The sequence below is a fragment of the Streptomyces sp. yr375 genome, from assembly GCF_900110755.1.
Lineage (GTDB): Bacteria > Actinomycetota > Actinomycetes > Streptomycetales > Streptomycetaceae > Streptomyces.
The window spans coordinates 1-56,184 of record NZ_FOFF01000053.1 but is presented as its reverse complement, the minus strand read 5'-3'; the positions used below and the strand labels follow the sequence as shown (position 1 = coordinate 56,184).

The 56,184-nt window shown below is 72.3% G+C and carries 50 protein-coding genes and 3 pseudogenes (1 of these 53 only partly in view); 31 read left to right on the top strand and 22 right to left on the bottom strand.

Annotated features, from left to right (window positions below):
• The 7 genes from BMZ82_RS33820 to BMZ82_RS33790 form a co-directional block, all read left to right on the top strand.
• On the top strand, window positions 1–425 hold the 3' portion of the coding sequence (locus BMZ82_RS33820; RefSeq protein WP_177244791.1) for a maltokinase N-terminal cap-like domain-containing protein. 934 nt of this gene lie to the left of the window's left edge; the window shows 425 of its 1,359 coding nt (coding positions 935–1,359); the start codon falls outside the window, past its left edge; the stop codon is at window positions 423–425.
• A 5-nt stretch (window positions 426–430) separates the two neighbouring features.
• Window positions 431–2,635 (top strand): 1,4-alpha-glucan branching enzyme, encoded by a 2,205-nt coding sequence (gene glgB / locus BMZ82_RS33815; RefSeq protein ID WP_093781222.1) that lies wholly within the window; start codon window positions 431–433, stop codon window positions 2,633–2,635.
• A 69-nt stretch (window positions 2,636–2,704) separates the two neighbouring features.
• Complete coding sequence (locus BMZ82_RS33810; protein ID WP_093781221.1) at window positions 2,705–3,799, top strand: glutamate--cysteine ligase 2; 1,095 nt, start codon at window positions 2,705–2,707, stop codon at window positions 3,797–3,799.
• Window positions 3,800–3,964: 165 nt separating this feature from the next.
• The gene (locus BMZ82_RS33805; RefSeq protein WP_093781220.1) at window positions 3,965–5,872 is read left to right on the top strand and encodes an AMP-dependent synthetase/ligase; all 1,908 of its coding nucleotides are present in this window, start codon (window positions 3,965–3,967) and stop codon (window positions 5,870–5,872) included.
• Between the two features lie 131 nt (window positions 5,873–6,003).
• Window positions 6,004–6,450 (top strand): ATP-binding protein, encoded by a 447-nt coding sequence (locus BMZ82_RS33800; RefSeq protein WP_093781219.1) that lies wholly within the window; start codon window positions 6,004–6,006, stop codon window positions 6,448–6,450.
• A gap of 248 nt (window positions 6,451–6,698) precedes the next feature.
• Window positions 6,699–8,120 carry an NAD(P)/FAD-dependent oxidoreductase gene (locus tag BMZ82_RS33795; RefSeq protein ID WP_093781218.1) on the top strand — a complete coding sequence of 474 codons (1,422 nt, stop codon included), beginning with the start codon at window positions 6,699–6,701 and terminating at the stop codon, window positions 8,118–8,120.
• A gap of 23 nt (window positions 8,121–8,143) precedes the next feature.
• Window positions 8,144–10,396, top strand: a complete 2,253-nt coding sequence (locus BMZ82_RS33790) for an FUSC family protein (RefSeq protein WP_177244792.1) — start codon at window positions 8,144–8,146, stop codon at window positions 10,394–10,396.
• Between the two features lie 34 nt (window positions 10,397–10,430).
• Here BMZ82_RS33790 and BMZ82_RS33785 read toward each other — a convergent pair whose 3' ends face one another.
• From BMZ82_RS33785 to BMZ82_RS33775, 3 genes are all read right to left on the bottom strand, one after another.
• Window positions 10,431–10,874 carry a hypothetical protein gene (locus BMZ82_RS33785; protein WP_093781228.1) on the bottom strand — a complete coding sequence of 148 codons (444 nt, stop codon included), beginning with the start codon at window positions 10,872–10,874 and terminating at the stop codon, window positions 10,431–10,433.
• Between the two features lie 493 nt (window positions 10,875–11,367).
• Complete coding sequence (locus BMZ82_RS33780; RefSeq protein ID WP_093781216.1) at window positions 11,368–12,210, bottom strand: SigB/SigF/SigG family RNA polymerase sigma factor; 843 nt, start codon at window positions 12,208–12,210, stop codon at window positions 11,368–11,370.
• A gap of 230 nt (window positions 12,211–12,440) precedes the next feature.
• Window positions 12,441–12,884 (bottom strand): ATP-binding protein, encoded by a 444-nt coding sequence (locus tag BMZ82_RS33775; protein ID WP_093781215.1) that lies wholly within the window; start codon window positions 12,882–12,884, stop codon window positions 12,441–12,443.
• 125 nt (window positions 12,885–13,009) lie between these two features.
• Here BMZ82_RS33775 and BMZ82_RS33770 point away from each other — a divergent pair, with 125 nt between their 5' ends.
• Window positions 13,010–13,255 carry a hypothetical protein gene (locus BMZ82_RS33770; protein WP_093781227.1) on the top strand — a complete coding sequence of 82 codons (246 nt, stop codon included), beginning with the start codon at window positions 13,010–13,012 and terminating at the stop codon, window positions 13,253–13,255.
• A gap of 337 nt (window positions 13,256–13,592) precedes the next feature.
• Window positions 13,593–14,048, top strand: coding sequence for a cyclic nucleotide-binding domain-containing protein (locus tag BMZ82_RS33765; RefSeq protein ID WP_093781214.1), 456 nt, complete (start codon window positions 13,593–13,595; stop codon window positions 14,046–14,048).
• Between the two features lie 30 nt (window positions 14,049–14,078).
• On the opposite strand, the gene BMZ82_RS33760 is transcribed toward BMZ82_RS33765, so the two are convergent.
• Together BMZ82_RS33760 and BMZ82_RS33755 are read right to left on the bottom strand one after the other, a co-directional pair.
• A complete protein-coding gene (locus tag BMZ82_RS33760; RefSeq protein WP_093781213.1) occupies window positions 14,079–15,383 on the bottom strand; it encodes an MFS transporter in 1,305 nt (434 codons plus the stop codon).
• Window positions 15,384–15,471: 88 nt separating this feature from the next.
• Complete coding sequence (locus tag BMZ82_RS33755; protein ID WP_093781212.1) at window positions 15,472–16,086, bottom strand: LysE/ArgO family amino acid transporter; 615 nt, start codon at window positions 16,084–16,086, stop codon at window positions 15,472–15,474.
• 105 nt (window positions 16,087–16,191) lie between these two features.
• Between BMZ82_RS33755 and BMZ82_RS33750 the strand changes: the two genes are divergently transcribed.
• Entirely contained in the window at window positions 16,192–17,091 is a 900-nt protein-coding gene (locus BMZ82_RS33750; protein ID WP_177244790.1) for a LysR family transcriptional regulator ArgP, read from the top strand.
• 28 nt (window positions 17,092–17,119) lie between these two features.
• Here the strand turns inward: BMZ82_RS33750 and BMZ82_RS33745 are convergent, their stop codons facing one another.
• Window positions 17,120–17,827: a TetR/AcrR family transcriptional regulator gene (locus tag BMZ82_RS33745; protein ID WP_093781210.1), complete on the bottom strand. Its 708-nt coding sequence runs from the start codon at window positions 17,825–17,827 to the stop codon at window positions 17,120–17,122.
• A 148-nt stretch (window positions 17,828–17,975) separates the two neighbouring features.
• Here BMZ82_RS33745 and BMZ82_RS33740 point away from each other — a divergent pair, with 148 nt between their 5' ends.
• Window positions 17,976–19,193 carry a saccharopine dehydrogenase family protein gene (locus BMZ82_RS33740; protein ID WP_093781209.1) on the top strand — a complete coding sequence of 406 codons (1,218 nt, stop codon included), beginning with the start codon at window positions 17,976–17,978 and terminating at the stop codon, window positions 19,191–19,193.
• A 102-nt stretch (window positions 19,194–19,295) separates the two neighbouring features.
• Entirely contained in the window at window positions 19,296–19,544 is a 249-nt protein-coding gene (locus BMZ82_RS33735; protein ID WP_093781208.1) for a WhiB family transcriptional regulator, read from the top strand.
• A gap of 77 nt (window positions 19,545–19,621) precedes the next feature.
• On the opposite strand, the gene BMZ82_RS33730 is transcribed toward BMZ82_RS33735, so the two are convergent.
• Complete coding sequence (locus BMZ82_RS33730; RefSeq protein ID WP_093781207.1) at window positions 19,622–21,046, bottom strand: M1 family metallopeptidase; 1,425 nt, start codon at window positions 21,044–21,046, stop codon at window positions 19,622–19,624.
• 171 nt (window positions 21,047–21,217) lie between these two features.
• On the opposite strand from BMZ82_RS33730, the gene BMZ82_RS33725 reads away from it, so the two are divergent.
• A complete protein-coding gene (locus tag BMZ82_RS33725; RefSeq protein ID WP_093781206.1) occupies window positions 21,218–21,583 on the top strand; it encodes a DUF488 domain-containing protein in 366 nt (121 codons plus the stop codon).
• A 21-nt stretch (window positions 21,584–21,604) separates the two neighbouring features.
• Here the strand turns inward: BMZ82_RS33725 and BMZ82_RS33720 are convergent, their stop codons facing one another.
• Together BMZ82_RS33720 and BMZ82_RS33715 are read right to left on the bottom strand one after the other, a co-directional pair.
• Window positions 21,605–23,278 carry an FAD-binding dehydrogenase gene (locus tag BMZ82_RS33720; RefSeq protein WP_093781205.1) on the bottom strand — a complete coding sequence of 558 codons (1,674 nt, stop codon included), beginning with the start codon at window positions 23,276–23,278 and terminating at the stop codon, window positions 21,605–21,607.
• A 20-nt stretch (window positions 23,279–23,298) separates the two neighbouring features.
• A complete protein-coding gene (locus BMZ82_RS33715; protein ID WP_371271343.1) occupies window positions 23,299–23,967 on the bottom strand; it encodes a TetR/AcrR family transcriptional regulator in 669 nt (222 codons plus the stop codon).
• 102 nt (window positions 23,968–24,069) lie between these two features.
• Here BMZ82_RS33715 and BMZ82_RS33710 point away from each other — a divergent pair, with 102 nt between their 5' ends.
• From BMZ82_RS33710 to BMZ82_RS33700, 3 genes are all read left to right on the top strand, one after another.
• Window positions 24,070–24,753, top strand: a complete 684-nt coding sequence (locus tag BMZ82_RS33710) for an alpha-ketoglutarate-dependent dioxygenase AlkB (RefSeq protein ID WP_093781204.1) — start codon at window positions 24,070–24,072, stop codon at window positions 24,751–24,753.
• 91 nt (window positions 24,754–24,844) lie between these two features.
• Window positions 24,845–25,594 carry an MBL fold metallo-hydrolase gene (locus BMZ82_RS33705; RefSeq protein WP_093781203.1) on the top strand — a complete coding sequence of 250 codons (750 nt, stop codon included), beginning with the start codon at window positions 24,845–24,847 and terminating at the stop codon, window positions 25,592–25,594.
• A 9-nt stretch (window positions 25,595–25,603) separates the two neighbouring features.
• Window positions 25,604–26,839: a DUF4032 domain-containing protein gene (locus BMZ82_RS33700; protein ID WP_093781202.1), complete on the top strand. Its 1,236-nt coding sequence runs from the start codon at window positions 25,604–25,606 to the stop codon at window positions 26,837–26,839.
• A 13-nt stretch (window positions 26,840–26,852) separates the two neighbouring features.
• Here the strand turns inward: BMZ82_RS33700 and BMZ82_RS33695 are convergent, their stop codons facing one another.
• Window positions 26,853–27,725, bottom strand: coding sequence for a universal stress protein (locus BMZ82_RS33695; protein ID WP_093781201.1), 873 nt, complete (start codon window positions 27,723–27,725; stop codon window positions 26,853–26,855).
• A 437-nt stretch (window positions 27,726–28,162) separates the two neighbouring features.
• Here BMZ82_RS33695 and BMZ82_RS33690 point away from each other — a divergent pair, with 437 nt between their 5' ends.
• The 5 genes and pseudogenes from BMZ82_RS33690 (at window position 28,163) to BMZ82_RS33665 (ending at window position 33,490) form a co-directional block, all read left to right on the top strand.
• Window positions 28,163–28,489 (top strand): hypothetical protein, encoded by a 327-nt coding sequence (locus BMZ82_RS33690; RefSeq protein ID WP_177244789.1) that lies wholly within the window; start codon window positions 28,163–28,165, stop codon window positions 28,487–28,489.
• 942 nt (window positions 28,490–29,431) lie between these two features.
• A pseudogene (locus BMZ82_RS33680) lies at window positions 29,432–29,557 on the top strand (IS5/IS1182 family transposase); the annotation flags it as partial.
• Window positions 29,558–29,991: 434 nt separating this feature from the next.
• On the top strand, window positions 29,992–31,668 hold the full coding sequence (locus tag BMZ82_RS33675) for an NAD(P)/FAD-dependent oxidoreductase (protein ID WP_093781199.1): 1,677 nt from the start codon (window positions 29,992–29,994) through the stop codon (window positions 31,666–31,668).
• Window positions 31,665–33,140 carry an ATP-binding protein gene (locus BMZ82_RS33670; protein WP_093781198.1) on the top strand — a complete coding sequence of 492 codons (1,476 nt, stop codon included), beginning with the start codon at window positions 31,665–31,667 and terminating at the stop codon, window positions 33,138–33,140. The genes BMZ82_RS33675 and BMZ82_RS33670 overlap by 4 nt, the downstream gene beginning before the upstream one ends.
• Window positions 33,137–33,490, top strand: a complete 354-nt coding sequence (locus BMZ82_RS33665) for a UBP-type zinc finger domain-containing protein (protein ID WP_093781197.1) — start codon at window positions 33,137–33,139, stop codon at window positions 33,488–33,490. Before BMZ82_RS33670 ends, BMZ82_RS33665 begins: the two co-directional genes overlap by 4 nt.
• Window positions 33,491–33,553: 63 nt before the next feature.
• On the opposite strand, the gene BMZ82_RS33660 is transcribed toward BMZ82_RS33665, so the two are convergent.
• Entirely contained in the window at window positions 33,554–35,356 is a 1,803-nt protein-coding gene (locus tag BMZ82_RS33660) for a M4 family metallopeptidase (protein WP_093781196.1), read from the bottom strand.
• Between the two features lie 335 nt (window positions 35,357–35,691).
• On the opposite strand from BMZ82_RS33660, the gene BMZ82_RS33655 reads away from it, so the two are divergent.
• From BMZ82_RS33655 to BMZ82_RS33635, 5 genes are all read left to right on the top strand, one after another.
• On the top strand, window positions 35,692–37,110 hold the full coding sequence (locus BMZ82_RS33655; RefSeq protein WP_093781195.1) for a CAP domain-containing protein: 1,419 nt from the start codon (window positions 35,692–35,694) through the stop codon (window positions 37,108–37,110).
• Window positions 37,111–37,288: 178 nt separating this feature from the next.
• Window positions 37,289–38,374, top strand: coding sequence for a tetratricopeptide repeat protein (locus tag BMZ82_RS33650; RefSeq protein WP_093781194.1), 1,086 nt, complete (start codon window positions 37,289–37,291; stop codon window positions 38,372–38,374).
• A gap of 50 nt (window positions 38,375–38,424) precedes the next feature.
• Complete coding sequence (locus BMZ82_RS33645) at window positions 38,425–39,477, top strand: polyprenyl synthetase family protein (RefSeq protein ID WP_093781225.1); 1,053 nt, start codon at window positions 38,425–38,427, stop codon at window positions 39,475–39,477.
• 135 nt (window positions 39,478–39,612) lie between these two features.
• The gene (locus tag BMZ82_RS33640) at window positions 39,613–40,572 is read left to right on the top strand and encodes a threonine/serine dehydratase family protein (protein WP_093781193.1); all 960 of its coding nucleotides are present in this window, start codon (window positions 39,613–39,615) and stop codon (window positions 40,570–40,572) included.
• Between the two features lie 368 nt (window positions 40,573–40,940).
• Complete coding sequence (locus tag BMZ82_RS33635; protein ID WP_093781192.1) at window positions 40,941–42,587, top strand: serine/threonine protein kinase; 1,647 nt, start codon at window positions 40,941–40,943, stop codon at window positions 42,585–42,587.
• On the opposite strand, the gene BMZ82_RS33630 is transcribed toward BMZ82_RS33635, so the two are convergent.
• Window positions 42,576–44,036: a serine hydrolase domain-containing protein gene (locus tag BMZ82_RS33630; RefSeq protein ID WP_093781191.1), complete on the bottom strand. Its 1,461-nt coding sequence runs from the start codon at window positions 44,034–44,036 to the stop codon at window positions 42,576–42,578. The genes BMZ82_RS33635 and BMZ82_RS33630 overlap by 12 nt on opposite strands.
• A 219-nt stretch (window positions 44,037–44,255) precedes the next feature.
• Between BMZ82_RS33630 and BMZ82_RS33625 the strand changes: the two genes are divergently transcribed.
• On the top strand, window positions 44,256–45,320 hold the full coding sequence (locus BMZ82_RS33625; protein ID WP_093781190.1) for a hypothetical protein: 1,065 nt from the start codon (window positions 44,256–44,258) through the stop codon (window positions 45,318–45,320).
• Between the two features lie 46 nt (window positions 45,321–45,366).
• Here BMZ82_RS33625 and BMZ82_RS33620 read toward each other — a convergent pair whose 3' ends face one another.
• The 7 genes from BMZ82_RS33620 to BMZ82_RS33590 form a co-directional block, all read right to left on the bottom strand.
• Complete coding sequence (locus tag BMZ82_RS33620; protein ID WP_093781189.1) at window positions 45,367–45,852, bottom strand: DUF6328 family protein; 486 nt, start codon at window positions 45,850–45,852, stop codon at window positions 45,367–45,369.
• 43 nt (window positions 45,853–45,895) lie between these two features.
• Window positions 45,896–46,879 carry an aldo/keto reductase gene (locus tag BMZ82_RS33615; RefSeq protein WP_093781188.1) on the bottom strand — a complete coding sequence of 328 codons (984 nt, stop codon included), beginning with the start codon at window positions 46,877–46,879 and terminating at the stop codon, window positions 45,896–45,898.
• Window positions 46,880–46,933: 54 nt separating this feature from the next.
• Window positions 46,934–47,527 carry a TetR/AcrR family transcriptional regulator gene (locus tag BMZ82_RS33610; RefSeq protein ID WP_093781187.1) on the bottom strand — a complete coding sequence of 198 codons (594 nt, stop codon included), beginning with the start codon at window positions 47,525–47,527 and terminating at the stop codon, window positions 46,934–46,936.
• Window positions 47,528–47,607: 80 nt separating this feature from the next.
• Entirely contained in the window at window positions 47,608–49,092 is a 1,485-nt protein-coding gene (locus tag BMZ82_RS33605; RefSeq protein ID WP_177244787.1) for an MFS transporter, read from the bottom strand.
• Window positions 49,093–49,201: 109 nt separating this feature from the next.
• Window positions 49,202–50,419, bottom strand: a complete 1,218-nt coding sequence (locus tag BMZ82_RS33600) for an FAD-dependent monooxygenase (RefSeq protein ID WP_177244786.1) — start codon at window positions 50,417–50,419, stop codon at window positions 49,202–49,204.
• Between the two features lie 227 nt (window positions 50,420–50,646).
• Complete coding sequence (locus tag BMZ82_RS33595) at window positions 50,647–51,345, bottom strand: ribonuclease H family protein (protein WP_093781184.1); 699 nt, start codon at window positions 51,343–51,345, stop codon at window positions 50,647–50,649.
• 63 nt (window positions 51,346–51,408) lie between these two features.
• Complete coding sequence (locus tag BMZ82_RS33590) at window positions 51,409–52,209, bottom strand: VOC family protein (protein ID WP_093781183.1); 801 nt, start codon at window positions 52,207–52,209, stop codon at window positions 51,409–51,411.
• A gap of 210 nt (window positions 52,210–52,419) precedes the next feature.
• Here BMZ82_RS33590 and BMZ82_RS33585 point away from each other — a divergent pair.
• Window positions 52,420–53,239: pseudogene (locus tag BMZ82_RS33585) on the top strand (cyclic nucleotide-binding domain-containing protein); the annotation flags it as partial.
• Window positions 53,196–53,327: pseudogene (locus BMZ82_RS42275) on the top strand (SAM-dependent methyltransferase); the annotation flags it as partial. The pseudogenes BMZ82_RS33585 and BMZ82_RS42275, both read left to right, overlap by 44 nt.
• Before the next feature lie 132 nt (window positions 53,328–53,459).
• Here the strand turns inward: BMZ82_RS42275 and BMZ82_RS33580 are convergent.
• Window positions 53,460–53,942: a VOC family protein gene (locus tag BMZ82_RS33580; protein ID WP_093781224.1), complete on the bottom strand. Its 483-nt coding sequence runs from the start codon at window positions 53,940–53,942 to the stop codon at window positions 53,460–53,462.
• Window positions 53,943–54,136: 194 nt separating this feature from the next.
• On the opposite strand from BMZ82_RS33580, the gene BMZ82_RS33575 reads away from it, so the two are divergent.
• Window positions 54,137–54,775, top strand: coding sequence for an ATP-dependent Clp protease proteolytic subunit (locus tag BMZ82_RS33575; protein ID WP_093781182.1), 639 nt, complete (start codon window positions 54,137–54,139; stop codon window positions 54,773–54,775).
• Window positions 54,776–54,777: 2 nt separating this feature from the next.
• Complete coding sequence (locus BMZ82_RS33570) at window positions 54,778–55,380, top strand: ClpP family protease (RefSeq protein ID WP_093781181.1); 603 nt, start codon at window positions 54,778–54,780, stop codon at window positions 55,378–55,380.
• Between the two features lie 21 nt (window positions 55,381–55,401).
• On the opposite strand, the gene BMZ82_RS33565 is transcribed toward BMZ82_RS33570, so the two are convergent.
• Entirely contained in the window at window positions 55,402–55,824 is a 423-nt protein-coding gene (locus BMZ82_RS33565; RefSeq protein WP_093781180.1) for a helix-turn-helix domain-containing protein, read from the bottom strand.
• Window positions 55,825–55,890: 66 nt separating this feature from the next.
• Window positions 55,891–56,184 (bottom strand): transposase (locus tag BMZ82_RS33560; protein ID WP_143098913.1); only part of this gene is annotated, 294 nt, incomplete at its 5' end.

Genomic DNA, 56,184 nt, shown 5'->3' with positions numbered 1-56,184 from the left:
TGTCCGTGTGCGACGCCGGGCCGGCCGCCCAGCGCATCCACGGCGACCTGCACCTCGGGCAGGTGCTGCGCGCCGGGCGCGACTGGTTCGTCATCGACTTCGAGGGCGAGCCGTCCCGTCCGCTGGCCGAGCGGCGCAGCGCCCACTCCCCGGTCCGGGACATCGCCGGGATGCTGCGCTCCTTCGACTACGCCGCCCGCCAGCGCCGCCCGTGGCGCCCGGAGTGGGCGCGCCGCTGCCGGGAGGCCTACTGCGCGGGCTACGCGGCCCGCGCGGGCTGGGACCCCCGTAAGAAACATGCCCTGTTGCGTGCCTACGAGACGGACCGAGCCGTGTACGAAGTGCTGTACGAGGCCCGTAACCGTCCCGACTGGCTGCCCGTACCCATGGCGGCGATCGAACGACTCGCCGTCCGAGGAGGCTGACCCCCGTGGCCCTGCGTGACACTTCTCCGCCCGAGTCGGCCGGCCCCCGCCCGCGCACGGCGCCCGCGCTCGACGCGGCCGACCGCGGGCGCCTGCTCTCGGGCGCGCACCACGATCCGCACGCGCTGCTGGGCGCGCACCCGGTGCCGGGCGGGATCCTCTTCCGGGCCCTGCGCCCCTTCGCCGACGCGGTGAGTGTGCTGATCGACGGCGATCCCACCCCGCTGATGTCGGAGGGCGACGGTCTCTTCGCGGTCGTCCTGCCGCTGGCCGCGGTGCCCGCGTACACGCTGCTGGTGGCGTACGAGGGCGCCGAGCACAAGGTGGACGACCCGTACCGCTTCCTGCCGGCCCTCGGCGATCTCGATCTGCATCTCATCCGTGAGGGGCGGCACGAGGAGCTGTGGACGGCGCTCGGCGCGGAGCCGATGGCGCACCAGGGGGTGATCGGCACCCGGTTCACGGTGTGGGCGCCGAACGCCCAGGGGGTGCGGGTCGCCGGCGACTTCTGTTTCTGGGACGGGACGGCCTTCCCGATGCGGTCGCTGGGGTCGTCCGGGGTGTGGGAGCTGTTCCTGCCCGGGATCGGCGAGGGCGCCCGGTACAAGTTCGAGATCACCTCCCGGCACGGCCACCGCTTCCTCAAGGCCGACCCGATGGCCCGGCGCGCGGAGGTGCCGCCGGACACCGCGTCGATCGTGCACACCTCGCACTACGAGTGGGCGGACGAGGAGTGGATGGCGCACCGGGGCGATGTCCCCGTGCACGTGGCGCCGTTCTCCGTGTACGAGGTCCATCTCCCATCCTGGCGGCCTGGGTTGACGTACCGTCAACTGGCCGAAGAGCTGCCGCCGTATGTCAGCGAACTCGGCTTCACGCATGTGGAGTTCATGCCGGTCGCGCAGCATCCGTTCTCGGGTTCCTGGGGTTACCAGGTCACCGGTTTCTACGCGGTGACCTCGCGGCTCGGGACGCCGGACGACTTCAAGTTCCTGGTGGACGCCCTGCACCGGGCCGGGATCGGCGTGATCGTGGACTGGGTGCCGGCGCACTTCCCCAAGGACGACTGGGCGCTCGGCCGGTTCGACGGGGAGCCGCTGTACGAGCCGGGTGACTCGCGGCGGGCGGAGCATCCGGACTGGGGGACGTACGAGTTCGACTTCGGGCGCGTCGAGGTGCGCAACTTCCTGGTGGCCAACGCCACTTACTGGTGCGAGGAGTTCCACGTCGACGGGCTGCGGGTGGACGCCGTCGCCTCCATGCTCTATCTCGACTACTCGCGGGACTCCGGACAGTGGACGCCGAACGTGTTCGGCGGCCGGGAGGACCTGGACGCGATGGCGTTCCTCCAGGAGATGAACGCGACGGTGTACCGGCGCAATCCGGGGGTCGTGACGATCGCGGAGGAGTCGACGGCGTGGGAGGGGGTGACCCGGCCGACCGACAGCGGTGGTCTGGGGTTCGGGCTGAAGTGGAACATGGGCTGGATGCACGACTCGCTCCAGTACATCGCCAAGGAGCCGGTGCACCGCAAGTACCACCACCACGAGATGACGTTCTCGATGGTGTACGCGTACAGCGAGAACTACATCCTGCCGATCTCGCACGACGAGGTGGTGCACGGCAAGCGGGCGCTGGTGTCGAAGATGCCCGGCGACTGGTGGCAGCGGCGCGCCGACCACCGTGCCTATCTGGGCTTCATGTGGGCCCACCCGGGCAAGCAACTCCTCTTCATGGGGCAGGAGTTCGCCCAGGGCGCGGAGTGGTCGGAGAGCGAGGGGCCGGAGTGGTGGCTGCTGGACCCGGGGTACGCGTCCGCGGGCGATCACCGGGGGGTGCGGGACCTGGTCCGTGATCTCAACACGGTCTACCGGGCGACGCCGGCGCTCTGGGAGCGCGACACCGACCCGGCCGGTTTCCGGTGGGTGGTCGGCGACGCCGCGGACGACAACGTCTTCGCGTTCCTGCGCCACGACGCGCAGGGTGCTCCACTGCTCGCCGTCAGCAACTTCTCCCCCGTGGTCCGCCACGACTACCCGCTCGCCGTCCCCGGCGACGCCCCGGCCTGGCGGGAGGTGCTCAACACCGACGCCGAGCGGTACGGCGGCGGCGGTGTCGTGCGGTCCGCCCCCGTCGTAGCCGAGCAGGGGCGGCTGCGGCTGACGCTGCCGCCCCTGGCCACCGTGTGGCTGACGCCGTCGTCCGTGTGAAAAGGGCCTGACGGGGCAGTCGGGTGCGTGCCACCCGCCCGAGAAGGCCGTAGAGAAAGGCCGTATCCCGTGCGCACCGTCGGAGTGGAGGAGGAACTCCTCCTGGTCGACCCGAAGACCGGCGAGCCCAGGGCGCTGTCCGCTGCCGTCCTCGCCCGCGCCTCGCGGTGCGAGGTGGCGGAGGAGCCGCCCGTCTTCGAGAAGGAACTGCACAACCAGATGCTCGAGTTCGCCACCCACCCGCAGTCGGCGATGGCCGACCTCGGCGCGGAGATCGTCCGCATCCGCGGGGAGGCGGCCGGGCATGCCCGGGAGGCCGGGTGCGCGGTCGCCGCGCTCGCCACGTCACCGCTGCCGGTGCGCCCGTCCATCAGCATGAACCGGCGCTACCAGTGGATGGCGGAGCAGTACGGCATCGCGACACGTGAACAGTTGGTGTGCGGCTGCCATGTCCATGTGTCCGTGGGCTCGGACGAGGAGGGCGTCGCGGTCGTCGACCGGATCCGGCCCTGGCTGTCGGTGCTGTCGGCACTGAGTGCCAACTCGCCGTTCTGGCAGGGCCGGGAGACGGGCTACAGCAGTTACCGCAGCCGGGTGTGGCAGCGCTGGCCGTCGGCGGGTCCGACCGAGCTGTTCGGCTCGGCGGAGCACTACCACGGGCGGGTGGCGGACATGGTGGCCACCGGCACGATCCTCGACGAGGGCATGGTCTACTTCGACGCCCGGCTGTCGGCGCGCTATCCGACGGTGGAGGTGCGGGTGTCGGACGTCTGTCTGCACGCGGACACCGCCCTGCTGATCGCCACGCTGGTGCGCGGGCTCGTCGAGACGGCCGCCCGGGACTGGGAGGCCGGCCGGCCGCCGGTGGACCACACGGTGAGCCTGCTGCGGCTGGCCGGCTGGCGTGCCGCGCGCTCGGGGCTGACCGCGGATCTGCTGCACCCGGCGACCATGCGGCGCACCCGCGCCGAGACGGTCGTCGGGGCGCTGCTGGCGTATGTCGAGGACGCGCTGGCGGACAGCGGGGACCTGGAGCGGGCCCGCGCGTCCTGCGCCGAGCTGCTGCGGGTCGGCAACGGTTCGCAGATCCAGCGCGAGGTGTGGGAGCGTACGGGCAGTTTCCGCGAGGTCGTCACGACGTGTGTGCGGCACACCCAGAGTTGAGGCGACGACGCGGGCCCCGCCGGGATCCTCGGGCGTCGAGATCATCAAGGCGGATTACTTATTCATTCCCGGCCATAACCGGTCTCGCCTGGGCTAGATTCGACCACCGTCGATGACAGTTCCGGTCGGCGGCGTCACGGCCCGTACACGTCACAGGAGCAGCGCATGCGCGACTTCGCCCTCGCTCCCCGCACCACCCCGCCGCTGACCGGAGGGCTCGCCGACAGCGTCTTCGACACGGCCGTCCGCACTCCCACGCTCGCGGTGCTCGCCCGTCGCCGCCCGGACGCCGGCCCGGCGAGCTGGGCGGAGGTGACGGCGGTCGAGCTGCGGGACGAGGTGGTCGAGCTGGCCAAGGGGTTCGTGGCCTGCGGGATCAAGCCGGGCCACCGCGTGGCGATCATGGCGCGCACCCGGTACGAGTGGACGGTGCTGAGTCACGCGCTGTGGGCGGTGGGCGCCGAGGTCGTCCCCGTGTACCCGACGTCCTCGCGCGAGCAGGTCGAGTGGATCCTGCGGGACGCGGCCTGCGTGGGCGTGGTCGTCGAGGACGAACAGAGCGTCATGACCGTGGGATCGGTGTGCGCGGCCCTGCCCGCACTGCGGCACGTCTGGCAGATGGACGCGGGCGCGCTCGACGAGCTGCGGCGGCGCGGCGCGTTGGTGCCGGTGACCACGGTGGACTCGCTGCGCCGGATCGTGCTGCCCGACTCCACCGCGGTGATCGCGTACACCTCCGGCACCTCGGGCCGGCCCCTGGGCTGCGCGCTGACCCACCGCAGTCTGGCCAGCCCCTGCGACACGCTCCTGGCCGGCTGGGGGCACACGGCCGCGCCCCCCGGACAACAGCCGAGCGTCCTCGCCTTCCTGCCGTTCTCCCATGTGTACGGCCTGATGATCCAGGGCCTGTGTCTGCGCGGCGGCATCCTGATGGGCCACGAGCCCGACCTCGGCGCGGACGCGCTCTGGGAGTCGCTGCGCACGTTCCGGCCGACGTATCTGTACGCGGTCCCGTCGGTGTTCGAGAAGATCTACAAGAACTTCCTGCGGGCGGCGCAGGAGACGGGCCGCGGGGCGCTCTTCGAGCGGGCGGCGGAGACGGCGCGGGACTTCGCCGCCGCCGCCGAACGGCACCGGCTGGGCCGCGGCTCCGGGCCCGGCTTCGACCTGCGGCTCCAGCACGCCCTGTTCGAGCGGACGGTGTACCGCAGACTGCGGGCCGCGCTCGGCGGCCGGGTGCACCGCGCGACCTCGGGCGGCTCCCCCCTCCACCGCGACCTGTCCCTGTTCTACGAGGGCATCGGCATCTACGTGCACGACGGGTACGGCCTCACCGAGACCAGCGGCGGGGTCACCATGCAGCCGCTGGGCCGGGAGAAGTCGGGCACCGTCGGACAGGCCCTGCCGGGCATGGACATCCGGGTGGCGGACGACGGGGAGATCCTGGTGCGCGGCCCGTCGCTGTTCCAGGGCTACGTCAACGACGAGCCCGCGACCCGGGCCGCGCTGTGGGGCGGCTGGCTGGCCACCGGCGACCTCGGGACCCTGGACGCCGACGGCTACCTGTCGATCACCGGCCGCAAGAAGGACGTCATCATCACCAGCAGCGGCAAGAGCGTGGCGCCGGCCGCGCTGGAGCAGCGGCTGCGGCTGCATCCGCTCGTGCACCAGGCGGTGGTCGTGGGCGACAACCGGCCCTGTGTGGGCGCGCTGATCACCCTGGACCCCGACTTCGTGGCGCACTGGCGCGGCAGTCTCACGCTGCACGGCGATCCCCGGGGCCGGGAGGCACGTGAGGAGAACGCCCTGCGCGAGGAGGTCGCGCGGGCGGTGGCCGCGGCCAACAGCACGGTCTCCCGCTCGGAGTCGATCCGGGCCTTCCGCATCCTGCCGCAGCCGTTCGACCAGGCCAACGGTCTGCTGACGCCCTCGATGAAGCTGCGCCGCGACTCGATCGTGGCGCACTACGCGAGCGAGATCGAGGCGATGTACCAGGCGCGGGCCCGCCTGCCCCGCCCGGGCGCCCCGGAGGAGATCCTGAGCTCGGACGACGCGGACGACGTGTTCCGCTGAGCCTTGCCAGGTACGCAGGTGTGCGGCGGACGCGTAGCCTGCGCGGGCTCGGGAACCCTGGAAGGGGCGACGCCTGAGAGCCGTACGAGAAAGGACGACGGTCCCGGCAGCAGCGGGGCCGCACTGACGACATGGCAACCGAGCCGCGTGGTGACGACGCACTGTCCTTCTGGGCGATTTCGAGCCGCAGCGCCCGGTTCGCGGGCGAACCGCAGGACGTGACGGGCGCGCGGCTGGTCGCCGAGGATTTCCTCCGTGAGCTGGCCCGGGCCGCACCGCCCTCGACACCGGAGTGCTGGCACGACATCGTGCTGATCGTCACGGAGCTGGCCGCCAACGCCGTCCAGTACGCGCCGGGCCCCTTCGAGCTCCAGCTACGCCCCACCTTCGACGGGGTGCACGTCACGGTCCACGACACCAACAGCACCCCGCCGACGCCGCGGCCGTTCCGTCCCGACAGCGGGGGCGGCGGCATCGGCTGGTATCTGGTGCACACGCTGTGCAGCCAGGTGAGCGTGGTGCCGAACGAGCGGGGCCAGGGGGAAGGCAAGGACGTCCACGTCTTCCTGCCGTGGTGAGGGTGCGCACGCCGAACCGGCGCTGCAACTGGTCGAGGAACTCCACTCGTTGGCAGCTCCCAGATGCGCCTGCGACGCCCCGCTCTCCCCGGCCGGGCGTACCCGGGGCGTGTTGCGGGTACCAGGGTGGCCTCAGGAGAAACGTTCGTCTGCATGGCTCGTCCGGCTGGCGCGACCGGTTCGGCCGCGGTGGGATCGACAGGACCGACGGGGCAGACAGGGCAGCGCGCGTGGAGCCGTAGAAAGGGGTGGGCATCGTGACACGACCCAGGATCCTGGTGGTGGGCGCGGGCTTCGCGGGGGTGGGGTGCGTGCGGCGCCTGGAACGCGAACTCGCCGCCGCGGAGGCCGACGTCACCTTGGTGACGCCGTTCGCCTACCAGCTCTACCTGCCGCTGCTGCCGCAGGTCGCCTCCGGGGTGCTGACGCCCCAGTCGATCGCCGTCTCGCTGCGCCGCAGCAGGAAGTACCGCACCCGGATCATCCCGGGCGGCGCCATCGGCGTGGACCTCGCGTCGAAGGTCTGCGTCGTGCGGACCATCACCGACGAGCTCGTCAATGAGCCCTACGACTACCTCGTGCTGGCTCCCGGCAGTGTCACCCGCACCTTCGACATCCCGGGGCTGACCGACCATGCCTTCGGGATGAAGTCCCTCGCGGAGGCGGCGTACCTGCGCGACCACGTCATCACTCAACTGGACCTGGCCGACGCCAGTCACGACCCCGCCGAGCGGGCCTCGCGGCTGCAGTTCGTGGTCGTGGGCGGCGGCTACGCGGGCACCGAGACCGCCGCCTGTCTGCAACTGCTCACCCACAACGCGGTCAAGCGGTATCCGCGGCTGGACCCGGCCCTGATCAAGTGGCATCTGATCGACATCGCCCCGAAGCTGATGCCGGAACTCGGCGACAAGCTGGGCCGCAGCGCCCAGGAGGTGCTGCGCAGGCGCGGGATCGAGGTCTCGTTGGGCGTGTCCATCGCGAAGGCGGGCCCGCAGGAGGTCACCTTCACCGACGGGCGGGCCGTCCCGACCCGGACCCTCATCTGGACGGCGGGCGTGGCCGCCAGCCCGCTGATCGCGACGCTCGGCGCGGAGACGGTCCGCGGGCGGCTCGCGGTCGAGGCGGAGCTGAACCTGCCAGGGAACGACGGGGTGTTCGCGCTCGGCGACGCCGCCGCCGTACCCGACCGGGCCAAGGGCGAGGCGGGCGCGGTCTGCCCGCCGACCGCGCAGCACGCGATGCGGCAGGGCAAGGTCGTCGCCGACAACGTCATCGCGACGCTGCGGGGCCGGCCGCTGCGGCCGTACGTGCACAAGGACCTGGGTCTGGTCGTCGACCTCGGCGGCACCGACGCCGTCTCCAAGCCGCTCGGCATCGAACTGCGGGGGCTGCCCGCGCAGGCCGTGGCCCGCGGCTACCACTGGTCGGCGCTGCGCACCGGGGTGGCCAAGGCCCGGGTGCTGACGAACTGGACGCTCAACGCGGTCGCGGGCGACGATTTCGTGCGCACCGGCTTCCAGGCGCGCCGGGCGGCGAAGCTGAAGGACTTCGAGTACACGGACAGCTATCTGACGACCGAGCAGGTGCGGGCGCACCTCAAGGGCTCCGGCTCCGACGTGTCCGGCTCCGAGGGCTCCGGCTTCGAGGGCTCGGGCCCCGATCAGGAGTGAGGCCGGCGGCGGAGCGGGGCGGGGTGCGGGCGGCGGCACGGTCGTCCGGTGCGCGGTGGCGGGACCGGGTCGCGGCGTCCGATCCCGGGCTGCTGCGGCTGGCGGCCGGGCTGCGGACGGTCGGCGCGATCTCCCTGACGCTGGCCGTGCTCTCGCTGGTGGGCGCGGACGTCTCGCATCTGGTGGCGGGGGCCATCGCGGCGATGGTCGCCACGTTCGCCGTCCGGGAGCAGGAGCGCGACCGGCAGGCCGGCACGCTCGCGCTGGGCCTGCCGGTGGCGCTGGCCTCGGTGTCGCTGGCGGCGCTGCTCAGTTCCCGGGTGCTGGCCGGTGACGTCTTCTTCGTCGCCCTGATCTTCTGCGCGGTCTACGGACGGCGGTTCGGCGACCGGGGCACGGCGCTCGGGCTGATCGGGTTCCAGGTCTACTTCCTGGCCCTGTTCGTCGGTGTCGGGACGTCGACGCTGCCGGGGTACTACGGGGTGCTCGCCGTCGCCTTCGCGTGCAGTGCGGTGGCGCGTTTCGTGCTGGTGCCCCAGACGTCGACCGGGATCCTGGAGCGGCTGCGGCAGGCCTTCCGGGCGCGGCTCGCGCAGTTGCTCGACGCCCAGCTCGAGCTGCTCGACGCCGGCCCGGACGACGCGGACCGGGCGCTCGGCCAGGTGCGCGAGGGCACCGCCCGGCTGCACGAGACGGCCATGATGATCCAGGGCCGGCTGGCGGAGGGCACCCCGGACGAGGCGGTGGCCGGGCTGGTGCAGCGCCGGATCGCCGAGGCCGAGATCACCGCCGAGCGGCTGGGCCTGCTCCTGCTGACGGCCCGCAGCGCCGAGCGGGCCGACACCCTGACCCTGCACCTGCCGGGCGCGGCGCTCCCGGAGGGCGGCGAGCTGCCCTGGCGGGACGACGCCCTGGACACCCTGCGCCGCGATCTCCAGGCCCTTCACCTGCTCGTACGGCATCCCGCGGCTCAGGTGTCGGGGACGGCGTCGGCGTTGATGCGCAACCGGCTGCTGGGGTACCGGGACGAGGAGAACCTGCCGAAGGCGTCGCCGGCGGTGCAGGACGTCTTCCGGGGGGTCGGTGAGGCGGCGCGCGCGGTGCTGGGGCTGCGGATCGCGCTCGACGGGCCGCAGGACGAGTCCGACGACAGTCCCGAGACGGCCCGCTCCCGCGAGGAACTGGACGCCGAGGACGCCTCGATCGGCGCCGAGGAGGACGAGGGCGCGGCCGAGGAGGCGACGGGGCTGCGGCGGCCGACGACCCGGGCCGCGGTGCAGGTCGCCGTCGGGTCGTCGCTGGCCATCGTCGGCGGCGAGCTGCTGTCCGCGCACCGCTGGTACTGGGCGGTGCTGACCTGCTGGATCGTGTTCCTGAACACCGCGTCCACCGGGGAGATCCTGGTCAAGGGCTACCGGCAGCTGCTGGGCACCGTGCTCGGGGTGGTCGCGGGCATCGTGCTGGCGGGGCTGGTCGGACAGCACACGTGGACGGCGTTCGCGGTGGTGCTGCTGTGCGTGTTCGCGATGTTCTACACGGCGCCGCTGTCGTACACGCTGATGTCGTTCTTCGTGACGGCCGCGCTGGGCGTGCTGTACACGCTGCTGCACACCTACAGCTTGTCGGTGCTGGTGCTGCGGGTGGAGGAGACGGCGCTGGGCGCGGCCTGCGGGATCGTCGCGGCGGCGCTGGTGCTGCCGGTGCGCACGGACCGGCGGACGAACGAGCTGCTGACGACCGTCCTGGACCGGCTGACCGATGTCACCGGGGCGGCGGTGGAGCAGCTCAGCGGCGGGCCCCCGGCCGACCTGCTGGACCGGGCCCGGGACCTGGACCAGGCGCTGGCCGACCTGCGGGCCGCCACACAGCCCCTGACGCATCCGGTCACGCCGTTGCGGACCCGGCGGGACACCGCGCGCTATGTCGTCGCGCTCCTGGAGACCTGTGCCTACCACGCGCGGTCCCTGGCGGCCACGGCCGAGCTGCTGCCGACGCATCCGTCGATCGCGGCGGACCCTCGGCTGCGCCGGGCGGGGCAGCGCATCCTGCACAACACCGGGGCGATCGCCGCGCGCGTCGCGGACGAGCGGTCGGCCGCCGAGGTGCTGACCGGGCCGAGCATCGCCGCGCTGCTGAAGCCGGGCGTCCCGGGCACACCGCGCTACGGCCGGGTGACCGACCGGGTGCTACGGCATCTGCAACGCCTGGACGAGGCGGTGGTCGGCCTCGCGCGCCCGCTCGGGGTGCCGGTGGCACCGGGTGCACCGCCGAAGTGAGGCCCGATACCGGCCGGGCTCGAAAAAACTCCGTTCAGAACTCCGTGGACATGCCGCTCGCCTCGGCGATGCCACGCAGTTCCTCGGCGTCCTGCTGGCGCTGCCGGATGCAGCCGGCGATATCGGCGAGGCGGCTGGGGTCGGCCGCGGTGGCCGCGTCGGTGACCACCCGGACCGGGCCGGTGCCGTCGACCTGTATCTCCACGAGCTGGTTGTCCAGCCGGCCGGTGACCGCGGTGGCGATGACCAGCGCGGCCTCGTCGCGGACCTCCTGGGGCAGGTGCAGGGTGTCCTCCGGGTCGAGGGCGAAGTCGAGACTGCCCGGTGGCTGCTGTTCGAGGGCGCGCAGCGCGGGTGCGACGACCTTCAGCAGGAGCTGGTAGTCCTCGCTGTCCATGCGGACGCGCAACAGGTCGAGGTACATGTCCACGGGCTGTTCGTCGGGCTGTCCGTCGGGCGGGAACTCTGGTTCTTTCATCTGGTCCGTGTTCCCACCCAGGCGGACGTCAGACCTCACGCAGGCGTGCCATCGCGAACGGAACGCGAAGAAGAACAGTCCGATCCGGTGGGCGTCCAGTCTCTTCAGCTCGGACGGGCACAGCTCGCGCAGGGGGTGTTCGCAACGAGGACTGCCCCCCGGGCCGGCTCGCTGAACACCGGGTCGCTCGCCACGTCCCGCACGGTGACCTGGGCGAAGTCGCGAGCGTCCTGCGCGCAGGACGTCGAAGAAGTGGACGAAGTCCGCCGTGAGACCGGTGTGCCGCTCGATGCGCAGGCCGCCGCGCACCCGGTCGACCGTCTGCACGTTGCCCATGTTCGGTGTCGACCACGGCGAGCGTGCGGCTCAGCACTGCGCCGAGCACCGCGCCCCGGCTGTGGCCGTGTCCGTGGCCTCGGCCTCGCTGCCCGCCGGGTGGTCCGGCAGGAAGCCGAGGGCGGGCTCCGGTCTGCGGACCCTGCGGGGGAACCTCTCAGCCCAGTGCCTCCTGGCGCACCCGCGCGCAACTGCGGTTGATGAGACGGGAGACGTGCATCTGGGAGATGCCCAGCCGGTCGGCGATCTTGCTCTGTGTCATGTCCTCGAAGAAGCGCAGGTAGAGGATGGTGCGCTCGCGTTCCGGCAGGCGACGCAGGCCTTCCTTCGCCGACTCGCGGTCGACCACGACGTCGAAGGAGGAGTCGGGGCCGCCGAGGGTGTCGGCGAGGCTGTAGCCGTCGTCGCCGGTGGGGAGTTCGGCGTCCAGCGAGAGGGTGCTGAAGCTCTCCAGGGCCTCCAGACCGGCGGTGACCTCGTCCTCGGTGAGCCCGGTATGGGCGGCGACATCGGCGACCGAGGGCTCGGCCGCACCCGGGTTCTGGGCCAGTTCGCGGCGGGCGACGCGCACCTTGTTCCGCAGTTCCTGCACCCGGCGGGGCACGCGCAGCGCCCACATCCGGTCCCGGAAGTGCCGCTTGATCTCACCGGTGACGGTCGGCACGGCGTAGCTCTCGAACGCCCCGCGCTCGGGGTCGAAGCGGTCGACGGCCTTCACCAGTCCGAGGGCGGCCACCTGCCGCAGGTCCTCGACGGCCTCGCCGCGGTCGCGGAAGCGGCCGGCGATCCGGTGGGCCATGGGCAGCCAGGCGGTGACGATCTCGTCGCGCAGGGCGTCCCGCTCGGGCCCCGCCGCCAGGGCGACGAGGCGGGCGAACCGGCTCGCGGTGTCGGGGGCGTCGGCGTGGGTGCGGCGGAGCTGTGCCGTGGTGGGGGCGGTGGGGGCGGATACGGCGGTGGAAGCGGATGCGGTGCTGCTTGTCGACATGTCGATAGGCATGCGGGATCGCTCCTGAAGGGTCGTTTCAGGGATGTGGCGACGGGAGGGCCTCTGCCACCCAGGGCGCGTGCAGCGCCCCGGAGCGGCTGAACCGCTCCCGTCGGCGCGCCTCCGGTCCGAAGCACGAACCTCCGTCTGCCCTGCCTCCGGAGGTACAAACTCCGCCCGGGAGAAAGGCGTTGGGCGGGATCGGCGCTCCGCGTCCCGGGCCGCGCCGGAGCGTGGACGGGTCAGAACACGGGGACGACGACGGTGATGCGCTTGCCCCCGGAGGGCAGCTCGGACACCCGGACGTCGCGGGCCAGCCGGCAGACGATCGGCCAGCCGCGGCCACCGGTGCGCCAGCGTCCCTCGTCGTCGACCGGGCCGGTGCTGACCGGCAGCCGGTCGCTGCGGTCGCTGACGGAGACGCGCACGGCCCGCCCGTCCACGTCGACGTCGAACCCGGTGACGCCGCCGCCGTGCAGGATGGCGTTGGTCGTGAGTTCGGAGGCGACGAGCAGCGCGTCCGAGAGGGCCTCCTCGTCGTACGGGCGGCCGGTGGCCCCGCACCGCCCGGTCACCGCGCGCCGCACGGCGCAGCGGACGTCGGCCGGCCGGCACTGCTCGCCTCCCCCGCGCCGGAACGTGCCGTCCGGCACGTCCGGCCGGTCGGTCGGGTCCTTCGCAGGCATCCCTTCGCTCCCTTGGCTGTCGCCGACTGGTCACTGGTCGTCTCTTTTCGGCTGGCCCCATCGGCGTCGGCCAAACCTCTCGGACAGGGAGCAATCGACCGGCCCTGACGGGGTAGGTGAAGTACATGACCGATGTCGTGGACGCGGGCGAACTGCTACGGCGCATCCAGCGGGCCCGGACCTGCGCCCGGGAGGAGGCGCTGGCCTGGCGGATCCGGAGCGCGGACCTCGCACGGGCCGACGCGGACGGGGCGGACGGCGCCGACGGGGCGCGTGACGCCCGGGTGCGGGCGCTCGCCTACGAGGCCGTGCTCAGCGTGCTGGACGAGATCCTGACGCCCGGCCGACCGCACGAACTGCCCCGGCAGTGAGATCCGGAAAGAAGCGCGGCGAAACAGGTCGCACAACCGGATTTTCTGGATTTCCTCTACGCGCAATCTCCTTGAATGGTCTACCGTTTATTCATACGTGGCGGTCGGAGTCCGACGGCACTCCTCCTCCGTGCGCCACCCTCTTGCCGCCCTGGCTGGCTTCCCCCGTCCAGCCAGGGCTTTCCTCTGCCCTCTGCCCTGCCCTCTTGCGAAAAGTGCCGTCCGCCGAGGTGCCCGGGGCGTCGGCAGCGGCTGAAATGGGAGGAGGACAGCACTCCGAGCATCACCCAGAGGAAGCAGCCCTCCCCCATCGACCGCCGGCGAGGAGCCCCGCGCCATGACCAAAGCGACCAGACTGCTGACCGCCCTCCCCCCGCCCCAGCGCCAGCGCCTGATGGGGCTCGCCCGCGAGGTCTCCTTCGCCGAGGACGCCCGGATCTTCGAGGCGGGCGGCACGGCCGACCGTTTCTGGGTCGTCCGCTCCGGCGCGGTCTCGCTCGTCCAGCAGGTGACGACCGTGCGCCGGGTCACCGTCGCGAGCCTCGGCGCCGGCGACCTGCTGGGCTGGTCGTGGCTGTTCCCGCCGTACCGGTGGGACTTCGGCGCGGAGGCCTTCAGCCCCGTACGCGCCTACGAGTTCGAGGCGCAGCCGGTGCAGAAGCTGTGCGAGGAGGATCCGGCGCTCGGGATGTCGCTGGTGCGGATCGTGGCCGAGATCCTCGCGCACCGGCTGGAGATGACCCGCGGCAGACTGATGGAGCAGTACGGCACCCAACGGCACGGGGTGCTGTAACCCCCCGCCCGCGCCGGACACGGCAACGGCTCAGATGCGGTAGCGGCGCAGCGCGGGTACCGCGACCGCCAGGCCCAGCATCGTCGCGACGACCAGCAGGCCGCCGCCCGCGACGGCCTCGCGGGGCCCGAAGGCGGCGCCGGCCGTGCCGTGCAGGACGTCGGCGAGGCGCGGCCCGCCCACGACGACGACGGTGAAGACGCCCTGCATCCGGCCGCGCATCTCGTCGGTGGCGGCGGACAGGAGGATCGCGCCCCGGAAGACCATCGACACCATGTCGGCGACGCCGGCGACGGCCAGGAACACCACGGCCAGCCACAGACTGCCGCTCAGCCCGAACCCGGTGATGGCCGCGCCCCAGGCGACGACCGCGCCGATCACCATCCAGCCGTGCCGGCGGGCCCGGGAGAACGTCCCGGAGAGCAGTCCGCCCAGCACCGCGCCGACGGGGATCGCCGCGAACAGCAGGCCGAGGGCGAGCCCTTCGCCGTAGGAGGCGTACGTCTCGGCGGCGAGCTGGGGGAACAGGGCGCGGGGCATACCGAAGACCATGGCGATGATGTCGGCGAGGAAGGACAGCAGCAGCACCTTGTGCCGGGATATGTAGCGGAAGCCCGCCACGATCTCGCGCACCCCGGCGCGCCGGGTGGTCGTGCCCGCCAGTGGCGGCAGCGCGGGCAGCCGGAACACGGCCCACAGGGTCGCGCACAGCGCGACGGCGTCGAGCAGGTACAGCTCGGGCAGGCCGATGACGGGGATCAGGGCGCCCGCCAGCAGCGGGCCCGCGACCAGGCCGGTCTGCATGACGGTCGAGCCGAGGGCGTTGGCGGCGGCCAGTTCGTCGGCGGGGACCAGACGGGCGATGGAGGCGCTGCGGGCGGGCGAGTTGAGGCCGAAGAACGCCTGCTGGACGGCGAGCAGCACCATCAGCACGGCCACCGAGTCGAGCCCGGAGACCGCCTGGAGCCAGAACAGCACCGAGGTGACGGCGATACCGCTGTTGGTGATCAGCAGCAGCTTGCGCCGGTCGACGGTGTCGGCGATCGCGCCGCCCCACAGCGCGAACACCACCATCGGTACGAGTCCGGCGAGGCTGGCGTAGCCGACCCAGGCGGAGGAGCCGGTGATGTCGTAGATCTGCTTGGGCACGGCGACGGCGGTGAGCTGGCTGCCCACGGCGGTGACGATGGTCGAGGACCACAGTCGCCGGTAGGCCGGCCGGCGCAGCGGGCGGGTGTCCATCGCCCAGCGGCGCCAGCCGCGCCGGGGCCGGTCCTGCGGGCTCGGGTCGGTCTCGTCGGCAGGGGGTGCGGTACTGCTCTCGCTCGCGTCCACACGCTTCCTGGTTGCTCGTTACATCTTTCGGGTCCGGGGGTCACTATCCCACCCGTGTTCCGGGCTCCGGCCGCCGGGTTCCCGCCTTTCAGGCCCCCGCGAGGAGGGTCGCGCCGAGGGTGACCATCGTGGCGGCGACGAGTGCGTCCAGGGCGCGCCAGGCGGCGGGGCGGGTCAGGAAGCGGCCGAGCAGCCGGGCGCCGAAGCCCAGCGCGGCGAACCAGCACACGCTGGCGAGCGCGGCGCCGAGGCCGAAGGTCCAGCGCATGGGGCCGCGGTCGGCGGCGACGGAGCCGAGCAGGAAGACGGTGTCGAGGTAGACGTGGGGGTTGAGCCAGGTCAGCGCCAGACAGGTCAGCACGGCCCGGCGCAGTGAGCCGGTGGCGTCGCCCTCCGTCGCCAGGGCGCCCTGGGGCCGAAGCACCCGGCGGGCCGCCAGGGCCCCGTAGCCGAGCAGGAACAGTCCGCCGATCCAGGCGACCGTCGTCAGCGCCCCGGGCCAGGCCACCACCAGCGTTCCCATACCGCCGATACCGAGGGCGATGAGCAGTGCGTCGGACAGGGCGCAGATCGCGACGACGGCGAGGACGGCGTTCCGGCGGATCCCCTGGCGCAGGACGAAGGCGTTCTGGGCGCCGATGGCGACGATGAGCGACAGACCGGTGCCGAATCCGGCGGCCGCGGCGGTGAGTGCGTGGGACATGGCGTCCACGCTAGGGAAACGATCACTGGGCGTACAGCTAAAGATTCTTACGTAACATTAGCGCTCGTGATGACTCCCGAGACGACTCCTGTGATGACTTCCGCGATGGCGGAGCTTCCGCTGGACCAGGTGCGGACGCTGCTCGCGGTGGTGGACGGCGGCACCTTCGACGCTGCGGCGGCCGCTCTGCATGTGACGCCGTCGGCGGTCAGCCAGCGCGTCAAGGCGCTGGAGCAGCGCACGGGCCGGGTCCTGCTGCTGCGCACCAAGCCGGTGCGGCCGACGCCGTCGGGCGAGATCGTCGTGCGGTTCGCCCGCCAGTTGGCCCGGCTGGAGCGCGACACGCGGTCCGAGCTGGGCATGAGCGGCGAGGGCGAGCCGACGCGCGTGACGGTCGCGGTGAACGCGGACTCCCTCGCCACCTGGTTCCTGCCGGCCCTGACCCGGGTGTCGCGGGAGCCGCACCTCTGTTTCGAACTGCACCGCGAGGACGAGACCCGCACGGCGGAGCTGCTGCGGGAGGGGCTGGTGATGGCCGCGGTGACGTCGTCGCCCGAGGCGGTGGCGGGCTGTTCGGTGCGGGCGCTGGGGACGATGCGCTACGTGGCCGTCGCGAGCCCGGACTTCGTGGCCCGCCATCTCGCCGACGGCCCGCTCCACGAGACGCTGCCCGGGGCGCCGGTGCTGTTCTTCGACCGGAGCGACGATCTCCAGGACGCGTTCGTGCGCGGGTTGCGCAGCGGCTCGGGCGGCGCGAGCTCGCTGCGACACGCCGTGCCGACCTCGGAGGGTTTCCTGACCGCGGTCGCCGCCGGCTTCGGCTGGGGCATGGTGCCCGAGGCGCACTCCAGACCGCTCCTCGACTCCGGCCGCCTGGTCCGCCTCGCCCCCGACCGCCCCCTGGACGTCCCGCTGTACTGGCAGCAGTGGAAGCTGGACTCGCCCGCGCTGGCGGCGGTGGCGGACGCGGTGACGACAGCGGCGGCCCGGGCCCTGAGAACCTGACCGGGTCTGACCGGGTCTGACCGGACCCTCAGGAACTGAGCCGGGTCAGCGTCGCGTGGGCGCTGTCCAGGAGCATGTCCAGCGCCGTCGGATAGGCGCTGGTCACCATGTGGGTCGACAGCAGCGGGGCCGCCTCGGCGATCCGGGGGTGGGTCGCGGCGGGGAGCCGGGCGTACGTAGAGCGCCACATCGCGTCGTCGGCGCGCCGCGTGGCCCGGGGCAGGGCCAGCGACGCGGCGTCGAGGGCGGCGAAGGCCAGGGTCTGGTCGATGAAGGCGTGGTAGATCCGCACGGTGTCCGGCAGCGCGAACCCGGCGGTGCGCAGCACCTCCAACACGGCCTCGTCGGCGGCGAGTTCGTTGGCCCGGCCGGTCACCCGGCTCGCGGTGAGCTGGGCGGCCTGCGGGTGGGCGACGTAGGCGGCGTGGATGCGCAGCCCGATGGCGCGCAGGTCCGTCCGCCACTGACCCGTCGGCCGCCAGCCGCGCAGCGCCTCGCCGATGAGCGCGTCTCCGATGGCGAGGGTCAGTTCGTCCATGCCCCGGAAGTACCGGTACAGGGTGCTGGGGTCGCAGTCGAGGGCGAGGCCGAGGCGGCGGGCGGTCAGGCCGGTGCTGCCGTGCTCGCGCAGCAGGCGCAACGCGGTCTCGACGATCAGCGCCTCGGACAGCACGGTGCCGCTCTTGGTCGGCCGCCGCCGACGCCGCTTCTCCTCCGGTACGACCGCCTTCGCCATACCCGCTCCCTCCTTGAGCCTGCCCCCCGGGGCTCCTTATGCCAACGCCATTGACCTTAGGCGGACGCACGGCGTTTCATCTCCGACAGGGCACCCTCCTTTCGCACCTTTCATACTTTTTACACACCTCGATCGAGGGAGTTTCGTCATGCGTGTCCTGCTCGTGGGTGCCGGTGGTGTGGGCACCGCCGTCACCCGGATCGCCGCCCGGCGTCCGTTCTTCGAGGCGATGGTGGTCGCCGACCACGACCCCGCCCGGGCCGCTGCCGCCGTCGCCGCGCTCGACGGCGACGACCGGTTCCACGCCGAGCAAGTCGACGCCGCCGACGAGACGGCCGTGGCCGGTCTGCTCGCCCGCCACCGCTGCGACGTCCTGCTCAACGCCACCGACCCGCGGTTCGTGATGCCGCTGTTCCGTGCCGCGCGCGGCGCCGCGGCCACCTATGTCGACATGGCGATGTCGCTGTCCCGGCCGCACCCGGAGCGTCCGTACGAGGAGTGCGGGGTCAGGCTCGGCGACGCACAGTTCGCGGAGGCCGACGACTGGGCCGGGGCGGGCCTTCTGGCGCTGGTCGGCATGGGGGTCGAGCCGGGGCTGTCGGACGTCTTCGCCCGGTACGCCGCCGACGAACTCTTCGACGAGATCGACGAGATCGGCGTCCGTGACGGCGCGAACCTCACCGTCGAGGGCCACGACTTCGCGCCCTCCTTCAACATCTGGACCACGATCGAGGAGTGCCTGAACCCCCCGGTGGTCTACGAGGCCGACCGCGGCTGGTTCACCACCGCGCCGTTCAGCGAGCCCGAGGTGTTCGACTTCCCCGCCGGCATCGGTCCGGTGGAGTGCGTGAACGTCGAGCACGAGGAGGTGCTGCTCGTGCCGCGCTGGGTGAAGGCACGCCGGGTCACCTTCAAGTACGGCCTGGGCCGGGAGTTCGTCGAGACGCTGAAGACGCTGCACCGCCTGGAGCTGGACCGTACGGTGCCCGTGACCGTGCCGAGCGCGCACGGACCGGTGCCGGTCTCGCCCCGGGACGTGGTCGCCGCCTGTCTGCCCGACCCGGCGACACTGGGCGCGCTGATGCACGGCAAGACGTGCGCCGGGACCTGGGTGCGGGGCGTGAAGGACGGTGTGCCACGCGAGGTGTACCTCTACCACGTGGTCGACAACCAGTGGTCGATGGCCGAGTACGGCAGCCAGGCGGTGGTGTGGCAGACCGCCGTCAACCCGGTGGTCGCCCTCGAACTGCTCGCCACGGGCGCGTGGTCCGGCGCGGGCGTCCTGGGCCCCGAGGCGTTCCCGGCCCGCCCCTTCCTCGACCTGCTGACGGCGTACGGCTCCCCGTGGGGCCTGCGGGAGCAGTGAACGTCGCTGCGGTCCCGCGCTGTTTCGGTCCGGCTCCTGCGGTGACCCGGCCGGGAGCGAACATCCGGAACAGCACGTACGACTTGATCGCAGGTGACTTCGATGGACGACTGGCGACAGCACGCCGCGTGCCGCCGCGAGGACCCGGACCTCTTCTTCCCCGTCGGCACGTCGGGGCCGGCCCTGCTCCAGACGGAGCAGGCGACGGCGGTCTGCCGACGCTGCCCCGTGCGGGAACCGTGCCTGGAGTGGGCCATGGAGACCGACCAGACCCTCGGGGTCTGGGGCGGCACGAGCGAAACGGAACGACGCGCCCTCAGGCGGCGCGCCAGGGCCCGACGCGGTTCGTGACCCTGGCCCCGGGCCCGCAGGTAGGTGGAACTCGCCGCGTTCCGGGCCCGGTTCGTCCAGTTCGGCTGGCTCGGGCGTTACGGCTTGGCGGGCTTGCCCTTGCCGTACAGCCAGGTTTGCAGCAGCGGGCCGACGTTCTTCCCGGACTCCCGCTCGGCGAGCCGCTCGAACTGGGCGGTGGTGCCGTGGCCGTAGCGGTGCTGGGCGGCCCAGGCGCGCAGGATGCGGAGGAAGGCGCGGTCTCCGACGGCGGTGCGCAGGACGTGCAGGGTCATGGCGCCGCGGGCGTAGACGGGGGTGTCGAAGATGTGCGCGCCGCTGCCGGGGTCGCCGGGCGGGAACGCCCACAGGCCGTCGGTCGCGGGGCGGGCGTACAGGGCGTCGAACGTCTTCTGCGCCGTGTCGCCGCCGTGCTGCTCCGCGTAGAGCCACTCGGCGTAGGTGGCGAAGCCCTCGTTGAGCCAGATGTCCTTCCAGGAGGTGAGGGAGACGGAGTCGCCGAACCACTGGTGGGCGCTCTCGTGGACGAGGGTGCTCAGGTCGGGTGCGCTGTCGTACACGGGCCGCGACTGGGTCTCCAGGGCGTAGCCGACGTTCGGGGCGTGGTCGACGATGGAGCCGGCGGCGCGGAACGGGTAGGGCCCGAACAGCTTGCTCTCCCACTCCAGCACGGACGGCAGCTTGTTCAGGACGGGTGCGGCGGCCGTGGCCTCGCGGGGGTCGACGGCGTCGTAGACCTTCAGGCCGTCGCGGGTCGTGTACTGCTTGACCTGGAACTTTCCTACCGTGGCGGTGGCGAGGTAGGCGGCCATGGGTTCCGTCTGGCGCCAGCGGAAGGTGGTCTTCCCGTTCGCCGTGCGGCGGCCGAGCAGGACGCCGTTGGCGACGGCGACGCGGTCCTTGGGGACGGTGATCGCGAAGTCGTAGGCGGACTTGTCGAGGGGGTGGTTGTTGGCCGGGAACCAGGTCATCGCGCCCTGCGGTTCACCGGCGACGAAGGCACCGTCGTCGGTGGGGATCCAGCCGTCGAGGGAACCGTCGGGGTCGGTGACCGGGCCGGGGGTGCCGTTGTAGGTGACGGTGACGCGGAACCGCTCGCCCTTGCGCAGGGCGCGCTTCGGGGTGATCACGAGTTCCTGGCCGTCGCGCTTGTATGCGGCCTTGACGTGATCGACCGTCAGGCCGGTGACCTTCAGCCCGTTGAAGTCGAGGTCGAAGCGGGTCAGCCGCTGGGTGGCGCGGGCGGTGAGGACCGCGGTGCCGGTGAGGTGGCGGCTACCCGGGTCGTAACCGAGCGTCAGACCGTAGTGGGTGACGTGGTAGCCGCCGTTGCCGGCGAGCGGGAAGTAGGGGTCGCCGACGCCGGACGTGCCCGTCGGACCGGCCGCGGTGGCGGGTCCGGCCGCGATGAGCAGCGCCGCCACGGCGACGGGGACAATGGCGGCGACCGCTTCACGGCGGAGGAGGGTCGTGGTCGTGGTCCGGCTGCGGGGGTGTCTCACGTGCGCTCCTGGGGGGTGGCGAGTGATCAAACACCCTCAGCGTAAGGACCCGGCACCACGGTTTGCTCCTCGTTCAGGCTCATTCAGGTCAAGCCGAGCGGTGCCGGCAGGCAACTGCGGCCTACGCTCGACACCACCCGCCGCGCCCGCCGAACCCGAGGACGGCCCGCCATGAGCGTCCGTGTCCGCGTACGTCGCGTCTACGACCCGCCCGAGCCCGGCGACGGTGTGCGGGTCCTCGTCGACCGGCTGTGGCCGCGCGGTGTGTCCAAGGACGCGGCGCACGTCGACGAGTGGCCGAAGGGCCTCACCCCGTCCACCGAGCTGCGCCGCTGGTACCACGCGGGCGAGGGATCGTACGAGGAGTTCGCGCGGCGCTACGAGGCGGAGCTGACCGCCCCCGAGGCGGCCGAACTCTTGGAACATGTGCGGGAGTTGGCCACCAAGGGGCCGGTGACGCTGCTGACGTCCGCGAAGTCCCCGGAGCAGAGTCACACGACGGTGCTGGTCCGCCTGCTGGAGGCGGACCGGCGCTGACCGCCCGCCCACCCCGTCTGCTCAGCCGGTCTGTTTCGCCGCCGCCCGGCCCGCCGCGCGTCCGGAGAAGAGGCAGCCGCCGAGGAAGGTGCCTTCGAGGGCGTTGTAGCCGTGGACGCCGCCGCCGCCGAAGCCGGCGACCTCGCCCGCCGCGTACAGTCCCTCGACCGGCTGTCCGTCGGCGCCCAGGGCGCGCGAGTCCAGGTCGGTCTGGATGCCGCCGAGCGTCTTGCGGGTGAGGACGTGCAGCTTGACGGCGATCAGCGGGCCGGCCTCGGGGTCGAGGACGCGGTGCGGGGTCGCGACGCGGCCGAGCCGGTCGCCGATGTAGCGGCGGGCGTTGCGCGCGCCCTGGATCTGGGAGTCCTTGCTGTACGGGTTGGCGATCTGGAGGTCGCGGGCCTCGATCTGGCGGCGCAGGTCGGCCACGTCGAGCAGTGGCTTGTCGGTCAGTCCGTTCATCTTCTCGACGAGCCGGTCGAGGGTGTCGGCGACGACGAAGTCCGCGCCCTTGTCCAGGAACGCCTGCACCGGTGCCGGGGCGCCCTTGCCGAGGAGCCGGTCGCGCAGGACGGCCTTGCGGTCCTTGGCGGTGATGTCGGGGTTCTGCTCGGAGCCCGACAGCGCGAACTCCTTCTCCACGATCTTCCGGGTGAGGACGAACCAGGAGTGGTCGTAGTCGGCGATGTCCTGCGTGGTGCGCAGGTACTTGAGGGTGTTGAGGGTGTCGTAGCCCGGCAGGCACGGGTCGGGCAGCCGGCGGCCGAGGGCGTCGAACCACAGGGAGGACGGGCCGGGCAGGATGCGGATGCCGTGGCCGGGCCAGATCGGGTCCCAGTTCTGGATGCCCTCGGTGTAGTGCCACATGCGGTCCCGGTTGACCAGCCGGGCACCGGCCTCGGCGCTGATGTCGAGCATGCGGCCGTCGACGTAGGCGGGCACCCCGGTGATCATCTCGGCGGGCGGGGTGCCGAGGCGCTCGGGCCAGTACCGGCGCACGGTCTCGTGGTCGGCGCCGATGCCGCCGCTGGTGACGATGACGGCCTGGGCGGTCAGTTCGAAGTCGCCGATACGGTCGCGGTTGGAGGCGACGCCGCGCGCTGAGTCGTCGGCGGCGAGGACCGTGCCGCGCACGCCACGGGCGGCGCCGTCCTGGACGACCAGCTCGTCCACGCGGTGACGGTGGTAGAAGGTCAGCAGCCCGTCCTTCGCGGCCTGCTTGGCGTAGCGCGCGAACGGCTCGACGACGCCGGTGCCGGTGCCCCAGGTGACGTGGAAGCGGGGTACGGAGTTGCCGTGGCCGTCGGCGCGCAGGTCGCCGCGCTCGGCCCAGCCGACGGTGGGCACGAAGGAGATGCCGTGCCCGGCGAGCCAGGTCCGCTTCTCCCCGGCCGCGAACTCGACGTAGGCGCGCGCCCAGCGCACCGCCCAGGAGTCCTCGTCCTCGGTCCGGTCGAACTGCGCGCTGCCCTGCCAGTCGTTCCAGGCGAGGTCGAAGGAGTCCTTGATGCCCAGGCGGCGCTGCTCCGGGGAGTCGACGAGGAACAGCCCGCCGAAGGACCAGAACGCCTGGCCGCCGAGGTTGGCGGCGTTCTCCTGGTCGACCAGGGCGACCCGGCGGCCCCTGCTGGTGAGTTCGTGCGCCGCGACCAGGCCGGCGAGACCCGCTCCGACGACGATGACGTCCGCGTCCATGGCGTCCGTTGCCCTTCTTCTCAAGTCTTCTCAAGAGGTCGTTGCGGGGTGCCGCCGCCGTGCGTCAGCAGCGCGGTGAGCAGTTGTTTCAGCCAGACACGAGCACCCTCGACGTCCTTGTCCAGCAGCAGTTGTGTGGTGACTCCGTCGTAGGCGGCGACCACGGCGTGGGCGGCGGAGTCGGTGTCGCCGAGCACGGCGGGCAGGGCGGTGTGACCGCGCGCCCGGGCCAGCCGGTCGGCGATCGCACGGCGCAGGCGGGCCCGGTGTTCCAGCAGGGTCTGCGCGACGACCGGGTCACGGGCGGCGTGCACCAGGAAGTCCGTCTTCACCAGCAGCCAGTCCCGGTCGAGGAGCAGCACCTCGGCGACGCGGTCCACGGAGGCCGGTACGTCGAGGTCGGGCCCGTCCCCGGCGAGGGAGTCGGCGACCTGCTCGGCGATCAGGTCGGCCCGCTGCCGGTAGAGGGCGAAGAACAGTTCGTCGAGGCTGTCGAAGTTGGAGTAGAAGGCGCCCCTGCTGTAGCCCGCGGCCTCGCAGACCTCCTCGATGGAGACCCGCCCGAAGCCCTTGGCGGCGAACACGGCGAAGGCGGCGTCCAGGAGGTTGGCCCGCGTGTGGACCCGACGCCGCGTGCCACGCCCGGCCGCCCGCCGGGCCCGCTCCGTCACCATCTCGGACCTCGCCATCTCGCACCCCCATTCGATACGCGAATGTATCGGATACATCGATGTATCGAAAGCCCCCGCCTATCATGGGAACAGGTTTTCGATTAGGCGTACGCTGGAACCATGACCGCGCACCACGTCCAGAGCCTCCAGGCCCACCAGGACCTCCAGGGCGTCCATGGCCTCCAGGGCTCCCTGTTCGACCAGGCCGACGAACCACGGCTCGGCCCCCTCGACGGGATCCGCCGGACCGTACTCGGAGCGGGCGCGTGGATCGACGTGCTGCCGGGCTGGCTCACCGGGTCGGCCGCCCTGTTCGAGCACCTGGCGGCCGAGGTCCCGTGGCGCGCCGAGCGCCGGAAGATGTACGACGACGTCGTGGCCGTACCGCGTCTGCTGGCGTTCTACGCGGCGGACGAGGCGCTGCCCCACCCGGTGCTGGCGGAGGCCCGCCGGGCGCTGTCCGCGCACTACGCCGACGAGTTGGGCGAGCCGTTCGTCACCGCCGGGCTGTGCCACTACCGCGACGGCCGGGACAGCGTCGCCTGGCACGGCGACCGGATCGGCCGGGGCGCCCGGGAGGACACGATGGTCGCGATCCTCTCCGTGGGCTCCCCGCGCGACCTGCTGCTGCGTCCGCTGCGTCCCGTGCTCGGGGGCGGGACGGTACGGCGACCGCTGGGGCACGGCGATCTGATCGTGATGGGCGGTTCCTGCCAGCGGACCTGGGAGCACTGCGTCCCGAAATCCGCCCGCGCCGCCGGACCGCGCATCAGCGTCCAATTCCGGCCACGCGGAGTGCAGTGAGTCCATCGCACGGAACCCCGCCGTCCGAATCTGCCCGATGATCTGCTTTGCTGTCCCCGACGATCACCCATATCGAGGACACGGGACGGTCATGCGGGCAGACGTACGGCAAGTGGCGGACGGCACCTACCTGGTGCACGGCAGCAACACCAACTGGGTGATCCTGACCGACGGGGACGCCCTCACCCTGATCGACACCGGCTACCCCGGCGACCGTCAGCTCGTGCTCGACTCCCTTGCCGCCGTGGGCGGTTCGCCGGAGGCGGTCACCGCCGTGCTGATCACCCACGCCCACAACGACCACCTGGGCTCCGCCGAGCACCTGCGCGCGACGTACGGCACCCCGGTCTATCTGCACGAGGCCGAAGTGCCGCACGCCCGGCGGGAGTTCCTCCAGCAGGTGAGCGTCGGCGCCGTGCTGAAGAACGCCTGGCGTCCCGGTGTCCTGCCGTGGCTGGCGCACGTGCTGCGCTCCGGCGGCACCGAGCAGCACCCGGTCACCGCCCCGGAGGCGTTCCCGGTCGCCGAGGGCCCCCTCGACCTGCCCGGGCGGCCCGTGCCGGTGCACGCCCCCGGCCACACCAGCGGCCACGCCGTCTACCACCTGCCGGACGCCGGCATCGTCATCTCGGGCGACGCCCTGGTCAGCGACCACCCGACCTCGCGGCTGCGGGGCCCGCAACTTCTGCCGGACATGTTCCACCACGAGCGGGCCCGCGCGGTGGCGTCGCTGGACGTGATCGAGGGGCTGGCGGGCGATCTGCTGCTGCCCGGGCACGGACCGCTGCACCAGGGCTCCGTGAAGGCGGCGGCGCAGCAGGCCCGCGAGCGCGCCGTCTAAGGTCGGGCCATGGCTTTGCAGATCAGCGCCACCACCCCGGAGCACCCGGTACTCCTCCTGGAGCTGCCGTGGCACCTGCCCCTGGAGGAGTGGCCCGAGGAGATCCTCGTCCCGCTGCCGCGCGGCATCTCCCGCCACGTGGTGCGCTATGCCCGGGCCGGCGACGAGGTGATCGCCGTCAAGGAGCTCGCCGAACGCCCGGCGCTGCGCGAGTACGAGCTGCTGCGCGACCTGGACAGGCTCGGCATCCCCGCCGTCGACCCGCTCGCGGTGGTCACCGGCCGTACCGCGCGCGACGACGCTCCGCTGGAGTCGGTGCTGGTCACCCGGCACCTGGGCGGTTCGATGCCGTACCGCTCGATGTTCGAGACGACGATGCGCCCGGCGACCATGCACCGGCTGATGGACGCCCTCGCCGTGCTGCTGGTGCGGCTGCATCTCTCCGGGTTCGCGTGGGGCGACTGCTCACTGTCCAACACGCTGTTCCGGCGGGACGCGGGGGCCTACGCCGCCTACCTCGTCGACGCCGAGACGGGCGACCTGCACCCCCAGCTCAGCCCCGGGCAGCGCGACTACGACCTCGATCTCGCCCGCGTCAACATCAGCGGCGAGCTGCTGGACCTGGAGGCGTCCGGGGCGCTGCACCCGTCGGTGGACCCGATCGAGTTCGGCATGGAGATCTGCGCGCGCTACGGGGCGCTGTGGGAGGAGCTGACCCGCACCTCGGTGTACCCGGCGGGCAAGTACCACTACATCGAGCGCCGGATCCGGCGGCTGAACGAGCTGGGTTTCGACGTCGCCGAGATGCAGATCGAGCACTCCTCCAACGGTGACACGGTGACCTTCGTGCCGAAGGTCGTCGACGCGGGCCACCACCAGCGCCAGTTGCTGCGCCTGACCGGCCTGGACACCGAGGAGAACCAGGCCCGGCGGCTGCTGAGCGACCTGGAGAGCTGGATGGCCACCCAGGACGACTACGCCCCGGGCGACCCCCTCGCGGCCCGCCCCGAGGTGCTGGCGCACCGGTGGGTGCGGGACGTCTTCCGGCCCACCGTGCGCGCGGTCCCCCTCGAACTGCGCGGCTCCATGGACGCGGCGGAGATCTACCACGAGCTTCTCGAACACCGCTGGTACCTGTCGGAGCACGCGCAGCACGACATCGGGCTCGACACCGCCGTCACCGACTACGTCGAGAACATCCTGCCCACGGCGCGCGAGACGCTGGAGCCGACCGTCCCGGAGTGAGGTCCGTGGCGCGTCAGGCGTGCGGCACGACGGCGACAGGGCAGTCCGCGTGGTGCAGGACCCCGTGCGCGACGGAGCCGATCCGGGCCCCGACGGCCGTGCGGTGGGCGCGGCGGCCGACGATCATCAACTGCGCCCGGCCGGCCACCGACAGCAGCACCTGCCCCGCGCTGCCGATCTCCACGTGCTCCACCACCGGCACGTCCGGGAACCGCTCCCGCCACGGCGCCAGGGCCGCCGCCAGCGCCTTCCTCTCGTACGGTTCCAGGCCGCCGGCGTCGTCGAGGAGTTTGAGCGAGCCGGGGCTGTAGGCGAACACCGGCGGCAACGTCCAGGCCCGCACCGCGCGCACGCTCGCGCCCCGCGCGGCGGCCGTCTCAAACGCGAACCGCAGGGCGGGGGCGCTGTCCTCGGGCTCGCCGTGCTGGCCGACGACGATCTCGTGGCCGGCCGCCTCGGCCGACGGCCGGTCACCGGCCCGGACCAGTACGACCGGACGCGCGGCCTCGGCGATCACCTGCTGGCCGACCGAGCCCAGCAGGAACCCGACGACCGGGCCGTGCCCGCGCGATCCCAGCACCAGCAGTTCCGCGTCCGCCACGGCCGCGAGCAGCGTCTCGACCGGCTCGCCCTCCCGGACGTCGGTGGTGACGGTCAGTCCCGGGTGCCGTTCGGCGACCGCCGCGACGGCCTGCCGTACGGAGTCCCGCACCCAGCGCTCCTGCGCGTCCCGGTCCGCCACGTCGGCCGCCGCGTCCGGCTGGAACCGCCAGGCGTGCACCACCCGCAGCGCCAGGTCGCGCCGGACGGCCTCGCGCGCCGCCCAGGCGAGCGCCGCGAGGCTCTCGTCCGTCCCGTCGACCCCTGCCGTGATCGGGACCGTCATCCCGTCGCCTCCTTCTGTCGTGCCCACAACCATCGGGCCCAGTCTTCACTACGGCTGCAACCATGGCCTTGGAGTGGGAACAAGCCACCGTCGACTCGACCGACCCACCGACGCTGGGCCGCTGGTGGGCCGCGGCCCGAGGTGACCAGTCCGCTGTCCCTGGGCGCACGGCACACGGACGTCGGCCAGGCGAACGGTCGTGGGTGACGCCCGCCCGCGCGCCTCGGAGAAGGAAGCGCAGCAAACAGGGCCCCCGTTTCCGGGAGTGCCTCAAGGCATCGGTTCGCCGAGCCTGTGAACGGTCAGCACGTCATCCCCGACCGTGCCCGTGAACTCGTCAGTGGGTGCCGAGAGGTCTCGGTCATCGGTCATGGTCACTGCCTGGTCTCCCTGGTTGTGTTGCGGGGGTCTCCGGGAACCGTGTCGCCGACGCCAACGTGGCTCTCGGCCTCGCCGCCACCATCGGGATGGCCGGCGCCGTCCTCTCCACCATCGCAACGGTGCTCCTCGTGTTCGGCATCCGGGCCCTCCTGTCCGGGGCGCTCCAGTTCCTCGTGGCGATGCGGCGTCGGCGCGCCGTCGGCGCCCAGTGGCCCATGATCATCAGCGGCGCGCAGTCCACCGTCGCCGGTGTCACCATCGCCGCCATGTCCGCCTCGGAAACGAGCGGCCTGTCCACCGTCGCCGGTTACTCGGCCGTCGGAGCCTTCTGGTTCCTCGCCTCCGTCATAGCCCTCGCCTACCGGGGCCGGAAAGGGCGCTGAGAGGCGCACCTCACCTGTTCTCCGAGTCCCCGGGTCCGGACGGCGTCGCGGTCCGGACCCGGGGACGGCGGCGTCCACCGTGAGGGTCGTCGGTTGCTCATGTCCTGGGCGGTCCGGCACAGGAATGCCGGGTCCGGGGGCAGGGCATCCGTGTGGCGCCGGGAGTCGGCTGGCGGGGAGCGGACAGGCTGAATGCGCGGGAGAGCTACGGGCCCGCGGGTACCGGTCCCGACGAGAGGTTCTTCACGATGTCCTACGCCTGGCGACAGCGACTCCGCCCGCGCCGCGGCGGAACCCTGATGTACGAGCAGAGGATGGCGGAGATTCTGGACAGCCGTGGGGCCACTGTTCTCCAGAATCCATTGGAGTAGCCGCTTTGACCACCGTCTACCAACGGTGCCCGTATCAGGTGCACGCGGAGTCCGGCTCCATCGAAGCGGAGACATATCGGTGTATGTGCCTGCGGAGTGGTCGGACTGGGGAAAAGCGGCCAAGCGCAGGCGGTATCGGCGCGGGCGCGTTCGCGCTCATCGCCGTTCCCTTCGCATTCTACCCACGCCTCAAGCCCGCGCATCCGCTGAAAAGGCATGGCCGGACCTGTGGCCTGCGTGGAAGAGCGCCCTTATTCCGAGCAACTGACTCGATCATCCCTGTTGTTGCCTTTTACCACAAGTTGACGGCGAGATCACTACACGATGGCGGCGGCTAACCGCCTGCTGCCAGGGCCTGGCTCGCCGTCGGGAATCCCAACCGCAGGGCCGACCGAGTACGGCAGTTGGACTGTGCCCTTATCAGCAAATCCCTCACCACATTGGAGGCTGACGGTGTGCCGAAAACTCAGCATGCTACGTAACTCATCACATACGGCGCGCGCAGAATACCGATCGATTTCCGGCAGATAGACAAACACGTGAAGCTCTGGCAGATAGACCCCCGCCGTGGCGCGCCCCGGTCGAGCGCGGCGTCGCACGACTGAAGTCCTGGCGGATCTTCCGCAAAGCCCGCTGCGGTCCCGACCGAATGTCGTCCATCGCAGCCGCCGTCCTCACTCTGGAGCGGCACCGCTGAAAAGGCTCACTACACCTTCGGTCGAGAGGGCCGCGCTGCCGCTCGGGGCTGGTGGGCTCGTCCGTGAGTACAGGGAGCCGGACGCACCGCGCGCCCCGAAGGGTCTCGGTGTAGACCGTCCCGACCAGGGGTTACGAGTGGTCGTCATCCCCTCGGTAGGGACGTTCCCGGGCTTGACCAGGACCGATGCCACCATGGCGACACTCCAGAACCGCTAGAACGGAGTGTTGGGAGACCCCGAGGGGAACGAGTTCCGCGTGCTGGGAGCCCGGCAGCCGCCCTCGCCCTGAGCTGTCCCAGGACGGCACTGGCGCGGTCTGCCGGTGTCATCGTGTCCCGGAGCGGGCATGGGCGATCGAACATACGATGGGTGGAGTCGGCGCGGGGTTCGTCGTGCCGTCGTGAGGAACGACCGCTCTCGGGGTGGGAGACGTATGGCACAGGCCGCCGACGTAAGCCGGACCGTCATCCTGACGGTGGACGACGATCCCGGGGTGTCCCGTGCCGTCGCCCGTGATCTGCGGCGCCGCTACGGCGCGCAGTACCGGATCGTGCGCGCCGAGTCCGGTGAGTCCGCGCTGGAGGCGTTGCGCGAGCTGAAGCTGCGTGGCGATCTGGTGGCGGTCATCCTGGCCGACTACCGGATGCCGCAGATGAACGGCATCGAGTTCCTCGAACAGGCGCTGGACGTGTACCCGGGCGCGCGGCGGGTGCTGCTGACCGCGTACGCGGACACGGGTGCGGCGATCGACGCGATCAACGTCGTCGACCTCGACCACTATCTGCTCAAGCCCTGGGACCCGCCGGAGGAGAAGCTCTACCCCGTCCTGGACGACCTGCTGGAGGCCTGGCGGACCAGTGATCACCGGCCGGTGCCGGCCACGAAGGTGGTCGGGCACCGGTGGTCGGCGCGCTCGTCGGACGTCAGGGAGTTCCTGGCCCGTAACCAGGTGCCGTACCGGTGGTACTCCGCCGACGAGCCCGAGGGGCAGCGGCTGCTGGCCGCGGCCGGGGTCGACGGGCGGCGGCTGCCGCTGGTGGTCACCGCCGAGGGCACGCCGCTGGTCGAGCCGGACGCCCCGGAACTGGCCGCCGAGGTGGGGCTGGCGACGACTCCGACGGCCGACTTCTACGACCTGGTGGTGATCGGCGGCGGCCCGGCCGGGCTCGGCGCGGCGGTGTACGGGGCCTCCGAGGGGTTGCGGACGGTGCTCGTGGAGCGGTCGGCGACGGGTGGGCAGGCCGGGCAGAGTTCGCGGATCGAGAACTACCTCGGCTTCCCCGACGGCGTGTCCGGGGCCCAGCTCACCGACCGGGCGCGACGGCAGGCGACGCGGTTCGGCGCGGAGATCCTCACCGCGCGTGAGGTGACGGGGCTGGCGGCGAACGGGTCCGCGCGGGTGGTCCGCTTCGCGGACGGTTCGACGGTGGCCGCGCACAGCGTGATCCTCGCGACCGGCGTGTCCTACCGGCAGTTGGCGGCGCCCGGCTGCGCCGATCTGACCGGCTGCGGGGTGTTCTACGGCTCGGCGCTCACCGAGGCGGCGTCCTGCCAGGGGCAGGACGTGTACATCGTGGGCGGCGCCAACTCGGCCGGACAGGCGGCGATGTACCTGGCGCGGGGCGCGAAGTCCGTCACGCTGCTGGTGCGCGGCGAGTCCCTGTCGGCGTCCATGTCGCACTACCTGATCCAGCAGATCGAGGAGGCGCCCAACATCACCGTGCGCCCCTTCACGGTCGTCGAGTCCGCGCACGGCGATGGCCATCTGGAGCAGTTGACGTTGCGGGACGTGGCGAGCGGGCAGACCGAACTGGTCGACGCGCAGTGGATGTTCGTGTTCATCGGCGCGGCCCCGCTGACCGGCTGGCTGGACGGCACGGTGCTGCGTGACGGGCGCGGATTCATCCTGGCCGGACCCGATCTCACGCCGGACGGGCGGCCGCCTGCCGACTGGGAGCTGGACCGGCCGCCCTACCACCTGGAGACCAACATTCCCGGCGTGTTCGTGGCGGGCGACGCGCGCGCCGAGTCCGCCAAGCGCGTCGCGTCCGCCGTAGGAGAGGGAGCGATGGCCGTGATGCTCGTCCACCGGTATCTGGAGCAGTCATGAGCGGCCGGGCGCTGCCGTGCAGCCCGGCGGAGATCAGCTCGTTGTTCCTGTTCGAGAAGCTCTCCCCCGAGCAGCTCGGACGGCTGTGCGGCGAGGGGCGGGTGGAGCGGTTCGAGCCCGGCCCGGTGTACACCGAGGGTGATCCCGCGACCTGCTTCTACGTGATGATCGAGGGCACGGTCGTGCTGTACCGGCGGGTCGGCGCGGACGACGTCGAGGTCAGCCGCACCTCCCAGCGCGGGGTGTACTCGGGGGCCATGCAGGCGTACTTGGGGGCCCGGGTGCCGCAGGTCTACAACAACTCGATGCGGGTGACCGTGCCGACGCGGTTCTTCGTGCTGCCCGCGCAGTCGTTCGCGGACGTCATGCAGGAGTGGTTCCCGATGGCGGCCCATCTGCTGGAGGGACTGTTCTTCGGCTCGAAGAACATGCAACGGGCCATCGGTCAGCGCGAACGCCTGCTGGCGCTGGGCTCGTTGTCGGCGGGCCTCACGCACGAGCTCAACAACCCGGCCGCGGCGGCCGTACGGGCCACGGCGACGCTGCGGGAGCGGGTGGCGAAGATGCGGCACAAGCTCGGTGTGATCGCCTCGGCCGGGTACGACCCGGAGGCGCTGGCCCGGCTGATCGAGATCCAGGAGCGCACGGCCGAACTGGTCGCCAAGGCACCGGTGTTGAGCCCGCTGGAGGCCTCCGACCGGGAGGACGCGCTCACCGACTGGCTCGACGACCACGACATCCCGGAGGGCTGGCGGATCGCGCCGACCTTCGTCCAGGCCGGGTTGGACACCGACTGGCTGGAGCAGGTCGCGGCGGCCGTGGACGAGGACACCCTGCCGGGTGCGATGGGGTGGCTCAACTACACGGTGGAGACAGAGCTGTTGATGGACGAGATCGGCGACTCCACCAGCCGCATCTCGCACCTCGTCGACGCCGCCAAGCAGTACTCGCAGCTCGACCGCGCCCCTTACCGGGTCGTCGACGTGCACGAACTCCTCGACAGCACCCTGCTGATGCTGTCCGGCAAGATCGGCCGCATCGAGGTCGTCAGGGACTACGACCGTACGCTCCCGCAGATCCCGGCCTATCCGGCCGAGCTCAACCAGGTGTGGACGAACCTCGTCGACAACGCCGTCTTCGCCGTCAACAGCGCTGGCGGGGAAGGCACGTTGACCGTGCGGACGGCACGTGAGGGCGATCGGCTGCTGGTGGAGTTCCGTGACACCGGGCCCGGTATCCCGCCGGATGTCCGCGGCCGTATCTTCGACCCGTTCTTCACGACCAAGCCGGTCGGCGAGGGCACCGGTCTGGGTCTGGACATCTCCTGGCGGATCGTCGTCAACAAGCATCACGGCAGTCTCACCGTCGAGTCCGCGCCGGGCGACACCCGTTTCCAGGTCCTGCTGCCGCTGACGGCCCCCGACCCCGAGAGCGCCCAGGACGACCCCGAGACCGCCGAGGAGCCCGTATGACCGACGTAGCCGCCATCGACCCGAGCGTCCCGCCCAGCGGCGCGGGCTGCGTCGACTGCGACGCGCTCGGCGGCTGGTGGTTCCATCTGCGGCGCTGCGCGACCTGCGGCCGGGTCGCCTGCTGCGACTCCTCCCCCGGGCAGCACGCCACCGCGCATTTCAAGGCGACCGGGCATCCCGTGGTGCGCAGTTTCGAGCCGGGCGAGGAGTGGTTCTGGGACTACTCCACCGACGAGCTGTACGAGTCCGGACCCGGCCTCGCCCCGCCGACCCACCACCCCGCCGACCAGCCCGTGCCCGGTCCGGCCGGACGGGTGCCGGAGGACTGGGCACGGTCACTGCATCGCTGACGCGTTCGCCACCGCCCGGAGGCCGACGCGCGGGGCTGGGCCCCGCGCGTCTTCACCCGGTGGTCAGCGGCGGGCGGCCGGGGTGTTCGCCGCCGTCACGTTGACGGCGGCCCAGGCGCGGTCCACCGTCAGGTACTCGGTGCTGGTCGCACCGTAGAGGTCCTTGGCGGCCTTGAGGGTCGCGGTGCGGGCGTCGTGGAAGTCGGTCGTGGAGACCATGTAGCGGGTCAGGGCGCGGTAGAAGATCGCGGTCGCCTTGGCCCGGCCGATGCCCTTGACCGGGGCGCCGTCGAAGGTCGGCGAGTCGTAGGCGAAGCCGCCGATCTTCTTGCGGCCGCTGCCCTCGGCGAGGAGGTAGTAGGCGTGCGAGGAGACGCCGGAGCCGGCGTGCACCTCGGCGTGGGAGGCCTCCGGCGACCAGTAGTCGATCGTGCCTTCGAGGACGTCCAGGGACGGCTTGTCGAGGCGGCGCAGGAACTTCTGGTCGAGGCCCAGCCGCTCGCCGATCAGGTAGTTCGGCGGGTTCTTGGGGTTGTTGGCGCTGAACTCGACGTTGGAGCCGAAGATGTCGGCGAGGGACTCGTTGAGGGAGCCCGGCTCGCCGAACTGGTTGCCGTCGGCGTCGACGGACGTGGGCTCCAGCCGGGCGGTCGCGTCGACGACGCCGTGGGTGAGTTCGTGGCCGGTGACGTCGAGGACGACGAGGGGCTTCTTGATGACGGTGCCGTCGCCGTCGCCGTAGAGCATGCAGCCGCAGGCCGGGTCCCAGAACGCGTTGCCCACCTTGTTGCCGAAGTGGACCATGGCGCGGGCGCCCTTGCCGTTGTTGGCGATGCCCTTGCGGCCGAAGGTCTTCTGGTAGAAGTCCAGCGTCTTGGTGACGCCGTACTGGGCGTCGACGGCGGCGCTGACACGGCTGGAGACCGCGCCGTTGCCCCACGTGTTGGTGGCGGTGGTGAAGGGCCGGCCGCCCGCGAAGTTCTCCAGCTCCTTGTTCCGCGCGTCACGCGTCTCGGTGTTCCAGTGCGCGGGGTCCTTCAGCAGGTAGACGGCGCGCGCGGTGCGGGTGGTGGTCAGCGGGACCTTGCCGACGGACAGGCCCGTGCCGACCCCGTTGGCCTTCGCCGGGTAGCGCACGGCGGCGCGGGCCGCGGGCGCCCCGCTGAGCAGGCTCGCGGCCTGCGTGACGGTGCCGGTGGCGGGGTCGAGGGTCTCGCCGCGCTCGCGCAGGGTGTCCAGCAGCTCGGGCGAGAGGAACTCGTCGCTGTCGGGCATGTTGCTGCGCACCTTGCCGGTGCGGGCGTCGAGGACGACCGTGCGGGAGCCGCCGGTCTCGGTGGTGTCGCTGCCGGTGACGCGGATCCGGTAGGCGAGCGCCGAGGCACCGCCCCGGGCGTCGACCACGAGTTCGGCGCTCTGCGCGTCGCCCTCGGCCACGGCCGCGGCCTTCGCCTCGGCCTGGCGGGCCGTCAGCTCGGCGGTGCCGGTGCCGGGGTCGACGGCGTGGCCGGCGGCGCGGGTGACACCCGCGTAGGCGAGGCCCTGGGTGAGGTGGACGACGAGGTCGCCGCCGAGGACCGGCATCCCCTGGTGGGTGCGGACGAACCGCACGTGCCGTGCGCCCTCCGGGTCGATCAGGACGTCCTGGGCCTGGAGTTCGTCGCCCTGGCCGACGCCGGTCGCCGAGGCGTGGGCGAAGGCGGCGGTACGGGCGGCCTCGACGACGCGGTCGGCCTGCGAGGCGGTCGCGGCCGTGGCGTGGGTCTCCCCCGCGGCCGGAGCCGCGAAGGCGGTGCCCGCGAGGCCCGTGGCGGCCGTGGTCACGGCGACGGCGAGCGCCAGGCTGCGTATGTGTGCGCTGCGCACAGGTGAGGGTTCCTTCGTTTGGACGGCTGGGGTCGCCAACCGCCTTTAGACACAGCACCGTTGGGCGCCGAGGGACTGGTCGGGCCCCGGACCGCGACGGCGGTACCGGGCACCCTCGCGACGCACCGTGACCGCAAAGCGATCATCTACGCGTCGGATCTGAAGATGTGGCATGTCAAAAGTCGGTTGCCTCGACCGGATGTGATCGATCTCGCATCGGGAATCGACCAGAGGCCGTCGCGCGCCGGACCGGGAACTGGTGGGCGGCGCCGACCGTTGTTCGGACAGGTCCCGGCAGGGTGGTCTACGCCGTACGACGACACCAGGGCGGCAGGATGAGCGAGTTGGTCCCCGGGGGCAACGTGCCCCTCCCCGGCGGCGCCCTGGCCGTGCGGGTGTCCGGCCCCTTCGACGTCTGCGCGCTCGTCACGGACGACCGCGGCAAGGTCCGGGGCGACGGCGACTTCGTGTTCTACAACCAGCCGACGGCGCCGGGAGCCAGGCTCCAGGGCGACACGCTGACGCTGGAACCGGCCAGGCTGCGGGCGGGTGCCACGCGCGTCACGGTGGTCGTCGGCGCCGCCGAGCCGGGCACGCCCCTGGCCCGCCTGCCCATACCCACCCTCCATGTCACCGATCCCGGTGGCCGCACCCTGGCCCGGTTCACACCGCCGCCCGCCCAGCGCGAGACGGTCCTGCTGCTCGCGGAGCTCTACCAGCGGGACGGCGGCTGGAAGTTGCGCGCGCTCGGCCAGGGGTACGCGGACGGATTGGCGGGACTGGCCCGGGACTTCGGCGTGGACGTCATGGAGGACGAGGGCGCCATGGAGGGCGACACGTCGTCCGCCGGCCGGCAGTCCCCCGCCGGGCCGCCCGCGTACGCCACGACAGGCGACCCCGCGCCCGCGCGCCGACGCCGGACGGCCCCGCCCCACGCAGCAGTGCCCCGCGCACGGCCCGCGCCCTCCCCCGCGCCCGACCCCGACGGCTTCCTCGGCCTCGTCAACCCCGCCCGGGCCACGGCCGGTTCGCCGCCCGTGGCCCTCGACGGCAGGCTCGCCTCGGCGGCCCGGGCACATGCCGCCGCCATGGCCGCGGCCGGGCGGCTCGGCGTCGAGGGCACGGACGGCGTCTCGGTGCACCAGCGGGTCACGGCCGCCGGATACCGGTATCTCGCGGTGGGCGAGCACCTGGTGTCCGGGCCGCGCACGGCCGCCGAGTTCGTCGCGTACTGCCTGCGCACCGACCAGGCCCACCGCACCCTGCACGACCCGGCGTTCACCCACACCGGCCTGGGGCACGTCACGGACGGGCGCACCGGCGACACGTACTGGACCGCCCTGTGGGCGAGCCCCCGCACGCCGGACGGGCTGGCCCGCACGGCCGCCGAGGTCGTCGACCTCACCAACCGCGAGCGGACCCGGACCGGTCTGCGGCCCCTCGCCGTCGATCCGTCGCTCACCGCCGCCGCGCAGGCGCACAGCGCGGACATGGTGGCCCGCGCCTTCTACTCCCACACCTCGCCCGAGGGCGGCCGACCGTGGGACCGGGCCGCCGCCGCGGGCTCCACCCGGCGGACCATCGGCGAGAACATCGCCTGCGGCCAGCGCTCCGCCGCCGAGGTGGTGGACGGCTGGATGAACAGCCCCGGCCACCGCGCCAACATCCTCGAGCCCGCCTTCACCCACATCGGCGTCGGCTACGAGGGCGGCGGCCCGTCCGGCACGTACTGGACCCAACTCTTCGGCGCCTGAGGCCCTTTCGGCCCCGTCGGCCCCGTCGGCCTCCCGAGGTGGGCCACGCCTCACAGGCAACCTCGGTCGCCCCGCCCGCGTCTTGACGAGCGACAAGCCCACTATGCGCACCATGTATACACGCGATGTATACACAGAGTGTATACATAGGCGCAGGGCGATCGACCGAAGGGAACCGATGTACGGCAAGGCATTCGCCCCGGAGTACCAGGGCGCTCTCACCACCCTGTCCGTGAACTCCTCGCTGGACGACGTACTGGCCGCCGGCACCGAGCAGTTGAGGGTCGCCGAGCGCGCCGGCGAGCACGGCGAGGCGGCCCGCTCGGGGCTCGCGGTCGCCGAGGCGCACCGGCGGCTGGGGCAGGTGCGGGAGGCGGATGGGGCGTGGAAGGCGAGTTACCGGGCGGCGCGGGCGGCCGGGGACGTCGCCGCGATGGCGTGGGCGCTGTGGAGCGGCGGCACCCTGGCCCGGCAGCGGGGCGCGTTCCCGCTGGCCTGGCGACTGCTGGGGCTCGCGGCCGAACTCGGCGAGCGGGGCGGCGACATCGTCGTGCGCGGCTACTCGCTGGCCGGGCTCGCGGAGACCGGGCGCATCCAGGGTGACTACGAGGCCGTGGGCCGCCTGCACGAACAACTGCTGGCCGAGGCCCGCAGGCGCGGCGAGGCCCGGCACACGGTGTGGGCGCTGGAGGGCATAGCGCAGATGCACCGCAATTCCGGTGCCTACGACACCGCGTACGCCCTCTTCGAGGAGGCGGCCCTGATCTCGGCGCGCGCCGAGGACCGGCGGGGGCACGCCTGGGCGCTGCGCGGGCTGGCCGACATCGTCTCCGTGCGGGACGGCGCGACCGAGCGCGCCCTCGACCTGCTGGCGGAGGCCGAGGCGTCCTGCCGCACCATGAACCTGTCCGGCGCGCTGGCCTACAACCACAAGATGCGCGGCAACGTCCTGTACCGCGCCGGTCGTTACGCCGAGGCCCGGGACCTCTACGAGCTGGCACTCGCCGAGTTCCGTGCCATGGGCGAGCCGCGCGGCGAGGCGCTGTCCCGGCTCGGCCTGACGAAGTCGCTGGCCCGCCTGGGCCGCGACCGCCGGGAGACGGAGGCCGAACTGACCGACCTGGCACGGGCGTTGGAGCGCATCGGCCTGCGGCACGCCCGCGAGATGGTCGCCCGGGCGCAGCGCGAGCTGGGGGTGGGACCGGCCGACGCGACGACCGCGGCGGCACCGGCCGACGGCCAGCACATGGCGGTCGCACGGTGACGGCGCTCGACACAGCCGTGCAGAAGGTCGCCCCGGCACCCGGCCCGGCGGTGCGCGACCGCGCCACAGCACCCACCGTCCCCGCCACGCCGTCCCGGGCACTCCAAGTCCTCGCCCGTTGCCGCGCGTTGGTGCGGCCCGCGTTGAGGGAGGCCGTGGGGCGGTCGCATCCCTGGGTGGGTGAGATGGCCGGGTACACCTTCGGCTGGTGTGCGGTCGGCGGTGCGCCCGTGGCCGGTTCCGGGGGCAAGGGCGTACGGCAGGCTCTCGCGGTGCTCGGTGCCGAGGCGGTCGGCGCGCCCGCGCGGGCCGGGGTGCCGGCGGCGGTCGCGGTGGAACTCGTGCACGCCTTCTCCCTGCTCCACGACGACATCATGGACGGCGACCCGACCCGGCGCGGGCGTGCCACCGTGTGGAAGGCGTACGGCACGGGGCCGGCAGTCCTGGCGGGCGACGCCCTGTTCGCGCTGGCGGTGGAGACGCTCGCGGTGCAGCCGCCCCCGGCCGACGCCGAGGCGGTGCGGCTGCTGTCGGGCGCGCTCGGGGACCTCGTACGGGGGCAGGCCGACGACCTGTTGTTCGCCGCGCGGCCCTGGTCGGGGCCTGAGCGGGTGCGGCCGGCCGCCTATCGGGCGATGGCCGAGGGGAAGACCGGTGCGCTGCTGGGCTGTGCGGCGGCGCTGGGGGCCGTCCTCGGCGGGGCGTCCCCGGCCGCGGCGGCGGCGCTGGACCGGGCCGGACGGCATCTGGGGGTCGCGTTCCAGGTGGTCGACGACATGCTGGGCATCTGGGGCGACCCCTCGGTCACCGGCAAGCCCGTCCACGCCGATCTGCGGGAGCGGAAGAAGACGTTCCCGGTGCTGGCCGCGCTCGACTCGCCCGCGCCCGCCGCGCGCCGACTGGCCGCGCTCCTGGAGCGGGGCGGCGATCCGGGTGCGGCGGCGGAGCTGGTCGAGGCGGCCGGGGGTCGTACGGCGGCGCTCGCCGAGGCGGGCCGGCAGGTCGCCGCCGCCGAGTCGGCGCTCGCGGAGCTGCCGTGGACCGCCGACGCCCTGCGCGACCTGCGCTGCCTGGTGGACTTCGTCGTACGCCGGGATCTCTGAAGCCGAGCCCCCACCCACGCGGGCAAGCTCGCCGGCCCGTGTTGACCTGCGGGGTCGCGCCGGGTGAGGGTTCGAGGAGACGAAGCGAAACAGGTGCGGGCCCGTCTCCTCCGCCGCGCCGGAAGGGTGACTGCCGTGATCGGCATCTCGGAGATCGAAGCCGCGGCCGAGCGGATCGCCGGACATCTCGTCCGTACCCCGACCGTGGTGAGCCCGGGCCTGTCGACGCTGCTCGGCGTCCCCGTGACCACGAAGCTGGAACTCCTCCAGCGCACCGGTTCCTTCAAGTCGCGCGGGGCGACGGCGAAGCTGCTGTCGTTGAGCGAGGCCGAGCGGGCGGCGGGGGTCGTGGCCGTGAGCGGCGGGAACCACGGGATCGCGCTCGCGGTCATGGCCGCCGCGCTGGAGGTGAAGGCCACGGTCGTCATGCCGCGTTCGGCGCCCTCCCGGTCCGTCGAGATCGTGGCGGCGACCGGCGCCGCGGTGCGGCTGACCGACACGATGGGCGGCGCGTTCTCGCTGGCGGAGCGCTTGCGCGACGAGGGCTTCACGCTGGTGCACCCCTTCGACGACCCGGTGGTCGTCGCCGGTCAGGGCACGGTCGGTCTGGAACTGGCCGCCGACGCCGGTGACCTCACGGACGTGCTGGTCAGTGTCGGGGGCGGCGGTCTGATCGCCGGTGTCGCCGCGGCCCTGCGCGCCCGCCGCCCGGAGGTGCGGGTCTGGGGTGTGGAGACCGAGGGCGCGCAGGCCATGTCGGAGGCGCTGACGGCGGGCGGGCCGGTGCGGGTGGAACTGTCGTCGATCGTCTCCACCCTCAGCGCGCCCAGCGTCTCGCAGTTGACGTACGACCATGTCCGCGCCCTGGTCGGCGAGGTGCTGGTGGTCCCCGACCGGGAGGCCGTGCGGGGGAGCCTGGAGCTCGCCGAGCACGGCAAGGTGTGGACCGAACCGGCGGCCGGCTGTCTGCTGCCCGCGGCCCGGCAGGTCGTGGCGCGGGTCGGGGACGGCGCGCGGCTGGGGCTGGTGGTCTGCGGGGGCAACGCGACGGTCGCGGACATGATGGCCTGGATGGATCGGTTCGGGCTGCACTGAAACCGCTCGGCCGGGATAAGGAAAATCTTCCCGAGGGCGTCCGAGCAGGAATGGGACGCGGCCGGGAAGGTTGTTTCCGGCCTCCCCGGGCGGTCTCCCGAGCGTCTCCCGGGCGTCCTCTGCCGGTCCGTTCACCTCTGGTTACACCGCAGGACGGACCCGGGACAGGTCCGGAGGAAGAACCGGACGGACCCCGGACAGACCCCGGTAATTCCCTTTTCTCGCACAAACACTCGGCTCGCACCGGTCGGCCCATTTGAATGAAAGACAGAAAACACACCGGAGTTGCGATCCAATTGAACGGACCCCCTCTCACCGGTCGTACCCATGGGAAAGGTGAGAACCAGCGGTTCAGCGAGGGATGGCCCATGGTCAAGACGCACGTCTCCACGCACGAGTTGGTCGCCGGGAGGTACCGGCTGCTCGACGTCGTCCACCAGGAGACGAACCGCGTCAGTTGGTACGGCGAGTACGTGGAGGAGACCGGGGCGGCGCGACCGTGCCTGGTCACCAGGATCGGGTTGCCTCCCGACCAGGGCGAGGAGAAGGCACGGCAGGTCGCCGACCGGGTCCTCGGCATGTCGGAGACGATGGCGCGGCTGAGCCCGGGCCGGATCGCCGCGGTCGTCGACGCCCTGGAGGAGGAGGGTTCCCTGTGGACCGTCACCGAGTGGATCGACGGCCTCCCCCTCGGCCAACTCTTCGAGCAGAAGGGAACGTTCAGTCCGGCCAAGGCCGCGGCGATCGGGCTGGAACTGCTCGACGTGCTGGAGGTCGCGCACGGTGAGGGCATCACCCACGGCGAGCTGAGCCCCGGCCAGGTCTTCATACGGGCCCGCGGTCCGCTCGTCCTCACCGGCTTCGGGCTGGCGGGCGCGACCCTCGCCCCGCGCGTGGCGGCCCCGGCGTACGCCTCTCCCGAGCAGGCCCGCAACGACCGGATCGGTCCGGCGGCCGACCTGTGGGCGCTGGGCGCGATCCTCTACACGATGGTCGAGGGCCGGCCGCCCTACCGGGACCGGGACCAGCCCGAGTCCACGCTGAAGAGCGTGGACCGGCTGCCGTTGCGCACCCCGCTGCGGGCGGGCCCGCTCACCGGGACCGTGCTGGGGCTGCTGCGCAAGGACTCCCGGGACCGGCTGAACCGGACGGTCGTACGCCAGGCCCTCACCCGGGTGCTGGACGACCCGGACGGCGTCCTGCCCGCCCCCAAGCTGAAGCGGGCCTGCGCCGCGGCCCGGCAGATCGGTCCGCAGTGGAGCGGCCGGGCCATGGCGGCCGGGACGGCGCTGGCCGTGGTCACCGTGGCGGTCGCCGCCCTCGCCGTGACCCACCAGTTCCCCGACACCGACGACGCGGCGGCGAGCGGCGCGCAGCCCCGGCCGTCCGCGTCCGTCGCGCCGCCCGTCGAGGACGCCGGCGCGCCGGACCCCGCGACGCCGGCCCCGAGCGCGTCCCCGACCGCGCCGAGCAGCCCGTCCCCCAGCGCGTCCCCGGACGCCTCCCCGTCCGCGGCGTCCTCGCCCTCGGCCTCCGCCGACGCGCTCCCGGCCGGCTTCCGCGTCTACCGTGCGCCCGAGGGGTTCTCGGTCGCCCTGCCCGCCGGCTGGCAGCGGCTGGAGACCGCGCGCGGCGCCAACCAGGCGTACCGCGTCACCTTCGGGGCCACGGGCGACCCGCGCACCCTCGCGGTGACCTACAGCGAGAGCGCCGGCCCTGACCCGGTGGCCGTCTGGCGCGACGACGTCGAGCCCAACCTGAAGAAGGACGCCGGTTTCCGGCGGCTGGGGGCCATCCGGACGGTGACGTACCAGGGGTTCAAGGCCGCCGACATGGAGTGGCTCGTCGACGCCGACGGCGGCCAGGTGCGCACGTTCGGCCGGGGCCTCCTCCTCGGCGGGCACCGCAGCTTCTCGCTGCGCTACACGACGCCCGCCGCGGACTGGGACACGAAGGCCAACCGGGAGGCCCTGGACACGTTCCTGCGGACCTTCCGGCCGGGGTCAGCCGCCTGACGGGCCGGACGGGCGCGGGGCGCGCCGCAGGCGCAGGGGTGCGGCGTGCAGCGGCCGGGTGGTCCAGTGGGCGGTGAACGTCCGGTCGGCGAGGGTGCACGTCACCCGGAGCCGGTGCGGGATCTCCAGCGGGGCGAGGTCGACGGCGAGGGTGTCGCCGTCGCTCCATCCGCCGCTCACCGCGAGCGGCAGCGGCTCCTCCGCCACCTGCCAGCCGCCCGCTCCCAGGGCGGCCCGCAGGGGGTCGCCGTCCTCGACGAGGGTCAGCGTCCAGCCGTCCGCGTCCACGGAGACGGAGACGCCGGTCAGTCCCGGCTGGTCGGCGCAGCCGCCGCCGTGCGGGGTGAACTCGGCGCCCGACCACTGCTCGGCCCGCTCCGGCGGTACGGGAGCGCCGGGGGCCGGGGGCAGTGCGAGCCGGGTCAGACGGTCGGCGAGGGCCGCTTCGGCGTCCCCTCGTCCGGTGAGCGGTTCGGGTCCGAAGGCGGGGATCAGGTGCTCCCAGACGAGGTCGAGGAGGGCCGGCATGTCGTTGGTCGCGGCGGTGGTGGCGATCACCGCGTCGTGCTCGGGCAGCACCAGGCAGAACTGGCCGTAAGCGCCGTCGCCGCGGTAACCGTGCCGGGACTGCCAGAACGAGAAGCCGTAGCCCAGGCCCCAGTCCCCGTCCCGGTCCGCGCTCTCCCCAGGGGTGGCCGTGGGGATGTGGGAGCGCGTCGCCTCGGCGACCCACTCCTGCGGCAGCAGTTGCTTCCCCTCCCAGCGGCCCTCGCCGAGATACAGCAGGCCGAGCCGGGCGACCGCGTCGGTGACGGCGTGCAGCCCGCTGAAGCCCAGCTCGCGGCCGGTCCGGTCGGCCAGCCAGCCGACCTCGCCGATGCCGAGCGGGTCCAGCAGCCGGGGTCGCAGATACGCGGTGAGCGACTGGCCGGTGACCCGCTGGAGGATCGCGGCGAGGGTGTAGGTGGCGGGCTGGTTGTAGGCGAACACGGTCCCCGGATCGCGCTCGGGCGGCAGCAGCAGGAAGCCCCGGACCAGGTCGCCGGGGTCGAGGGCGCGCGCCCGCTCCAGCGTCTCGGCCTCGTGCCCGCTCGTCATCGACGCCAGGTGCCGGACCCGCATCGCGCGGCTGCGCGGGTCGGTGATGTCGGCCTCGAACTCCGGGAAGTACGACACCACCGGGTCGTCGAGCCCGATCACCCCCTCCGCGACGGCCAGACCGACGGCCGTGGCCGTGAAGCTCTTGCTGATCGAGTACAGCAGATGCAGGCGGTCGCGGTGGTACGGCGCCCACCAGCCGGCGGCGACGACGTGGTCGTGGCGCAAGATCATGACGCTGTGCGGCTCGACGGCCTCGCAGGCGTCCAGGGCGTCGAAGAAGGCGAGGACGCGGGAGGCGTCGACGCCCTGGGCGGAGGGGGTGCTCGTGGGCAGCGGGCTGACGGTCATACCGGAATCCTCCCCGCCGGGCGGACGGCGATCGACAGCTTTTTTCGCGTCACACGTGGCCCGTTTCCGCCCCCGGCGGCCGGAGACGCCTGGCAAAGCATGGCCAATGGGTCCATATAGGCTGCCGGTCTGCACTTCCGCAGTGCCGATCCTACGTCCCGCAGCACACAGCCCTCAGTCCGCAGCCCCCAGTCCGCAGCCCCCAGAGGAGAGTCATCCGTGACCCTGGCGATCGACCTGCCCGAGACGTCCGAGACGCCCGCCGAGACGTCCCCCGCGCCCCAGTCGCCCCTGTCCGACCTGGTGGCGCGTGACGCCCGCGAGTTCGGCGTGTACGCGCGGACCGGCGGGTGGGCCTTCGGCCTGATGGTGGCGCGCAGCGTCCGGCCGGGCGGGCAGAGCTCGGCCGAGACGCCGAAGGTGTCGGCGAAGGAGTTCGCCACGCTGGCCGGCTGCTCCCCCGAGCGCGTCATGCGCTACTACAAGGCCTGGGACCGGGCCGCCGACGACGGTCTCGTCCCGCACTTCGAGGAGCTGGCGCCCGGCCAGGAGGTCGAACTGCCGGACGCCGACGTGTGGCTGACGTTCTACGTCTCGCGCTCCAGCGCCACGTCCGAGCGCGGCACCGCGATCGCGGAGGCCGCCGAGGCCGAGGGCATCCGCCCGACGAAGGCGCTGGAGGTCGCGGAGAACCCCACCGCCCTGCGCGCCGCGATCCTCGCCGACCCCTCGACCGCCCGCGCGGCCCGCGCCGCCCTCCTGGACCGCCTCAAGGAGGACCCCGACCTCCAGGCCGAGCTGGCCCGTGACGTCGTGCGCACCGACGACCTGAAGAAGGCCGTGGCCACCGAGAGCCGCTCGGCCGACCGCATCGGGTACGTGCGCCAGATCGCCGAGTCCGGCCAGATCAAGACGCCCGCCGGGCAGACCCTCGACGCGCCGGCCGAGCTGCGCCAGGAGGCGGAGCGCCACCTCTCGCTCATCGACGAGCTGGACGACGGCGAGGACGCCGGCGAGTGGGCGACCGACGCCTACGACACGATGAAGAACCTTGTCGTGGAGACCGTGCAGGCCGATCCCGAACTGCGCGTCCAGGAACGGCGCACCAAGTTCTACAGCAGCCTGCAGCGGGTGACGAAGGTGTTCGAGGAGCTGACCTTCGACGACGCGCAGGAGTTCTACGAGGACGACATGGTGCAGCAGTTGGAGGAACTCCAGCAGGCGATCGGCACCTGCATCACCGCGCTGCGCGGGGCACGGGGCGGTGCGCCCGGGGCCGAGTAGCCGTACTGGAAGTACCAGCCGTACGCGTGCCGTTGTGGGCCCCGCGTCACCGTGCCGTGTAGCGGTGCCGGGTCCACAGCGGCAGCACGAACCAGCACAGCACGTACCACGCGAAGACACCCGCGACCAGCCAGGGCACGTAGGCGTCGTGGGTGGCCACGCGCAGGATCAGCAGCAGTGAGGCGGTCATGGTGGCGAGCAGCAGGAGCAGGCCGACGAAGGTCAGCCGGGACGCCCACCCCACCGCCTGCGGCTTCACCCGCTGCCCGGAGACCAGGCGGTGCAGGGAGACGGGGCCGATGAGCGCGCCGGTCGCGCAGGCGCCCAGCACGACGGTCACGATGTAGATGACCTGGTCGGTGTCTTGCAGGTCCGCGTAGCGCGGGGTGAACACCACGGTCAGCAGGAAGCCGAAGAGGATCTGCACGCCCGTCTGGGCGACGCGGATCTCCTGGATGAGCTCCGCCCACATGCGGTCGGCCCGCTCCTCCTCGGTCTCGTCGCGCCCCGATCTTCGCTCGCCCTGGTCCATGCGGCCCGGGTAACCGGGCCGCCGGGCGTTCAAACGGCCGCCGCTACCAGCCGCCCTCGACCTGCGCCTTGATGCGCCGGTCGTAGAGGTCGCGGACGGCCGCGAGGGTCTCGTCGGAGAGCTCGGGGAGCCTGGCGGCGGCCGCGTTGGCGCGGGCCTGCTCGGGCGAGCGGGCGCCCGGGATCACGGTGGTCACGCCGGGCTGCTGGACGATCCAGCGCAGGGCGAGCTGGGCCGGGGTGTACCCCTCGGGCGCGAGGGCCGCGAACTCGGCGGCGGCCTCGACGCCGGTGACGTAGTCGACGCCGGAGAAGGTCTCGCCCTGGTCGAAGGCCTCGCCGTGCCGGTTGTAGGTGCGGTGGTCGTTCGCCGGGAAGACGGTGTCCTTGGTGTACTTGCCGGACAGCAGGCCGGAGGCGAGCGGGACGCGGGCGATGATGCCGACGCCGGCCTCGCGGGCCGCCGGGAGCACCTCGTACAGGGGCTTCAGGCGGAACGGGTTGAGGATGATCTGCACGCTCGCCACGCCCGGCCGGGCGATCGCGGTGAGGGCCTCGGCGCAGGTCTCCACGCTGACGCCGTACTGCGCGATGCGCTCCTCCTCTACGAGGGTGTCGAGCGCGTCGAAGACCTCGTCGCTGGAGTAGACGGGGGTGGGCGGGCAGTGCAACTGCACCAGGTCGATACGGTCGACGCCGAGGTTGCGGCGGGAACGGTCGTTCCAGGCGCGGAAGTTGTCCAGGACGTAGTTCTCGGGGAGCTGGTCGACCCGGCGGCCCATCTTGGTGGCGACCAGCACGTGCAGGTCGGGCCGGCCGCTCAGGAACGTGGCGATGGTCTGCTCGCTGCGGCCGTCGCCGTAGACGTCGGCGGTGTCGAAGAAGGTCACTCCCGACTCGGCGGCCGTCTCCAGCACCGTCAGGGCCTCCTTGTCGTCGACGTCCCCCCAGTCTGCGCCCAGTTGCCAGGTGCCGAGACCGACGACGGATGCGTGCTGACCAGACCTACCGAATTCGCGCTCGTCCATGAGGCCAGTCTGTCATCAGCGGCGACCGCACGCGGAACAACCCGCTCCGGCCCGTCACCCGCGTATCGTCCCCTGCCCCGTGTCCTGGTGGTCGTCCAGGTGGGCCTGCACGGTGGGGCCGTACCGGTCGACGATGTCCTCGACGGGCATCGCCCGCAGCTCCGGACCGCGGGCGATGCCGAACATCACGCCGAGGCCGAGCAGGGTGGCGACGGCGAGTTCGGCGCGGGCGCCGGTGTCGGGGCCGGTGAGCCGGGCGGCGAGGCGTTCGGTGACCTGGGCGCGGAAGTTGGCGCGCAGTACCTCGCCGTGGTCGCCGTGCAGGGGCGCGAACACGATCCGCAGCACGGGGTCGGTGCCGCGCTCGCGCTGGCTGACCACCACGTGCCGGACCATGTGCCGGCCCAGCTCCGGCAGCGGGGCGGCCAGCAGGGCGTCGGCGTCCTCGTCGAAGGACATGACGTGCGCGAACAGGGCGTCCTTGTTGCCGAAGTACTTCACGACGAGCGGCGCACTCACCCCGGCGCGCACCGCGACGGCCTTGAGCGTGATGTCGGCGTGCGCCTGCCGCGCGAGCAGGTGCCGGGCGGCCCGCAGAATGGCCACCTTGGTCGCCTCGGCGTCACGGCGCACGGGGGCCGGGGGCATGCTCGTGGCAGCAGTGTCAGCGGCGGTGCGGGGAGCGGCGTCGGGTGGTGTGCGGGCGTCGGGTGATGGGGTCATGGGGCTCATGCTTCCTCCAGCGCGCCGTCGGTCACCTGCCGGGTGCCGCCTCGGAGTGGTCGTGGGTCGTGCGGCTCGGTGTCGCCGGGGATGGTGAGCGCCACGGCGCACGCGGCCAGGGCGACCGCGCCGGCGATGCCGAAGGCCAGCAGGTAGCCGTGCAGCGTCGGTACCGGGGCGCCGTCGACGAGGCTGGTGTGGTGGACGAGGACGGCGGCCACGGCGGCGCTGGAGACCGCCTGGCCGATCGTGCGCATCAGGACGTTGACGCCGTTCGCCGAGGCGGTCTGCCCGGGCGGGACGGCGCGCAGGATCAGCGAGGGCAGCGCCGAGTAGGCGAGGGTGGTGCCGGTCGACACGACGGTCGCCCCCACCATGATCATCCACAGTTGGTGGCTGTCGGCGACGCGCACGGCGTACCCCGAGGCGATGACGGCCGCGCCCAGGGCGAGGGTGACGCGGGGGCCGCGCGCCTCGGAGATCCGGGCGGAGACCGGCGAGAACAGCAGCATGGTGATGCCGCCGGGCAGCAGGCACAGACCGGTCTGGACGATGGACAGCCCGAGCCCGTAGCCGCTGGCCTCGGGCGCCTGCACCAACTGGGCGGTCACCAGCGAGTTGGCGTAGAACGCGAAGCCGGTCAGGAGCGCGGCCACGTGGGACAGGCCCACCCGTGGCCGGGACACCAACCGCAGGTCCACCAGGGGCCGTCGGGCGTGCAACTGCTGCCGCCACCACAGGGCCAGGACGACCACCGCGCCGACGAACAGGCCGATGATCCGGGCGCTCCCCCAGCCCCACTGGCCGCCCTGCGACACGGCGAGGAGCAGGCAGATCAGCCCGGCGGCCAGCCCGAGCGCCCCCGTCACATCGAACCCGCCGGGCTCGCACACGGGCGACTCCGGCACCGCCCACCGGATCAGCGCGACGCCGGTCGCGCCCAGGGCGGCGGTCACCCAGAACATCACGTGCCAGTTCGCGTACTGCACGACCACGGCCGCCGCGGGCAGTCCCAGCGCCGCGCCGATGCCGACGGTGGAGCTCATCAGCGCCACGGCGGATCCCCGGCGTTCCGGGGGCAGTTCGTCGCGCAGGATGCTGATGGACAGCGGGACGACGGAGACCGCGGCGCCCTGGAGGGCGCGGGCCGCGATCAGTACGCCGATGTCGGAGGTGAGGGCGCAGACCACCGAGCCGACGGCCATCAGGGCGAACGACAGGAGCAGCACCCGCCGCTTGCCGTACATGTCGCCGGCGCGGCCGAGGACCGGGGTGAGGACCGCGCCGGACAGCAGCGAGGCGGTGACCATCCAGGAGACCGCGCCCGGTGAGGCGCCGGTCAGCCGGGGCAGGTCGGGCAGGAGCGGGACGACGACGGTCTGCATGACCGCCATGAGGATGCCGCAGTACGCCAGGACCGGGATCGTGAGCCGGGCCCGCAGACCGGTGTCTGTGCTGGTCGGGGCGGGTATCGGAGCGGGCGACTCCACAAGAACTCCAGCGGCTTGCATGAAAGTCACAAGGTGAATGGCAATTCACCGTAGCAGTGAATTGCCATTCACCCAAGGTGCGCCCGGCCCGATGCAGACGCCCGCCCGACTACGTGCGGGAGGCCGGCGTCCGGGCGCGCGCGCCGCGCGCCAGCTTCGGGCCCAGCCAGCGCTTGAACCGGCGCAGGGCCTCCAGCCGCCCGGCGGCCTTGTCGAGCCGGTAGTACAACTGGGGCGGGACGTACGGCAGCAGGGGCGAGTGCCGCTGGCCGAGCAGGGCGAACATCTGCTCCGGGGGGAGGTCGATGTAGCGGCTGAGGTTCTCGTACCACTGGGCGCTGTAGTGAGCGGCGCTCTGCGGCGAGAGCAGGGCGGACTTGCGTTCCTGCTCGTAGCGGGCGAGGCCATTGGGGAGGTCGGCGCTGTCGCGCAGGGCGTCGGCGAGGGCGATGGCGTCCTCCAGGGCGAGGGTGGTGCCGGCGCCGATCGAGTAGTGGGTGGTGTGCGCGGCGTCGCCGAGAAGGACGAGGTTGTCGCGGTACCAGGTGCGGTTGGTGAGGGTGCGGAAGGTGAGCCACTGGGCGCTGCCGACGGTGGCCGCGCGGCCGATCAGGGGGTGGCCGTCGAGGATGTGCGCGAAGAGTTTCTCCAGGTCGGCGAGGCCGTCGCGGTCGCCGTCGCCCGCCCGGTCGAGGCCGAGCCCGGCGAGGGTCTCGGGGGCGCACTCGATGACGCAGGTGCTCTGCTCGGAGCTGAAGGGGTAGCCGTAGCACCAGATCCAGCCGTGCTCGGTCTCCACGAAGGCGAAGGTGAAGGAGTCGAAGACCTTGGTGGTGCCGAGCCAGACGTAGGAGTTGCGGCCCGGTGCGAGGTCGGCGCCGAAGTGGTCGGCATGGTGGGTGCGCAGGGCACTGTGGACGCCGTCGCCCGCCACGACGAGGTCGGCGTCCGGCAGGTCCTCCCCCGTGATCTCGCTCCCGAACTCCAGGCGTACGCCGAGTGCGCGGGCCCGCGCGGCGAGGATCTCCAGCAGCTTGTGCCGGCCGATGCCGTGCCCCTCGTCGCCGGGCTGACGGGTCGCCAGATCCCTTACGTGGGCGACGCCTTCGTGCCAACGGACGGAGCTCTCGTCGATCGCGCGCGCCGACTCGGGGTCGCAGGCGTGGAGTTTGTCGAGGAGCCCCTGCCAGTACGTGACGCCCCAGCCGTAGGTCGAGCCCTCCGGGTCACGCTCGTGGACGGTGATGTCGTGGGACGGGTCCCGCAGCTTGAGCAGGATGGAGAGATACAGGCCGGCGGGCCCGCCGCCGACACAGGCGACCTTCACGCGCACCCCTAGGAATTACTGGACGTGGTGGATTGACGACGCAGGGTAGCAGGGTGCGGCACCGGTCGCTGGACGCCTCACCTGCCCACTCACGCCCGTCTTCCCACGTCAGCCACACCACCCGACGGCACGGCGGCGCGCGAAAGTCCACCGAAAGCGGGGCTCCACAGAAAGGAATTGCCCCGTCCGCCGCGCACAGGCACCTGGCCCGGTGGACGCGCGTCCGATCAGACGTCGGCGCTGCGGCACTCCGGGTGGCCCCAGCCCTGCGCGTTCTTGGCGATGTCCGCGCCCGCCGCGTAACCCCGCCCGCACACGCAGCGGCCGGGGAACTTGGCCTTGAGCGTGCGCGACGACGAACCGCCGCCGCGCCGGGGGGACTTGACGCCCGCCGCGCGGGCCGACTTGGACTTCGGGGTGTCCGGCGAGGCCGGCGGCTCCGGAGAGCCCAGGTCGCTGCCCGCCGCCTGCTGGACGATCGCCGCCTGGCTGGCGGCGCGGTCGGCGAAGTCGTTGAGCCGGTCGCCGTCGACCTGGTGGGCGGGCACGTAACGGAAGTCGACCGAGCGGCCGTCGAGCAGTTCGTCGATACGGACGACCAGCTCCTGGTTGGCGACCGGCTTGCCGGCGGACGTCTTCCAGCCGTTGCGCTTCCAGCCGGGCAGCCAGGTGGTGACGGCCTTCATGGCGTACTGCGAGTCCATCCGGACCTCGAGCGGCACGGCCGGGTCGGTCGACGCCAACAGGCGCTCCAGCGCGGTGAGTTCGGCGACGTTGTTGGTGGCCTTGCCGAGCGGCCCCGCCTCCCAGCGGGCCGGGGCCTCCGTGTCGTCCGCGACCACCCACGCCCAGCCCGCCGGTCCCGGGTTTCCCTTCGAAGCCCCGTCGCACGCGGCCACCACTCGTTCACGCATGCGCCCGATCATGCCATGGCCGCAGGAGACGCCGACCAGGTGGCGTCGACCTGGACGCCGGCCAGGAGACGTCGTCTAGGACACGTCCTTGGTCTGCGGCATGTCGCCCTCGGTGGTGGTGACGTCGATGACCGAGAAGTTCGCGCCCTGCGGGTCGCTGATCGCGGCGAACCGGCCGAACGGGGTGTCCATCGGGCCGAAGCGCAGGACGCCGCCCAGCTTGGTGGCCTTGGCCACGGCGTCGTCGCAGTTGTCGACGGTGAAGTAGACGTTGACGTACGACGGCACCTCGGGCGGGAACTCCTCCGTCATCTTCATGCGGCCCAGGACCATGTCGCCGCCGACCTCGAACAGCCGGAAGTCGACCTTGTCGTCCTGCATCTGCTTCGCCGTGTACGGGAACACGGCCGGCAGGAAGGTGTCCGTCTTCGCCGGTTCGCGGGTGAAGACCTCGGCCCAGCAGTACGCGCCGGGCTGCTCGGGCGGCGCCTCGAAGCCCTCGTGGACACCTGCCTGCCACACGCCGAAGACGGCGCCGCTGGGCTCGCGGGCCAGGCACATCGTGCCGAACTCACCGACCTGCATCGGCTCCATCAGCACCTCACCGCCGTTGGCACGGATCTTGGCGGCGGTGGCGGCGGCGTCCGGGGAGGCGAAGTACAGGCACCACTGCGACTGGCCCTCCTGGCCGGGCATCGGCGGGACGACGGCGGCGACCGCCTTGCCGTCGACGAAGGCCTGCGTGTAGTTCCCGTACTCCGACGACGCCTCGCCGAAGGTCCAGCCCAGGACGTCGCCGTAGAAGCTCTTGGCGCCCTCCAGGTCGCTGAACATCGCGTCGGCCCAACAAGGGGCTCCCTCTGGTCGTACGGCCATGGCGACGGCCCTCCCGGTGAGATGAATTGTCCGGTTTCTCACGCTAGTCACCCGGCGGTCGACTCGCGCGCCGAGCACGGAAGTCACCGAGAGTGACCCGTGGGCGCACCGGCGCGTGGGAGCACGTGACGGGAGCGGTGGCACACACGCGACGCCGTCCGCCTCAGCTCCGTGCACCTTCCTGGAGGGAATGGGTCCACACCGGACAGGGTGGACATCAAGGGCGGTACCTACCATGTCAACGGCGGCTCCAACTGCGGGTCGGGCGGGGCCCGGGTGCAGTTCGAGCAGAACGGCGGGGACGACATCCGGGTCATCCGCGAGACCCTCACCGAGCCGCCCGTGCTGCGCGGCTACTCCGACAACGGCGCGCTCACGGAGCTCTCCTCCCGGTTCCAGGTCGGGAGGTCCGGGCCGGTCAGGTCGTCTTCAAGGCCGGGCAGCCGGTGACGGAGGCGTACCTCGTCGTGCACGGCCGGTTCACCCGCTTCACCGCCGGCAAGTACGGCGAGGAGGAGATCGTCGGGGTCGTCTCCGGCGGCGACCAGCTCGGCGACGAGGCCGTCGGGCAGGACGACCCGCTGTGGCTCAGCTCGGTGCGCGCGGAGACCTCGGGCGTGCTGGTGGCGCTGCCGTGGGACGTGCTCCGGGAGTTCGTGGGCCGGGTGCCGTCCCTCGCGGCCCATCTGGAGGCCTACGCGGCACGGCAGCGGCTGCCGATGAACCGCAAGGGCGAGGCCGATCTGCCGGTGCGGGCCGGCCACACCGGCGAGCCGACCCTCTCGACGGGCTTCGTCGACTACGAACGTGCGCCGCGCGAGTACGAGTTGTCGCTGACCCAGACCGTGCTGAAGGTCCACACCCGGGTCGCCGACCTCTACGACAACCGATGAACCAGACCGAGCAGCAACTCCGGCTGACCGTCGAGGAGATCCGCGAACGGCAGGAGTGGGAGCTGGTCAACAACCGGGAGTTCGGGCTGCTCCACCATCTCCGCCAAGCAGGCCTCCTTCGCCGACGAACAGGCCCGCAAGCGGGGCATCGACGACAAGGTGCGCTACCACCATCGCAACATGCTGGACACCGGCCTGGCGTCCGGAGCGTACGCGGCGTCGTGGAAACGTTCCTGAGCGCCTATCGCAACGGCAGCTTCCCGTACCTGCTGATCGCGGCCGACCGGGTCCGACCGAGGCCGACGCGGCGTGGCGGCGGGTGGGCGCGACCGGCGGTGCGCCCATCCGCCGGGCCGCTCATGCGCCGTCGTACGCCTTCTGCAGGGCGGCGATGTCGAGCTTGCCCATCGCGAGCATGGCCTTCATGGCGCGGGCGGACTTCTCGGAGTCGCCGCCGGTGACCATGGCCAGGAGCGCGGCGGGGACGACCTGCCAGGACACGCCGTACCTGTCCTTGAGCCAGCCGCAGGGGCCGGGCTCGCCGCCGCCTTCGAGGAGCCTGTCCCAGTAGTAGTCGACTTCTTCCTGGTCGGCGCAGTGGATCTGGAAGGAGATCGCCTCGTTGAACGTGAACTCCGGGCCGCCGTTCAGCCCGACGAACTTCTGGCCGTTCGCCGTGAACTCGACGGTGAGCACGGACCCGGCGGGGCCCGGACCCGCCTCGGTGTACCGGGTGATGTCGCCGACCTCGGAGTTCTTGAAGATCGACGCGTAGTGGTGGGCGGCTTCCTCGGCCTGGCCGTCGAACCAGAGACACGTGGTGAATCCGTCGGTGGTCATGAATACCTCCTGGGCGTGGAACGCGGTCATCAGTGTCGACCGCCGTCCGCCGTGAAACTCATCGCCCGGGCCGCGGATCAATCCGAATGCGCTCTGCCCCTGGCGAATCTGCCGCGGGCAGAGAAACCGCCTTCGGGGGCCGACGGCGGCCGAGAGTGGGGTGGACGGCAGTCACACCACGACGAGGAGAACCGATGACTCCACTCACCACGTTCGCTCCCCGCGCCGAGGAGGGCGACACCCGGCCCACCCCGTTCGACGACCGCCTCGCGGCCCAACTGCTCGACCAGCGCATCGTGTTGCTCGGCACCCAGGTCGACGAGGTCTCCGCGAACCGGATCTGCGCGCAACTGCTGATCCTGTCGGCGGAGGACCCGCGCACGGACATCGCGCTGTACATCAACAGCCCGGGCGGGTCGGTACACGCGGGGCTCGCGGTCTACGACACGATGCGGCTGATCCCCAACGACGTGTCGACGCTCGCCATGGGCTTCGCGGCCAGCATGGGGCAGTTCCTGCTCAGCGTGGGCGCGCCCGGCAAGCGGTACGCGCTGCCGAACGCGCGCGTCATGATGCACCAGCCGTCGGCCGGGATCGGCGGCACCACGGCGGACATCGAGATCCAGGCGGAGAACCTGGAGCACACCAAGCGGACCATCGAGCGGATCACCGCCGAGCACACCGGCCAGTCCCCGCAGACCATCTCCCTCGACGGCGACCGCGACCGCTGGTTCACCGCCGAGGAGGCCAGGGACTACGGCATCGTGGACCGGGTCGTGGAGTCCCTCGCGGACGTCCGCCCGGCCGCTTCGAAGCGACGGATGGGGCTGTGACCATGGGCACCTACACGATTCCGAACGTCGTCGAGCGCACCCCGCAGGGCGAGCGGTCCTACGACGTGTTCAGCCGGCTGCTGTCGGAGCGGATCATCTTCCTCGGCACCGAGATCGACGACGGCGTCGCCAACGTCGTCATCGCGCAACTCCTCCATCTGGAGTCGGCGGCCCCGGAGAGCGAGATCTCGATCTACCTCAACTCCCCGGGCGGATCGTTCACTTCGCTGATGGCGATCTACGACACGATGACGTTCGTGCAGGCTCCGATCTCGACGTTCTGCGTCGGGCAGGCGGCGTCGACGGCGGCCGTCCTGCTGGCGGGCGGGGACCCGGGCCGCCGGTTCGTGCTGGAGCACTCGCGCGTGCTGCTCGGGCAGCCGGCCAGCGGCGGCCGGCAGGGCACGGTGTCGGACCTGGCGTTGCAGGCCAAGGAGATGGTCCGCATCCGCGCCCAGGTCGAGGAGGTGCTGGCCCGTCACACCCGCCACGACCCCGCGACGCTGCGCGCGGACATGGACCGCGACAAGGTGTTCACCGCGCCGGAGGCGGTGGCGTACGGGCTGGCGGACGAGGTGCTGAGCCGGCGTCTCATGACGGTGTGAGACGCCGGCCCGCGCGGCTCGTCAGGCGGCCAGGCAGAGACCGTCGTAGGACGAACTCGTCGTCGTACGGCTCCTGTTGGGGTGGCTCCTGCCGGAGTGGCGGCTGCTGAGCCGGATCAGCTCTCCCTGGGCCCGGCCCAGCAGGTCGCCCAGGCTCAGGCCGAGGGCGTGGGCGGCGGCCGCGAGGACCTCCGAGGAGGCTTCCTTGCGGCCGCGCTCCACCTCCGAGAGGTACGGCATGGAGATGCGGGCCGAGTCGGCGACGTCCTTCAGGGTGCGCTCCTGCGCCTGGCGTTCGCGGCGCAGGACGTCTCCGACCAGGTCGCGCCACAGGGGCTCGCGCGCGGCTGCGGGTCTGGCGGCGGGGGCGGCGGTGTGGCCCGGGCGCGCGGCGGGCGGGCGCAGCGGGATCACGCGGGCTTGGTTCGGCGCTTGGTCGCTCACCTGACCAGCCTAAGCGTTGTCCCGTAAATGATCTTCGACGTGTTCGTCGGCCTGCCTGTTTCTTCGTCAGCCGGCGAGGGTGAGGTTGTGCAGGCGGGCGATGCCGAGCATCGCGTGGTGGACGCCGTCGCCCTTGAGACGGCAGTCACGGAGGATTTTCCAGGTCTTCATCCGGGCGAAGGCGTGCTCGACGCGGGCGCGAACTTTGCGGTGGGAGGTGTTGTGTTCCTCTTTCCAGGCCGGGAGTTCGGTCTGGCCGGGTTCGCGGCGGTGCGGGATGACCAGGCCGGTGCCCCGGTAACCGCCGTCGGCGATGACCGTGGTGTGACCGACGGCGTCTTTCGCGCCGGACAGTTCCCA

What these genes read in the sequence shown, in the direction of transcription:
- BMZ82_RS33575 (WP_093781182.1), top strand. Translation starts at nt 54,137, where the DNA reads ATGACTCCACTCACCACGTTCGCTCCCCGCGCCGAGGAGGGCGACACC.
- BMZ82_RS33675 (WP_093781199.1), top strand. Translation starts at nt 29,992, where the DNA reads ATGGCACAGGCCGCCGACGTAAGCCGGACCGTCATCCTGACGGTGGAC.
- BMZ82_RS33770 (WP_093781227.1), top strand. Translation starts at nt 13,010, where the DNA reads ATGACCGATGTCGTGGACGCGGGCGAACTGCTACGGCGCATCCAGCGG.
- BMZ82_RS33655 (WP_093781195.1), top strand. Translation starts at nt 35,692, where the DNA reads ATGAGCGAGTTGGTCCCCGGGGGCAACGTGCCCCTCCCCGGCGGCGCC.
- BMZ82_RS33775 (WP_093781215.1), bottom strand. Translation starts at nt 12,884, where the DNA reads ATGCCTGCGAAGGACCCGACCGACCGGCCGGACGTGCCGGACGGCACG.
- BMZ82_RS33570 (WP_093781181.1), top strand. Translation starts at nt 54,778, where the DNA reads ATGGGCACCTACACGATTCCGAACGTCGTCGAGCGCACCCCGCAGGGC.
- BMZ82_RS33715 (WP_371271343.1), bottom strand. Translation starts at nt 23,967, where the DNA reads ATGGCGAGGTCCGAGATGGTGACGGAGCGGGCCCGGCGGGCGGCCGGG.
- BMZ82_RS33800 (WP_093781219.1), top strand. Translation starts at nt 6,004, where the DNA reads ATGGCAACCGAGCCGCGTGGTGACGACGCACTGTCCTTCTGGGCGATT.
- BMZ82_RS33740 (WP_093781209.1), top strand. Translation starts at nt 17,976, where the DNA reads ATGCGTGTCCTGCTCGTGGGTGCCGGTGGTGTGGGCACCGCCGTCACC.
- BMZ82_RS33785 (WP_093781228.1), bottom strand. Translation starts at nt 10,874, where the DNA reads ATGAAAGAACCAGAGTTCCCGCCCGACGGACAGCCCGACGAACAGCCC.
- BMZ82_RS33670 (WP_093781198.1), top strand. Translation starts at nt 31,665, where the DNA reads ATGAGCGGCCGGGCGCTGCCGTGCAGCCCGGCGGAGATCAGCTCGTTG.
- BMZ82_RS33700 (WP_093781202.1), top strand. Translation starts at nt 25,604, where the DNA reads ATGGCTTTGCAGATCAGCGCCACCACCCCGGAGCACCCGGTACTCCTC.
- BMZ82_RS33610 (WP_093781187.1), bottom strand. Translation starts at nt 47,527, where the DNA reads ATGCCCCCGGCCCCCGTGCGCCGTGACGCCGAGGCGACCAAGGTGGCC.
- BMZ82_RS33615 (WP_093781188.1), bottom strand. Translation starts at nt 46,879, where the DNA reads ATGGACGAGCGCGAATTCGGTAGGTCTGGTCAGCACGCATCCGTCGTC.
- BMZ82_RS33620 (WP_093781189.1), bottom strand. Translation starts at nt 45,852, where the DNA reads ATGGACCAGGGCGAGCGAAGATCGGGGCGCGACGAGACCGAGGAGGAG.
- BMZ82_RS33720 (WP_093781205.1), bottom strand. Translation starts at nt 23,278, where the DNA reads ATGGACGCGGACGTCATCGTCGTCGGAGCGGGTCTCGCCGGCCTGGTC.
- BMZ82_RS33635 (WP_093781192.1), top strand. Translation starts at nt 40,941, where the DNA reads ATGGTCAAGACGCACGTCTCCACGCACGAGTTGGTCGCCGGGAGGTAC.
- BMZ82_RS33765 (WP_093781214.1), top strand. Translation starts at nt 13,593, where the DNA reads ATGACCAAAGCGACCAGACTGCTGACCGCCCTCCCCCCGCCCCAGCGC.
- BMZ82_RS33750 (WP_177244790.1), top strand. Translation starts at nt 16,192, where the DNA reads ATGGCGGAGCTTCCGCTGGACCAGGTGCGGACGCTGCTCGCGGTGGTG.
- BMZ82_RS33735 (WP_093781208.1), top strand. Translation starts at nt 19,296, where the DNA reads ATGGACGACTGGCGACAGCACGCCGCGTGCCGCCGCGAGGACCCGGAC.
- BMZ82_RS33780 (WP_093781216.1), bottom strand. Translation starts at nt 12,210, where the DNA reads ATGCCTATCGACATGTCGACAAGCAGCACCGCATCCGCTTCCACCGCC.
- BMZ82_RS33665 (WP_093781197.1), top strand. Translation starts at nt 33,137, where the DNA reads ATGACCGACGTAGCCGCCATCGACCCGAGCGTCCCGCCCAGCGGCGCG.
- BMZ82_RS33650 (WP_093781194.1), top strand. Translation starts at nt 37,289, where the DNA reads ATGTACGGCAAGGCATTCGCCCCGGAGTACCAGGGCGCTCTCACCACC.
- BMZ82_RS33630 (WP_093781191.1), bottom strand. Translation starts at nt 44,036, where the DNA reads ATGACCGTCAGCCCGCTGCCCACGAGCACCCCCTCCGCCCAGGGCGTC.
- BMZ82_RS33710 (WP_093781204.1), top strand. Translation starts at nt 24,070, where the DNA reads ATGACCGCGCACCACGTCCAGAGCCTCCAGGCCCACCAGGACCTCCAG.
- BMZ82_RS33595 (WP_093781184.1), bottom strand. Translation starts at nt 51,345, where the DNA reads ATGATCGGGCGCATGCGTGAACGAGTGGTGGCCGCGTGCGACGGGGCT.
- BMZ82_RS33695 (WP_093781201.1), bottom strand. Translation starts at nt 27,725, where the DNA reads ATGACGGTCCCGATCACGGCAGGGGTCGACGGGACGGACGAGAGCCTC.
- BMZ82_RS33805 (WP_093781220.1), top strand. Translation starts at nt 3,965, where the DNA reads ATGCGCGACTTCGCCCTCGCTCCCCGCACCACCCCGCCGCTGACCGGA.
- BMZ82_RS33725 (WP_093781206.1), top strand. Translation starts at nt 21,218, where the DNA reads ATGAGCGTCCGTGTCCGCGTACGTCGCGTCTACGACCCGCCCGAGCCC.
- BMZ82_RS33745 (WP_093781210.1), bottom strand. Translation starts at nt 17,827, where the DNA reads ATGGCGAAGGCGGTCGTACCGGAGGAGAAGCGGCGTCGGCGGCGGCCG.
- BMZ82_RS33755 (WP_093781212.1), bottom strand. Translation starts at nt 16,086, where the DNA reads ATGTCCCACGCACTCACCGCCGCGGCCGCCGGATTCGGCACCGGTCTG.
- BMZ82_RS33590 (WP_093781183.1), bottom strand. Translation starts at nt 52,209, where the DNA reads ATGGCCGTACGACCAGAGGGAGCCCCTTGTTGGGCCGACGCGATGTTC.
- BMZ82_RS33705 (WP_093781203.1), top strand. Translation starts at nt 24,845, where the DNA reads ATGCGGGCAGACGTACGGCAAGTGGCGGACGGCACCTACCTGGTGCAC.
- BMZ82_RS33580 (WP_093781224.1), bottom strand. Translation starts at nt 53,942, where the DNA reads ATGACCACCGACGGATTCACCACGTGTCTCTGGTTCGACGGCCAGGCC.